Origin of the sequence: Paraburkholderia tropica (assembly GCF_914484835.1) — a bacterium.
GTDB lineage: Bacteria > Pseudomonadota > Gammaproteobacteria > Burkholderiales > Burkholderiaceae > Paraburkholderia > Paraburkholderia tropica_A.
The window spans coordinates 177-57588 of sequence record NZ_CAJZAR010000056.1 but is presented as its reverse complement, the minus strand read 5'-3'; the positions used below and the strand labels follow the sequence as shown (position 1 = coordinate 57588).

Below are 57412 nucleotides of genomic sequence, written 5' to 3'. Positions count from 1 at the left end.
CGCCTTCACGCGCGCGACGAGTTCGTCGGGCAGAAAGGGTTTGGCGAGATAGTCGTCGGCGCCCGTTTCGAGGCCGATGACCTTGTCGGCGGCGTCGCCTTTCGCGGTGAGCATCAGGATCGGCAAGGTGTGGCCTTCGGCGCGCAGACGGCGGCAGACGCTCAGGCCGTCTTCCGGCTCCATCATCAGGTCGAGCACGAGCAGGTCGTAGGGCTCGCGTTGCAGCAGGCGGTCGAGGCGCTTGCCGTCGGCGACGGCGCGCACCTCGAAGCCATGTCCGCTCAGGAAGCGCTGCAGCATGTTGCGCAGCTCGGCTTCGTCGTCGAGCACGATGATCCGGTTTGCCTGCTCCATCGGCCGCCTCCGGCGGGGGTAGAGATTGTGGGGCGCGTCAGCGGACCGCCGCCGCGCGTTCGCGCATGAAATCCTCGATCTGCGCGAGCGTGACGTAGCCGTTGTGCTGCGCGTCGATTTCGTCGAAGTGCTGCGCGACCATCGGCATGCCGCTTTGCGCCTGGGCGCGCGTGAGCTTGCCGTCGCCGCTCGTGTTCGCGTGGGCGAAACGCGTGGGCAACTGCGCCATCGCGCGTTCGAGCCGTCCGTTGTTGGTCGCGCCCGGCGGCGTGGCCGTTGCTTGCGCGAGGGCCGTGGCCGGCACGCTGACCGCTGCTGAAACGATACACAAAACCAGGGCGGCAATCATCTTCTTCATGCTGAACTCCGTGAGGTAGCCGACGCGGCGCGCCGGCGAGGTTGAAACGCGGTGTGGGGAAATCGATTGAAAACGTCGGCGGATTAAGGACTTAAGCCCAGTGCGCGGGCACCCAGACGCCGCGGGCCCAATGTGCGGGGACCCAGATGGCGGCGCGCGGCGCGGGCGCGACGTAGACCGGACGCGGCGCGACATAGACCGCGCGCGGCAACGGACGCGCCACGTAGACGACCTTGGGCGGCGGCGGCGCGACGTACACGACCTTCGGCGCGGGCGGCGCGACGTAGACGGTTTTCGGCGGCGGCGGCGCGACATAGACGGTCTTCGGCGCGGGTACCGGAGCGGGCGCGACGTAGACCGTGGCGCCCGGCGGCGGGGGCGGCGGCGTCACGACGACCGGCGCGGGCACGACGACAGGAACCGGCGCGGGTGCGGGGACCACGGCCACCGTTGCGCCGACCGCCACCGTGCTGCCATGCACGACCGTCGTGCCGCCCGTGCTTACCGTGCCGCCGTGGACGACCGTGCTGCCGCCCGAGGTGGTCACGACGCCGGGCGCGACGCGTGTGGCGCTGCCCGAATGCGTGACGCTGTCGCCGTTCGAGCCGGTCGCCGTGCCCGAACGCGAGCAGGTATTGCCCGCGCAGCTCGTCGAGGCGTTGTGGCTCACGCTGTTGCCGTTCGCGGCCGTCACGGTCCCCGTCGACGAATACTGGCCCGGCGCCGTGCGCGTTACGCTGCCCGAGGTCGAGGCGCTGCGGCCGTCCTCGCCGGTCATCGAGCCGGTGTGCGAGCAGGTGCCGCCCGCGCAGCTCGTGTCGCCCGAGTGCTGCACCGACCGGCCGTTCGGGCCGACCGCCGTGCCGCTGTTCGAGAACTGGCCCGGCGCGGTGCGCGTGACCGTGCCCGTGTTGGTGGCGAGCCCGCCCCACGGACCGACCACGCCGCCCGCATGCGAGCAGCTCCCGCCGCCGCACGAGCCGGCGTGCGCGCCGCTGTAGGTGCCGTGCGGCGTGTAGGCGGTGCCGTGGCCGGACCAGCCCGCGCAGGCGGGGGCGCTGGCGAGGCCGATCAGCGTGGCGGCGACGGCGAGAGTGAGCTTGTTCATCGAGGTTCCTTGCGGTGCGGGTGGCGCGGTGGGCGGGGGACGAATCCGCCGGTGGTGCCGGGGCTTCGTTGCAGCACGTTCGTGGCGTGTCAGCGGAACGAACTATAGGGCGGGGCTTCGCGCAAGTCGCGTTGAAAACCATGTCGCCGTGTTACATGGCGGACCCGCGCAGCGCCTGCGCGCCAGGTGCGGCGGGCGCGGCCGGGCAGGGCGCGGGCCGCAGGAAAAGGGCCATGACATGCGGCGACATAATTCGCGCGTGGTGTTTCGCGCGGCGCGCCACTACAGTGCCGTTCATCCGACGCGCCCCGCGAAATCTTCTGCACCCGACGCGTCGCTTCTCAACCGCACCGCACCGCATCGCGCCCAACCGCGCAAAGAGGCCGTCGCCCATCATGCTTGCCACTGGAAAAATCGCGCTTTACGTCACCCTGTTCATCGTCGCCGCGTCGATGATCGAAGCTGCCGTGCTCACGTTCAAACAACGTCAGCCTGGCGCCGAACGTTTCGACTGGAGCGAAGTGGGGATCTCGCTCGCCGATCTCGTCGGACGCAAACTGTTCGCATTCCTGCCGATTTCTCTCTCGGCACCGATCTTCCATTTCGCCTGGGAGCATCGCATCTTCACGCTCAGCATCGACAACGTCACGCTCGCGCTGTTCGTGTTCATCGGCCAGGAGTTCTGCTACTACTGGTATCACCGCGCCTCGCATCGCATTCGTTTCTTCTGGGCCACGCACGCGGTCCATCATTCGCCGAACCAGCTCACGCTCTCGTCCGCGTACCGGCTCGGCTGGACCGGCAAGCTCACGGGTCCGGCGATGTTCTTCGCGCCGCTCGTCTGGCTCGGCGTGCGCCCGGAAATCGTCTTCGCGATTCTCTCGTTCAATCTGCTCTATCAGTTCTGGCTGCATAACACGTGGATGCCCAAGCTCGGCTGGCTCGAGTACGTGTTCAATACGCCGTCCGCGCATCGCGTGCATCATGCGTCGAACGTCGATTACCTCGATGCGAATTACGGCGGCGTGCTGGTCGTGTTCGACCGGCTGTTCGGCACCTACGTGGCGGAGCGCGCCGAGGAGCCGTGCCGCTACGGCCTCGTGACGCCGACGCGTTCGCGCAATCCACTGGTCGTCGAGTTCGAGCACTGGGCGAGCCTCGCGCGCGATATCGCCGCCGCGCCGGATTGTTGGACCGCCTTGCGTCACGTGTTTCTGCCGCCGGGCTGGCGCGCGAATGGCGAGGGCGAAACGACCGAGGATCTGCGCAAGCGCACGCTCGCGACGGTGCGCACGGATGCTTGAGCGTCTGAACGTCTGAGCGCCGCGCGAAGTTGCCGCCGCAAGCGCGCTCGGTTAACGTGTCGGCACGCGGCGGCGAGGCACGCCAGGCCGCCGAACGCCGCCGCATCAAACAGGCAGGCAACCGCCATACGGACGCATCGCTGAAGCAATCGCGCGCGTCCCGGCGCATCACTCGCAGGAAAGCACAATGGAAAATTCGATGAACGGAATGGCCGTGGCGATCACGGGCGGCTTCGGCAACCTCGGCATGGCGACGGCCGCGTATTTCGCGGCGCGCGGCGCACGCGTGGCGCTGATCGGACGAGGCGACGCGCCGCAAGGTTCGGCGTGGCCCGACACGCTGGCGAACGCCGTGCCGCTGGGCGGTGTCGATCTCGTCGATCCCGAGGCCGCGCGCAAGGGACTCGACGCGGCACATCAGACGCTTGGCGGCCTCGATGCGCTCGTCAACATCGCGGGCGCGTTCCGCTGGGAAACCATCGCGGACGGCGACGCCCGCACCTGGGACCTGATGTTCGATCTGAACGTGAAGACGGCGCTGAACGCGTCGAAGGCCGCGCTGCCGCATCTGCTCGTGCGCGGCGCGGGGCGCATCGTCAATATCGGCGCGGGCGCGGGGCTGAAGGCGGGGCTGGGGATGGGCGCCTACGCGGCGTCGAAGGCGGGCGTGGCGCGCCTGACCGAAGCGCTCGCCGAGGAACTCAAGGACAAGGGCGTGACGGTGAACGCGATCCTGCCGAGCATCATCGACACGCCGCAGAATCGCGCCGATATGCCCGACGCCGATTTCACGCGCTGGGTGCAGGCCGACGAGATCGCGGCCGTGATCGCGTTCCTGCTGTCCGCCGATGCGCGCGCCGTGACGGGCGCGTCGATTCCGGTGAACGGACGCGTCTGACGAAACAACTTACGCGCGCAATTACACGTGTGGCGGCGCGGGCTCGATGCGCGCATCAATGGCCGTGACCGCCGCCGCCGTGCATCCCGCCGCCGCCTTGCCACGTTCCGCCGCCGCCGTGCCAGCCGCCACCACCGCCGTGGCCGCCATGCCAGCCGCCATGGTAGCCGCCGTGCCAGCAGCATCCGCCGCCGCCCCAATACGCGATGCCGAAACTCGGGCCATAGTAGTAGCCGGGCCAGTAACCAGGGTAGGAGCCATAACCATACGGATAGCCGTAGGGATAGGCATAACCGTATCCGGCGTCGTAGTAAGCGCCGCCGTAATAGCCCGGATAACCCGGCCAGGGCGCGACCGCGCAACCGGCCAGCGCCGCCGCGAGGCTCGCGATACACAGTGCAAAGATTAGCCGCAACACGTTGGTCTCCTTCGATACTGCTTGGAAACCGCCTGGCGGGGACGGGTTCAATCGCAATTGTGTCCACAGATTACCACTGCGCCGCGCCGCCTATCGCCGGAAATAATCGTCAGGAAGACGAAAGAGTTGTTCGTCTGCCGAAAGCGATTTTGTCGAGCAACCAGACGCCGAGCATCGTCGCGCCCATCAGCGGAAAGACGATGCCGAGCACGACGAGTCCGCCTTTCCATGCGCGCATCGGCGGTGCGGCGCGTTCGCGCGAGGGCGCGCCGAGCGCGCGGGCGGGACGGCGCAGCCACCACATGACGAAGCCTGTTACCGCGAGCGCCGCGAGCCCGAGCGAAATCGCCGTGCAGATCAGTTGATTCGCGAGCCCGAAATAGCGGCCCATATGCAATGACGTGCCGTACGAAATCACCTGCGAGACCGCGCCGTAATCGGCGTAGCGAATATCCTTGAGCACCTTGCCGCTGTACTGGTCGATATAGACGGTGCGCTCGCGCTGCGGGTCCGGCGGAAAGTACGAGACCGTGTAGACGCCGCTCGCGGTCGCGGGCAGCGCGATGTCGTAACCGCTTTGCACGCCGAGCGCGGCCATCTGCGCGACGACCTGATCGAGCGTCCAGTGCGCGGGCTTCGGCGTTGCCGAATGATCGGCGGAATGCGCCGACGAATCCACCGCCGATTTCGCCGATTTCGCCGATTTCGCCGCTTCCGGCGATTGCGGCACGGGCACCGCCCCGACCGCCCACGGCACGTTGGGCAGCGGCAGATCGTCCATCACCATGCCGGGCATCGAGGCCATGTCGTGGCCGGCGTGCCCCGCATGTTCTGCATGCTCCGCGCCCGGCAGCGTCGATTGCAGCGGCAGCCCGCCGCCCCACGCGCCGCGCGGCGCGCCCAGACTCACGCGCGTCGCGAGCGCCTTGAACTGCTTGCCCCACGACCCCGTCCACGGCAGGCCGCTGAGCACGAACGCCAGCGCGCCCGCCGCGAGCCAGAAACCGGTCACCGCGTGCACGCTTTTCCAGAACGGCCGTCCCTTCGCGCCGAGGCGCGGCACCAGCGCCGAGCGCAGCGTCGCGCCGGGCGACACGGCGCGGCGCGGCCACCAGAGCGCGACACCGGTGCCGATCATCACCAGCGTCCAGCAGGCGGCGAGTTCCATCAGCAGCTCGCCCGGCTTGCCGATCAGCAGCTTGCGATGCAGCATGCGATCGACCTGCATGAAACGCCGGTCGACGTCGAGCGTGCCGAGCACTTCGCCGTTATAGGGATTCACGTAGACGCTTTCCTTCGTCGCGGGCGCGGCGCCGTGCGGCAGCGCGAACACGAACTCCGCGCTGCGCGCCGGATTGGCCTCGATATGCGCGCGGATCGGCTGCGCGTCGGGCGGCAGCGATGCCTTGGCGCGCGCGAGCAGCGCGTCGGCGGGCAGACGCGGCGTGGCCTGCGGCGCGACCACGAGCCGATGCGGATACAACAGCGGCTCGATCTGCGGCTGAAAACAATAGATCGTGCCGGTGATGGCGAGCACGATCAGAAACGGCATCACGAACAAACCGGCGTAAAAGTGCCAGCGCCAGAGCGTGCGGTAGCCGGGATGAACGGCGCCGGACGTGCGCGTGCTGCGCGCGTCGGGGCGGTCGGAAGCGGGCATTGTCGTCGACATCGAATGCTCCTGGTGGGTGTGCTGCGAATGGAGGCTCACAGGGCGATCTTCGCTTCGGCGTAGAACGTGCGGCCGGGATACGGGTGATAGACGTAGTAGCGGGCGTCGAACAGGTTGTCGACGCCCACGCCGATTTCGGTTTTCTTCGTCGGACGGAACGTGAATTTCACGTCGGCGACTGTGTAGCTGCTGGTGCCGCCGAACACGTTCGGATTCGTGTCGGTATTCGTGAGCGTGTTGTACTGACGCCCCGAATAACGCGCGGCGAGCGTGAGCGCCATGCGCGCATCGAATCGATACGTCGCGACGGCATTCACGCGCCACAGCGGAATGCGATAGAAGTACTTGCCGACGCTCGCCGGGTTCTGCGCATTGGCGAGAATCTTCGACTGCGTATAAGCCACATTCGCCGAAAAATCGAGGCCGTGCAGCAGCACGTCCTGACCTTGATAGCTCGTCTCCACGCCGCGCGAACGCACCTTGCCGATATTCTGGAAGTTCGTCACGTTCGGAATGACGGTGGTGTCGGTCTGACTGAAGATCGTGTTCTTCACGTCGTCCTGGAACAGCGTGAAGCGAAACAGGCCGTTCCAGTGCGCCCATTCGGCGCTGAGCTCTTTCGAGAGATCGTCTTCGGGACGCAGGTTCGGATTGTTATTGACGATCGACGAGCCGTTAATCTGCCCCTGGAACAATTCGCCGACGGTCGGGAAGCGATACGCTCGCGCGATCGAGGCGCGCAGCGTGAGGTCGTCGGTGAGGTCGAACGAGAGCGAGGCCTTCGGCGAGAAGTGCTGGTCGCTCACGCCCGCATACGGCACGCGCACGCTGCCGAGCGCCTGGTAGCCGTCGTAGGCCTGCCAGTCTTCGTAGCGCACGCCGTAGACCAGTTTCCAGCGCGGCAGAAAGCGCCACGCGTCCTGGGCGTAGAGCGCCTGCGTTTGCGTCTTGCCCGCGAACGCGTTGGCGAAACTGCCCGCGCCGCCGTCGCGCCAGGCGAGCGTGTTGTAGGTCTCGTTGTCGACGTGATAATTGTCGTAGTGATAGCCGAAGGTCAGCCAGTGCGCGGCGAGCCCCGCGTCGGGCCGCGTGGGCGTCCACGTCGCCTTGAGGTCGAGTGTTTTCCAGCCGGTGCCGTCGCCGAGCGTCATGGTGCCGGGACCGTTTCCGGTGCCGCCGCTGCTGGCCGTGCGCGCGACGCTGTTGCTTACGTCGTAGTACGAAGCAATCGCTTCCGCGTTCCAGCCGGTCGCCTGATGCGTGCGCAGCGACGCGCCGTAGAGCCAGTTCTCGCTCCAGCCGCGGCTGGGCGCGAGCGCGGAGGCCGGAATCGTGTACTCGTAGCCGCCGATGTTGACCTTGCCGCTGTAGACGGGATTGCCGTTGTCGTCGTAAAGGAAGGTCGAAGTCTGGCTGTCGTAGGTCTGATGCCAGTAGCCGAGCGTCACGCCGCCTTGCACGGTCGGCGTGAAATCGTATTGCATGCGCAGCTTGAACTGGTCCTGCACGGTGTGCTCGATGCCTTCGCCGTTCACGCCGAGCACGGCCGTGCGCGTGTTGGTCTGGTTGTTGTAGAAGTACGCGCCGTGCACCGGCGTGTCGCTGGCTGTGGCGGGCGTGCTCGACTGCGCGAGCGTCGCGAACTGCAGGGGCTGGCTCGTGTTCTCCAGATGATTCACGCCCAGCAGATACGAGAACTTGCCGATGCGGTCGCCGATCGACGCGCTCATTTCGCTGCCGTTGAAATTCTGGTTCACGCCGTAGAGGCTGAAGTGCTGCGTGAACGCTTTCACATCGGCGGTCGCTTCGAACTTCGTCGGCATGCGCGTGGTGATGAGCACGGTCGCGCCGAGCGAATTGCCCGGATAGAGCGCCGAATACGGCCCGTAGATCACATCGACCTGCTGGATCTGGTCGGGAAACACCATCGACCAGCGCGGCGGGAACGTGTAGCTGTTGCCGAGCAGATTCGAGAGCAGCAGGCCGTCCGCGTAGACGAGTCCGCGCGCGCTCTGCGCATTGCTCGTGCCGCGCACCGCGATGATCGAATTAAGGTCGCCGACGAAGCGCTTGCGCACGGCGAGATTCGGCAGGTACTTGAGGACGTCTTCCGTATTCACGACGTTCCAGTTGTTGAACTGCTCGGGCGTGACGGTCTCGACCGTGGCGGGCAGGTTCGGATCGACGGCGCGCGTGGGCGCCGCGTTCGATGCGTTGTTCGACGCGCTCACGCTGACCGTGGGCAGCGTGGTGACGTCGGTGTTCGATGCGCTATCGGCGGCGGCTTGCGCAGCTTCTTGTGGCGTGGTTTGTTCGGCGTGCGCGGCCGGTGCGAACGGTGCGATCAGCGAAAGCGGCAAGATCGGCCAATGCTGCAACAGGCCGAGACGGACACGGGCGCGCAGGCGCAACCGCGCGCCGCGCGAAACGGGCGTGGACATGAAAGAGACTTCCCCGGAAACGATGGACGTGCGGCTGCACGCACGCGCGGTGCGATTTGCGGCGATTGCCGCGAGAGTCGCGATTACGTGCGGGTCGCGTCTCGACGCGTTCTCATCGTGGCTGTCGACGCATGGCGCGACAGCGAGCCTGTGCGGGCGCGGTTCGCCTATGCGTCATCGCAGAGGATTCTGCGTGATGACGATGCGAGCGAAAACGTGCGAACACGCGCTAGCGGGCGCGAGCGCCAAAGCCAACGAGAGAGCGTAAAGAAAGCGCGGACGTGCAGCCGGTGACGGCAGCGATCAGGCGAGCGAGGGTGGGGCGCGCGGGCGGCCCGATGGGAAGGCGCCGAACGGCGTGTGACGCGTGGAAAGCGTGGCGACGAGGGCGTCGGCGACGATGAAACCGAGCGTGAGCGCGGGCACCGTGACGGACGGCATCGCTACATGATGCTCGAGCAGATTGCAGTAGCCGCAGGCGCCGAATGCGTCGTCGTGCGAAAGATGCGGCGCTGTTGCGGGTTGCATCGCGGAGCACAGCGCGGCATCGGGCTGATGCGCCTGATGCGCGGCAACCAGCTGACTCACGAGCGGCGCGAGCACGATGAGCCACATGGCGACGAGGCCAAGCCATGCGGTCAGCAGTGCGTGCTTGCGTAGTTTCATGATGGAGTGAGCGATTGCGCGCGCAGTCTACCATGCGTCGGCGCGTTTGCGCACGCGATCCGGCACGCTGAACGCCGCCATAAAGCACGCCATATCTGGCGCGTGTTGCGTCCCTCGTTGCAGTCTTTGCCGACCTGGCTGCCGGTGCGTTTCGAATCCGTCCTATGGTCCGCGTGCGCGTGCTGCGCGAAGATCGTCGATGTACTCACCAATGCCATGCCGCGTTGCGCGGCCATCGATCATGCCTGTCTTTTCCCTGCGTCCCGCGCCGAGTTTGCGCTGGGTGGCCCGCACGTCGGAACCGTGCGGTGTGCCAACGATTTCGCGCGACGTCGCGTGCTTATCCGGCGAAACGCCCGCGCCCGAAAACGGCACACGCGTCGCCGCGTGCGGTCTCGCGTTGCCCGCGAGTTTCGCGCTGCGACTGGAGGCGCGTCAGCACGTGAAGCCGCGCGGGGCGCAGTCGTGTCCGCTCGACACGAGCGCGCTGCGCCAGTGGTGCGTGCGCCTGCAGGGCGGCGGGTGTCCCCGCGAAGCGGACGCGCAGGCGCCGGCCTTTCTGCGCAGCGCCGGCTAGGCGGCGCTCAGGTCGACTCGCGGCTCGCCGCGTGGGCGCGCAAGGCGCCCAGGTCGGCGACGAGCGCGGCGGCCAGCGTCTGCACGTTCTCGTCCCATGCGCCGCTGGCGTGGATCGCCTCGCGCAGCTCGCCGCAGGTGTCGTGCAGCACCGAAGGACCCAGCACGGCGATGCCGCCCGCCACGCGATGCAGCCACTCGCGCAATTGCTGCACGTCCTGCGTGCCCGCGATGCGCGCGAAGTCGGCGAGATCGTGATCGGCCTGCTCGATGAAAATCGGCGCGAGCCCCGGCGGCAGTTCGGGAAAGCGCGGCATCTGTTCTTCGATACCGGTTGCGTCTTGCGCGTTCTGCACGGATTGCGCGGGCTTGGCAGACCCGCGCGCGGCGACGTCGGCGAGCACGCGCGCGAGCTCCGCGAGCGGCACGGGCTTGCTCAGATAGTCGGTGAAACCCAGCGTGCGGCCTTGCGCGATCTGCTCGGGCAGCGCATTGCCGCTCACTGCGTAGACCGGCAGCGTAGCGAGTCTTGCGCGCGCGGTTTGCAGCAGTTCATAGCCGTTCAGCTTCGGCATGTTGAGGTCGGTGATCACGAGATCGACGCGCGCCGTATCGAGTTTCGCGAGCGCTTCTTCGCCATCCTTGGCTTCGATCACGTTCGCGCCGAGCGTGCGCAACTGATCGCGCAACAGCGAGCGATTGAGCAGATTGTCTTCGGCGATCAGTACGTTCAGGCGGCGGAAATCGGTCTGTTCGAGCGCATCGCCGCTGGCGTCCTCGTCGCGCAACGCGGCAGCACTGCCCGGCGCGGACGGCTGGCCGCGCAGCATCTGCGTGGCGGTGCGGATGCCCGCGAGGCTGTACAGGCTGACTTCCACGCCGCCGTCGTCGAGCGCGAGCGGTACGAGCGGGCCGTCCTGGCGAAGCCACACGACCTTCGACGGATCGCGCCACACGCGCCGCACGTCTTCCACCGAGCATTCGCCCGTCACCAGCAGATAGTCGAACGCGCCCTCGGGCGGCGCGTCGGCCGCGCGCAAATCCATCGGCGTACTCACGTTGACATCGAAGAGATTCGTGAGCCATTCGCGATTCTCCGGCGCGCGGCAAAGGATGGCGGGATGCGGGTCGGGCAGCGTCCATTGTTCGCCCGCGCTCGCGGGGCCGTCCGCGCGCAGCGGCAGGCTGACGAGCACGCGCGTCCCGACGCCCAGCGTGCTTTCCACTTCGCAGCGGCCGTGCATGAGTTTCGCGAGGCGTCCGCAGATCGTCAGGCCGAGCCCGGTGCCGCGCGACTCGGTGAGCCGGTGCTTGTCGCCTTGCGTGAACGGCTGGAACAGGCGCGCCTTGAGATCGTCGGGCATGCCCACGCCCGAATCGGCCACGCTGATGTCGAGCGTGGCGTCGCGCCAGACCGCGCGCAGCACGATCTTGCCCGAGTGCGTGAACTTGAACGCGTTGCTCAGCAGGTTGTTGACGATCTGCGCGAGCCGGATCGGATCGAAGAACAGCCGCGCGGGAATGGCGCGATCCATCACGAGAAAGAACGGCAACTGCTGGCGCGCCGCGAGCGGCGCATGCGCGAGCGCGATGCGCACGAGCAGCGCGGCAATCGATTCGGACTCCTCGGAAAGCTTCATCGCGCCCACGTCGATCTTCGAAAAGTCGAGCACGTCGCTGACGATTTGCAGCAACTCGCCCGCTGAGACCTGCATCGCCTCCACGCGCGCTTCCTGCTCGGCCGCGAGCGGGCCGCGCGCCACCAGTTCGATATTGCCGACCAGCGAGGCGAGCGGCGTGCGGATCTCGTGGCTCATCGCCGCGAAAAAACTCACCTTGGTGCGCGCGGCCTCGTCGCTCGTGCGTTGCGCTTCGCGCAGCAGGCGTTCGGCTTCGTAGTGCTTCGACATATCGGCGAACGCGCAGAACATCACTTCCTCGCGATTCATGATCGCGGCGGCGTAGGTGATGTCGAGATGCACGCTCTCGCCGTCCTCGCGCGTCATCGAGAAGGGCAGCGTGTGGATCGGCGTGCTGGCCGTGCCTTCCTGGACGGCGGCGGGCAGATGCTTTTCGAATTCGAGGCAGAGCGCGGCGGGCAGGCGGGTCGCGCGGGCGTCGAGGCCGAGCACGTTGCGCACGATCTGGTTGGCGATCACGATGTCGAAGTCGCGTTTGCGCACGATGCACAAGCCGATCGGCGTCGCATGCACGAGCAGGTGGTTGAGCAGTTCGTTTTCGAGCGCGCGCGTGGCCTCGCCATAGGTGCGCGCGAGCACGCGCCGGTTCCAGTAGCGCAGCAGCGAGAGCAGCAGCAGCACGAGCGCGGCGGTGAGGAGCAGCACCACGGCGACGGGCACGCGGATCTGGCGCAGATGGTCGGCCCACGACAGCGCGAGCAGATAGTGGCCGAACTCGTGCACGAGCGGCCGCTCGCGCATCGCCCAGCCGAAACGCGGCAGCAGATGGAAGCGGCCCGTGGGCTGATTCGCGAGGCCGTGCTCGATCAGTTGCGTGGCGCCCGCGGAGAGCGGGCCGGTCAGCCGCGCGCCGTCCGCGTCGACCAGCACGGGCGCGATTCCGGGTGCGATTTCGGGCGTGCCGCTGTCGGGATCGTGGCCGAGCGCGTCGATGTCGATGCTGGTCAGCACCAGCGCGTAGGGTTTGTCGTCCCTCAGCACGCTGGTCGCGCCCAGCACGAGATTGGGCGCGAAGCCCAGCGCGGCGGGCGGACGAAACCAGATCACCGTGCGGCCCCGGCCCACCGAGAGCGGGTCCATGCCGCGCGCGCTCATGCGCAGGAGCGCGCTGTCGACCAGCACGCGCGCGCCTTCGCCGGGACGCAGCGGCCCGTTCGCCGCCGTGCGCGCGGCGGGCGCGAGCTGGTAGCCGTAGGCGGCGCTGCCGTCGACGAGCACGAACAGCAGCGGCGTGTCCGAACTCGCGCGCGACATCGCCGCAATCGCGAGGTTGCAGAGCGCGCGCAGCGGCGGCGAGCCGTCCACGCCGTCGAAGGCCGGCGCGCAAGCCGCGGGCGCGTGGTCTTCCACGAGCAGCGAGGCCTCCTTGAGTCCGAGCAGCAGGCGCGCGCTCGTGAGCTGGTTGTAGCGGTACGACAGCGCTTCGTTGGTCTGGGCGATGGTCGCGCGCAACCGGGCGCCGTCACCGGCGAGCGAGAGGAACGCGATCGTCGTGATCGCCACGCCGGCGGCGGCGAGCGCGGCGAACACGAGCAAGCCGATCAGCATCGTGAACACGCGCCGCTCGCGCCGCAGATTGCGGTCGAGCGCCTTCAGCGTGTCGAACGGCGACGCATTCGCGGGGGAGTCGTGGGCGGGCATCACGCGAATCCGTTTTCGCTCGCGTAGCGGATCAGATCGGCATTCGAATCGAGGTTGAGCTTGCGCATCGCCGCGCGCTTCTGGGTGGCGACGGTGGTCACCGAGCGGTTCAGGCGCTGCGAGATTTCGGTCACGTTGAGCCCGAGCGCGAAGAGGCGCACGACTTCGAGCTCGCGCGGCGAGAGCGGATGGCTGCGGCGGAATTCGGCTGCATCCGCGTTGCCCGGCGCGAGGCGTTCGGCGACGCGCGCCGAGAGCGTCGTGCCCGGCTCGGCGAGCGCGCGCTGGCACACTTCGGCGAGCACGGGAATCGGCTCGTCCTTGCCGACGAGGCCCGCCACGCCCAGTTCGGCAAGCTCGTGCAGGATGCCGACGTTCGTGAGCATCGTGAACACGACGACGGGCAGATCGGGGTAGAGGCGGCGCAGGCGGGCGATCAGGCGCAGGCCGTCTTCGTCCTGGAGTTCGCCCTGCATCGAGAAGTCGGTGACGAGCAGATCGCAAGGCGTCCTGCGCAAGACGTCGAGCAGATGCGCGCCCGAATCGGCGGTACCGACGACCGTGCAGCCGGGCGTCCGGGTGAGATAGTCGCTGATGGCCGTGAGCACGAGCGGATGGTCGTCGGCGACCACGATCCGCAGGGTTTGCTTGGCGTTCGTCATGGGCGTGTGCGTAGCGGCTCGCGCGTGCCGGCAAGGCCGCGCCCTCAACCGCGCGGACACCTCTGCCGACAGTGTTTGACGTCTTCAGCCCATTATATGTCAGTGCTAAATGAGGGTCATTGTAGGGTGGCCGTCAGTCGCTGCTGATCGACGCACAAATGCTCGGAGAAACCTGGTTCGTCATGCGATCTATTCCGACGAGCGACTAGGACTCGCGCGCGCCGGAGCCGAATCACGATGCGCGGGTCGTTCGCCCGCGTGGCTCGGCACGATTGGCGGCCGCGCAATGCGCCTGATAGCAGTTGACCGAAATGCGCATTTCCTCGCCCGCTGCGGTCGTGCAGGTTTGCTCGCAGGTGCGGGTCGGCATGCGCGCGAAGCGGATCGGCACGACGGCGTGCACGGCGCGCGACGGCGCTTGCGCATGGGCACGGGCGCGCGCACTGGCGTGGCTGGCATGGGCGGCCTGCGGCGCGGCGCTCGCCAGGTAGAAGATCAGCGCGCCCGCGAGCATCGTGCCGCCGAGCGTGAGCGCCGCCGCCGTCAGGGCGAACGCGACGTGCTGCATCACCCCGAGCGCGAAGAGTGCGGCGAAGAACGCGATATAGACGACGGGCAACAGCGCGATGCCCAGGCGGCTTGCCCGCTCGCAGACGCGCGCAAGCCGCGCGGCGGCGGGCTGGGACAGGCGTTGGAGCGTGGCGGCGAGCATGATCGGACCTTTCCGGGGAGTGATGAAGGTGTGGCGCGGTTCTGGCCACACCTTCACTGTATGGGGCGCGCCTGGCGCGGAAAATCGGACGATTTCGAGAAACGCGGCGGGCCTGACGCGGTGCAGCAACCGGCGCGCGCAATGCCCGCCACACGGGGCTGCGCGCGGAAAACTTCATCCAGTTTGTGAACTCGATGCGCGCCGCATGGTCAGATACCGCCAAGGAAGGCGGACGTGGCCGCCGCAGCCATCCATCGGCACGGGCTGGCCGGGCGTTCGGGAGGCCGGCGGCCACGCGCGCCATCCTGCGGCCCCTCGCGGGGCGCGGCGGCTGCTGTCAGGACCCGTCTGCACGTGTCTTAGCCGCGTCCGCGAGACTCATCGAAGCATCGCTTTTACAGGGACACCTCAATGCGCCGACGTCAATTTCTTCTCAGCTCCAGCGCCGCGCTCGCGGCGGGCGGTCTGGCTCTCTCGGGCTGCACGACGACCCCGCTGGGCTCCAGTGACAGCGCCGCGCAGAACGCGGCCAAACGCAATGCCATCGACGCCGGCGTGGACGCCACGCTCGCGCGTCTCTACAACACGGTGTCGGGTTCGCAGGAACTGCTCTCGAAGGCGAGCGGCGTGCTCGTGTTTCCGAGCGTGATCGCGGCGGGTTTCTGGTTCGGCGCCCAGTACGGCACCGGCGCGCTGCGCGTGAATGGCCGCACCTCGGGCTACTACAGCACCGCGGCGGGCTCATTCGGCTTGCAGATCGGCGCGCAGTCGAAGGCCATCATCTTCGCGTTCATGAACCAGGGCGCGCTCGACGATTTCGTCAAGAGCCTCGGCTGGTCGGCGGGCGCGGACGCCACGGTCGCCGTCGTGACCGTGGGCGCGAACGGCAATGTCGATACCTCGACGGCGCTGAGTCCCGTCGAAGCCTTCGTGCTGACCAACGGCGGCCTGATGGCGGGCGTCTCGGTCGAAGGCGTCAAGGTTTCGCGCCTCGTGATCTGACGCTCCTCCTTTCTCCTCCTTCCTGATTTCCGCGCCGCGCCGCCCGCTGTGGCGGCGTGCTCGCGCGCGGGCCGTTCCCCGAATTTTTTCCGATGCAGCGTGCGGGGACGGCGCCCCTGCAAGCTCGATTTCGTCCACTGCGTGTCCATTCCGCGCTCGTCCGCGACCCTTGCGGGGCGTGCCGCACATGGCGTTTTCGCAGGGTTAACTATGATTTTGGAAATATTTAACTCTAAACTATACTGACCCGACGCATGACGATGGCGCGTCGTGCGCCACGGTTTCGAACATCGAAGAGGACGGTCATGGCAGAGCGGTCGTTTGTCGAGGAAGTGAAGAAGCTGCGCCTCGGCGCGGGCGAGGTGTTCAGCGGCGAGGGCATTCTCGCGGTGACGAAGGCGCTGCTCGAATCGGGCGTGGCCTACGTGGCGGGCTACCAGGGCGCGCCCATTTCGCATCTGATGGACGTGCTGGCCGACGCCCAGGACATCCTCGCCGACCACGGCATCCGCTTCGAGAACAGCGCGAGCGAGGCCACGGCCGCCGCCTCGCTGGCCGCCTCGGTCAACTATCCGCTGCGCGGCGCCGTCACCTTCAAGGCGACCGTCGGCACCAACGTCGCGTCCGACGCGCTCGCGAATCTCGCCTCGGGCGGCGTGACGGGCGGCGCGCTCGTGATCGTCGGCGAGGACTATGGCGAAGGCTCGTCGATCATGCAGGAGCGCAGCCACGCGTTCGCGATGAAGTCGCAGATCTGGCTGCTCGATCCGCGCCCGAATCTGCCGTGCATCGTGCAGGCGGTGAAGGACGGCTTCGATCTTTCCGAGGCGAGCAGCACGCCTGTGATGCTGCAGTTGCGCATTCGCGCGTGCCACGTGCACGGGCAGTTCGTGGCGTCGGACAATCGACGCCCGGCGTTCACGATCAAGGACGCGCTCGAACATCCGAGCCGCGACGTGAACCGCATCGTGCTGCCGCCCGCGAGCTTTCTGCACGAGCGCGAAAAGATTCACGAGCGCTGGCCCGCCGCGGTGAAGTTCATCGAGGAGCGCCAGCTCAACGAGTTCTTTTCCGGCGACGAAGGCAGCGGCGAGGGCAACGCACGCGACATCGGCATCGCGGTTCAGGGCGGCAGCTACAACACGGTGCTGCGCGCGCTCGAACGGCTTGGTCTCGCCGATGTGTACGGCGAATCGGCGATTCCGCTCTATGTGATGAACGTGGCCTATCCGCTGATTGATTCGGAGTGGGAACGATTTTGCACGGACAAGCGCGCCGTGCTCGTGATCGAGGAGGGGCAGCCGAACTTCGTCGAGCAGAACGCGAGCGCGATTCTGCGTCAGCGCGGCGTGAACGCGACGCTGCACGGCAAGGACATGCTGCCGCTCGCCGGCGAGTACAACGCCGCGACGGTGGTGAAGGGCCTGCGTGCGTTTTTCGAGCGCTATGGCGTGCTGGAGGTTCAAGCGACGCCGCCCGCGCCGCGCAAGGTGATTCCGGTGCAGGCCGTGGCTAGCGTGGCCGAAACCCATGCCGATCACACCGCGCTACCTGCGCTCGACGACAGCGTGCACGCGCGTCCGCCGGGTTTCTGCACGGGCTGCCCCGAACGCCCGATCTTCACGGCGATGAAGCTGGTCGAGCGCGAGCTTGGTCCGCATCACGTGAGCGCCGATATCGGCTGCCATCTGTTCTCGATCTTGCCGCCGTTCAATCTCGGCGCGACCACGATGGGATACGGCCTCGGCAGCGCGAGCGCCGCCGCGCTCAACGCGCCCGCGAGCAAGCGCGCGATCTCGGTGATGGGCGACGGCGGCTTCTGGCACAACGGCCTGACGAGCGGCATCGCCAACGCGGTCTTCAACAAGAGCGACAACCTCACGATCGTCGTCGACAACAGCTATACGTCGGCCACGGGCGGCCAGGACATTCTGTCGTCGACGGCGCTCAATCCTACGCGCAGCACGGGTCATGAGATCGAACAGGCGGTGCGCGGCGTCGGCGTGAAGTGGGTCAAAACCGTGCGCCGCACCTATGACCTCAAGACCATGATGGCCACGCTCAAGGACGCGCTCACCACCGGCGCGAAAGGGCCGAAGGTGCTGATCGCGCAAAGCGAGTGCATGCTGAACAAGCAGCGCCGCGAAAAGCCGAAGCAGCGCAAGGCGATCGCGGCGGGCGAGCGCGTGGTGCGCGAGCGTTTTGGCGTCGATTCGGATACCTGTACCGGCGATCATTCGTGCATCCGGCTCTCGGGCTGCCCGTCGCTGTCGATCAAGCCCAATCCCGATCCGCTGCGCACCGATCCGGTCGCGAGCGTGCTCGATAGCTGCGTGGGCTGCGGCCTGTGCGGCGAGGTCTCGCACGCGGCGGTGCTGTGTCCGTCGTTCTATCGCGCACAGATCATCAGCAATCCTACTAAATCGGACCGCTTGCGGCAGCGCGTGCGCAATGCCGTGATCGGCTGGCTGCAACGCCGCGAGGCTCAGCGCCGCGCGCGCTACGCATTCTGATTCCGGGGCGAGACCATGACGACAACCCAACCGATCAAGATTGCGATTCTGGCCATGGGCGGCGAGGGCGGCGGCGTGCTGGCCGACTGGATCGTCGATCTCGGCGAGCACAACGGCTATTACGCGCAGACCACGTCGGTGCCCGGCGTGGCGCAGCGTACCGGCGCCACCATCTATTACGTCGAGCTGTTCGCGCGCGAGGAGAGCGAGCCGCGCGTGCCCGTGCTCGCGCTCATGCCGCTGCCCGGCGACGTCGACGTGGTGCTCGCCTCCGAGCTGATGGAAGCGGGCCGCGCCGTGCAGCGCGGGCTCGTGACGGCGGAGCGCACGACGCTCGTGGCGTCGACGCATCGTGTCTATTCGATCGCCGAGAAAACGTCGATGGGCGATGGCCGCGTCGACGACAGCGCGCTGATCGCGCACGCGCATCAGGCCGCGAAACGCTTCGTGCGTTTCGACATGGCGCAGGCCGCCGAAGCGAGCGGCAGCGTGATCAGCGCGGTGCTGTTCGGCGCGCTCGCGGGCACCGGCGTGCTGCCGTTCAGCCGCGCGCAGTTCGAGGCCACCATCGAGCGCGGCGGCGTGGGTGTGAGGCCGAGCTTGCGCGCATTCGAGCTGGGTTTTTCGCGCGCCGATGAGGACGCCGATGCTGCATCGGTCAAGCAAACGGAAAAGACCGGGAAACCACAGACACCCGCACCGCGTGACCCCGCCGTCGCCAAATTGATCGAGCGCGTGCGCGCGGACTTGCCCGAAGACGCGCAGGCGTTCGCGATCGAAGGCGTGCGTCGGCTGATCGATTACCAGGACCCTGCGTACGCCGCGTTCTATCTCGACCGCCTGACCGGATTGCGCGCGACGCTGCCCGATACCGACCGCGCCTTGCTGCGCGAAACCGCGCGCCATCTCGCGCTCTGGATGTCGTACGAGGACACGATCCGCGTCGCCGACCTGAAAACGCGCGGCTCGCGTTTCGAGCGCGTGCGCGGCGAAGTGCGCGCGCAGGCCGATCAGCTGCTCGCCATCAACGAGTTCATGCATCCGCGCATCGAGGAAATCTGCGAGACGCTGCCCGCCGGGCTCGGTCGCTGGCTCGCGAAACCGCATGGCGTGCATCGGCTCGTGAAGCGCTTCGCGGCGTCGGGGCGTGTCGTGCGCACGAGTTCGCTGCGCGGCTACCTGCTACTCTATGCGGTCGCGCGTCTGCGCGGACTGCGCCGCCGCACGCTGCGCTACGAGCTGGAGCACGCGCGCATCGACGGCTGGCTCGCGCAGATCGTCGAGTCGGCGCGGCATAATCCGGCGCTGGCGACCGAAGTCGCGCAATGCCAGCGCCTCGTGAAGGGTTACAGCGACACGCACGCGCGCGGCCTGGCGAATTTTCAGACCGTCATGGCCGCCGTTGCGCGCGCGGGTCAGCGGCTCGCGCCCGCCACGCTGCGCGAGTTGCGCGACGCCGCGCTCGCCGACGAGCACGGCCACAAGCTGCGCGCGGCGCTCGCGAGACACGCGCTCGCCTGATTCGCGCGCGGCGTGCGCAGAGACATCGAGATCGACATGACATCGCCCACCTTCAGCCGTCCCCACAAGATTCATTTTTCCGAATGCGATCCCGCGGGCATCGTGTTCTATCCGCAGTATTTCGTGCTGTTCAACGATCTGATCGAGGCGTGGATCGACGAACTGCTGCCCGACGGCTATCACGGCGTGATCGGCGCGCGGCGGATTGGCATGCCGACGGTGCGGCTCGAAGTCGATTTCAAGGCGATCAGCAAGATGGGCGACCGGGTGGTGCTTTCGCTCGACGTGCAGCGGCTAGGTAACGCCTCGCTCGTGCTCGCGTGGGCCTGCACGGGCGCGGACGGCGTGGTGCGCATGAGCGCGCTGCAGACGCTCGTGACGACCTCGCTCGACACCCACAAGGCCATTCCGATGCCCGACGATCTGCGCGGCGCGATCGAGCGCGCGATGGCGCGCGCGCAGTAAAACCCGGCGCCGAAGCCGTTCACGCCGGCGGCCGGTGCAGGTCGATCAGCAGCCGCAGCGTGGCCTTCAATTCCTCGGCCTTGTCCTTGCCGAGCGGTTCGAGCACCTGATCCTCGTGCTGTTTGGCCTGCACCATCAGTTCCGATACGAGCTTCTGCCCGCGCGGCGTGATGCGCACGAGCGTCACGCGGCGGTCGGCCTCGCTCGGAATCCGCTTGACGTAGCCCTGCGCCTCCATGCGGTCGAGCAGGCGCGTGACCGTGGGCTGCTTGGTCACCGAGATCTGCGCGAGCCGCCCGATGCTGATGGGCTTGCCGTCCGAGAGCGTGGAGAGCACGCGCCAGTCCGAGACCTCGAATCCCGCCGCCTGCACGATCACGTGGAATTCGCCGGAGATCAGCTGGCTGACCTGGGCGAGCAGCGCGGGCGTGTAGCTGTCGACGAAGCTGGCGTCGGTGGACTGGCTCATACGGACCTGAACGGGCGGATAGCGAATGGGACGGAACGCAAACATACCACGACGCCCGCGCGGACCCTTGTCGGCGAAAGGAAAAAGGGGTTAACCATGATTTTGAATTGATTTATGCCTAAAGATAATTTTGACGTTTCAGGATGATTTCGCCGCGCTGGACGCAAGGGTTTGAGAAAGCGGATAAGCGGTTCAGAACCGGTTCAGAACTGAAAGGAGCGCAAGATGACGAGCAGTCTGCAGCAACTGACCACCGATCTCGCGAGCGGCCGTGTGCGCATCGTGGACCTGACGCAAACGCTGTCGCCCGAGTTTCCGGCGTTGCAGTTGCCGCCGCAGTTCGGCCAGGTGTGGGCGTTCAAGATGGAGACGATCAGCCAGTACGACGAGCAGGGTCCGGGCTGGTACTGGAACAACTTTTCCTGCGGCGAACACACGGGCACGCACTTCGACGCGCCCGTGCACTGGATCTCCGGCAAGGACCACGCGCAGAACTCCGTCGATACGATCGATGTGAAGAATTTCATCGCGCCCGCCATGGTCGTCGATGCGAGCGCCGAGATCGCGGCGAACCCGGACTGGCTGCTGACCGTCGAGTTTCTGGAGGCGTGGGAAGCGCGGCACGGCCGCATTCCCGTTGGCGCGTGGGTGCTGCTGCGCTCGGACTGGTCGAAGCGCACCGATCCGGCCGAGTTTCTCAATCTGCGCGAGGACGGCGCGCATACGCCGGGTCCGACCCAGGCGGCCGTCGAGTGGTTGATCCACGAGCGCAAGGTGCATGGCTTCGGCGTGGAAACCATCAATACCGATGCGGGCCAGGCCTACGCGTGGCCGGTGCCGTATCCGTGCCACACGCTCATGCACGGCTCGAACCGCTACGGCCTGCAATGCCTGAAAAATCTCGATCAACTGCCGCCGACGGGCGCGGTAATCGTCTCCGCGCCGCTGAAGATTCAGGCGGGCTCGGGCAGCCCGTTGCGCGTGCTCGCGATGGTGCAGGACTGATCCCGGCGCGTGTCTTGCGCCGTGCATGAGGCACATCGCTGCAGAGGCATTTCATCGCATGAAATCCACGCCCGTTGTACGAATTGATCTAGATCAATGTCAGTAGGTCGCACGCCAGTACGCTTGAAATACCGATCACGATTTCACGAGCGAACAGGAGAAAGACCATGCGTGCAATGGACGTCATGACCCCGAATGTCGTTACCGTCAGCCCGGAAACGAGCGTGCGCGAGGCGGCGAAGCTGCTGCTGGAACGGCGTATCAGCGGCGCGCCGGTGCTCGATGCGCAAGGGCAGCTCGTGGGCATCATCAGCGAGGGCGATTTGCTGCGGCGCATCGAAATCGGCACCGACACCACGCGCCGCAAGCGCTGGCTCGACTTCTTCGCGACCAACGCCGACGCGGAGGCCTACGTGAAGTCGCACGCGCGCCGCGTGGAAGACGTGATGACCACGGAAATCGTCAGCGTGAACGAGGAAGATTCGCTCACGCACATCGCGGCGCTGATGGAGCGGCGCGGCGTGAAGCGCGTGCCGGTGCTGCGCGACGGCAAGCTCGTGGGCATCGTGAGCCGCGCGAATCTATTGCAGGCGCTGGCGAGCAGTGCCGAAGACGCGCCGGCCGTTTCGGCGAGCGATCGCGAGATCCGCGAGAAGCTGGTGGCGGAACTCGAAGGGCGGCCGTGGGCGTTCGCGGGCCGTAACGTCGTGGTGCGCGACGGCGTGGTGCATCTGTGGGGCACCTTCAATTCGGCCGACGCCGTGCGCGCGGTGCGCGTGGCCGCCGAAGGCATTCCCGGCGTGCGCAGCGTGGAAGATCACACCGAACCGTATCCGATCATGCCGGGCATCTGACTGATCTGAGTGATCTGAATCAGCGGACCGGAAGCGGTCCACTGGAAACGGAGGAGACGTAGTCGCAACGAAGGCCGGCGCCATGCCGGCCTTTTTCATGCGCGAGCGCGGTTCGCGCGCCGAACTCAACCGCCTGCCGCGAGCGCGCTTTCCAGCGTGGCGAACGTGCGTTCGGCGGTGCGGTCGAAATGCAGCGGCGTGACCGAGACGCGCCCCGAGTTCACGACGGCCGTTTCCGTGTCCGGCCCGTTTTCGCGCGGACCGCGATGAAAGCGCAGCCAGTGATAGTCGATGCCGCGCGGATCGGTCAGCGGCACCACGTCGATGCCTTGCACGAGGCCCACGCCCTGGCGCGTGACGGTCAGCGGGCCGGCCGCGCTGGCGTCCACATCGGGGAAATTCACGTTCAGGCACACGGGCGCATCGTGCGAGATCGCGGCGAGGCGGCGGATCACGTCCGGCGCGAGCGCGCGCGCCGTGTCCCAGCGCACGTGATCGCGGTCGCGGAAGGTCTGGCTCATCGCGATCGACGGCAGGCCGAGCAGCAGGCCGGTCATGGCCGCGCCGACGGTGCCCGAGAACATCGTCTCCACGCCCAGATTGGCGCCGCGATTGATGCCGGAGAGCACCAGCGTGGGCGTGACGTCGCCCATCAGCTGGCGCACGGCCATCACCACGCAGTCGCCGGGCGTGCCGAGTACGCCGAAACGGCGCTCGCCGCGGCGGCTCACGCGCAACGGCGAGTGCAGGCTGATCGAGTGCGAGGTGCCGCTCTGGTCGTGTTCGGGCGCGACGACCCAGACTTCGTCGGCCAGTTCGTGCGCGACTTCTTCGAGCACGGCGAGGCCGGGGGCGTCGATGCCGTCGTCGTTGGTCAGGAGCACGCAGGGCAGTTTCGATGCGGATGCGGACATGGCGAATCTCTTCTCCGATGAAGGTGGGCGGGAGCAGTGAACGGCCATTATCGGATAAAGGGCCATTTCGCGACGGACGGGATCGCTTCCGGGATAGACTACCGCCTATCCCCAAGCCCCTGACGACGCGCGCGGCGCACCCGCCGCGAGGAGAACCCCGTGAAGCCGCAAGACCAGCCGGATATTGCTCGCGTGCTGTTTGTCGTCGCGATCCTCTGCGCGTTGACGGTCGGCAGCCTCTACGTCATGCGCCCGTTCCTGCCCGGGCTGATCTGGGCGACCACCATCGTCGTCGCCACCTGGCCCGCCATGCTCGCCGTCGAGCGGCGCTGCAAGCGGCGCTGGCTCGCCATGCTCTGCATGCTGCTGATCCTGCTGGTGGTGATCGTGCTGCCGCTTTACGAAGCGATCTCCACGCTCGCCGCGCATGGCGCCGAGATCATGGACCTGATCCGCAAGCTGCCCGACTACGCGCTGCCGCCGCCGCCCACCTGGGTCCACGACGTGCCGATGGTCGGCGCGCGCGTGGCCGAAAAGTGGCAGTCGTTCTCCGACGCCGGTCCCGGCGGCCTGCTCGCGCAGCTCGAACCTTACGCGTCGATCGCGGCGCACTGGCTCATCAGCCATGCGGCGTCGGTGGGCGTGTTCGTGATCCACATGTTCATCACGGTGATCATCACCGGCCTGCTCTATATGCAGGGCGAGAAAGCGGCCGCCTATGTCGTGCGCTTCGCCGCGCGCGTCGCGCCGGCTCACGGCGCGGAAGCCGTGAAGCTCGCGGGTGCTTCGATACGCGCGGTCGCGCTCGGCATCGTCGTGACGGCGGTGCTGCAATCGGCGCTCGGCGGCATCGGCCTCGCGGTGGCCGGCGTGCCCGGCGCGGGCGTGCTGACCGCCGTGCTGCTGATGCTCTGCCTCGCGCAGATCGGGCCGGGCCTGCCGCTGATCGGCGGTGTCGTCTGGCTGTTCGTGCACGACGCGAACATCGCGGCGATCCTGCTCGCGATCTGGTCCGTGATGGTGGCGATGCTCGACAACTTCGTGCGCCCCGTGCTGATCCGGCGCGGGGTGAACCTCTCGATGCTGCTGATCCTCTCCGGCGTGCTCGGCGGGCTGTTCGCGTTCGGCATCGTCGGCCTGTTCATCGGGCCGGTGATACTCGCCGTGTCTTCCACTTTGCTGACGGCCTGGATCAACAAGACGCCGACGCCCAGCGCCTGATGCCCGCCGACGCTCTCCACCGACCTCCGCAGATCAAGACGATATTCGTCTTAATCGCGCGGCTCGCTGCGGGCGCGGCAGCCTGGCAACACGCCGCACGATTCGACGTTAGGATGACGGCTGGACTTCGCTTGGCTCTTGCGTTCTACGCGTCGGTGCCTGAGTACCGTCACTCGCGTTGACGCGCATTTTCTTGCGTCCGATGCGCCTCACCCGTCGTCCCTTTCTTCGGCGACGCACGCGTGGCTTCGCGCGGCGCACCGCTATCGAGGAGGGGAAATGGCTCAGTTCAACTGCGACATTTGCGGCGTGCGTCCCGCGACCGTGCGGGTAGCCGTGTTGCAGGACGGCAGGCGGCGTTATCTCGACGTCTGCGATTATCACTACGCGCAGCTCACGCGCCATCAGCGCACCGTGAGCCCGCTCGAAGCGCTGTTTCGCGGCGCGCAGCAGGCACAGGGCGATCCCACGGCGCCACCCGCGCCGCAGACCATGGAAGCCGGTGACGGTGCGATCGTCGAGCGCTATTTCAGCGACACGGCGCGCGAATTGCTGCAACGCGCCGCCGAACGCGCGGTGCAGTTCGGCCGCCGCGAAGTCGATACCGAACACCTGCTGTATGAACTCGCGGACAACGACGCGGGCGCGGCCATGCTCAAGCGCCTCGGCATCGAGCCCGACGACGTGCGCGCGTTCATCGACGCCAACGCGCAAAAGCGCGAAGCAGTCGCCGCGCCCGACGAAGCGCGCATCGCGGTGTCGCCGCGCCTCAAAGGGGCGCTCGATCGCGCGTTCCTTGCGTCGCGCGAACTGGGCCACAGCTATGTCGCGCCCGAGCATCTGCTGCTCGGTCTCACGCAGGTGCCCGAAAGTTTCGCGGGCCACCTGCTGGGGCGCTATGGCGTGACGCCGCAAAAGGTGCTGCAACGTCTCGTCGAAGCGCAGGGCGATAAGCGCGAGCAGCCCGCCGCGAAGGCGCCGAGTCCCACGCCGCAACTCGATCAATACAGCCGCGATCTCACCGCGCTCGCGAGCGAGGGCAAGCTCGATCCCGTGATCGGCCGGTCGAGCGAAATCGAAACCGTGGTCGAAGTGCTCGCGCGCCGCCGCAAGAACAATCCGGTGCTGATCGGCGAGCCGGGCGTGGGCAAGACCGCCATCGCCGAAGGACTCGCGCAGCGCATGTTGAGCGGCGACGTGCCGGAGTCGCTGCGCGGCAGACGGCTCGTCGAACTGAACGTGAACGGCCTGATCGCGGGCGCGAAATATCGCGGCGAATTCGAGGAGCGCGTGAAGGGCGTGATGGAGGAAATCAACGCGCAGCGCGAGACGCTCGTGCTCTTTATCGACGAAGTGCACATGATCGTGGGCGCGGGGCAAGGCGGCAACGAAGGCGGGCTCGATATCGCGAACGTCTTCAAGCCCGCGATGGCGCGCGGCGAGTTGAACCTGATCGGCGCGACCACGCTTTCGGAGTATCAGAAGTACATCGAGAAGGACGCCGCGCTCGAACGGCGGTTTCAGCCGGTGTTCGTGGCCGAGCCGAGCGTCGATCAGACCATCAATATTCTGCGCGGGCTGCGCGATAAACTCGAAGTCCATCATCATGTGACCATTCGCGACGACGCGCTCGTGTCCGCCGCCGAATTGTCCGACCGCTATATCACCGGCCGCTTTTTGCCCGACAAGGCGATCGATCTGATCGATCAGGCGGCCGCGCGCGTGCATCTTTCGGCGACCTCGCGGCCCGCTGCGATTCTCGAACTCGAATCCGAACTCGCGCAGCTCAAACGCGAGCAGGACTACGCGGCCACGCGCAAGAATTTCGAGCGCGCGCACGCGCTCGACGACCCCATCGCCGAGAAAGAAAAATCGCTCGCCGACGCCACGAGCGCATGGAAAGGCCAGCTCGGTTCGGTCACGTCCGACGTGACGACGGAGCAGGTCGCCGAGATCGTGTCGAAGCTCACCGGCGTGCCGGTTACGCAGCTCACGGCGGAAGAACGCACGCGTCTGCTCGAAATGGAGCAGCGTCTGCACGAGCGCGTGATCGGCCAGGATCAGGCGATCGTTGCGGTCAGCGACGCGGTGCGCCGCTCGCGCGCCGGTTTGCGCCGTGGCCGGCGGCCGACCGCCGTGTTTCTGTTCCTTGGCCCGACGGGCGTGGGCAAGACCGAACTCGCGAAGGCGCTGGCCGAAGTCGTGTTCGGCGACGAGGATGCCATCGTGCGCATCGACATGAGCGAGTACATGGAGCGCCACGCGGTGTCGCGCCTGATCGGCTCGCCGCCGGGCTACGTGGGCTACGACGAGGGCGGGCAACTGACCGAGCGCGTGCGCCGCCGCCCGTACTGCGTGATCCTGCTCGACGAGATCGAGAAGGCCCATCCCGACGTGTATAACGTGCTGCTACAGGTGTTCGACGATGGCCGACTCACCGACGGCAAGGGCCGCGTGGTCGATTTCAGCAATACCGTGGTGATCGCGACGAGCAATCTCGGCTCGGACGTGGTCTCGGGGCAGAAGCGTTCGGGTCCGGGCTTTCTCACGAGCGCCGATGCGTCGATGCAGAGTGCGGTGCTCGGCGAATTGCGCCAGCATTTCCGCCCGGAGTTTCTCAATCGTATCGACGACATCATCGTTTTCCAGCCGCTCTCCGACGACGAATTGCGTTCGATCGTGCGCCTGCAACTCGAACAGGTGCAACGCATGGCGCGCAGCCAGGATATCGATCTGAGTTTTGACGAGAGTGTGGTCGATTTTCTTGCGGCTGAAGGTTATCGGCCCGAATATGGCGCGCGCGAACTGAAGCGCCAGATTCAGCAGGCCATCGAAAACGAACTCGCCAAGGAAATGCTCAAGGGGGAGGTGAAGGAAGGCGCGAAGGTCGTGTGCCGTTACGACAAGGCGCAGCGCCATATCGAGTTCGCGGCGCAGTCCTAGCCGCCGTGTGACTGGCCGATGAGGCGTCCTGCCTGGCGGACGTGTCATCGGCCAGAAGTTGGCTCGATCGGTTTGCCGATTGTTTTCTCGATTTCCGTTCGGAAACTTTTGTACGGCGGTGGGCCGGCCGTGTCCGGAAACCGGCGCGCCGCGTCGTGCCCGCACCACGCTTTCGGTCCAAATTGATTTGTTTTGTGTACGTCTTCCAGACAGACACATTGGGATACAAAGCGCGCACGCGATTCCGCTATAAATCCTCTGAAGCGTTTTTCTGCCGCCGCGCCTGCGATCGTCCGATCCGCATAGGACGGCGAATTCGAGCAACCGTGCCGATTCCGGCGCGGGCCTTTTCAGAAGACAACCAGGAGAAGTGGGCTCATGTCCGATCCCGTCAATGTCCGCCGTCGCCGTATTCTCGGTACAACGCTCGCGAGTTTCAGCCTCGCGGATCTGGGGCTGAGCAGCCTCGCGCACGCGCAATCGTCGAACCAGACGGCCGGTAACACGCGGACCGGCAGCGGTGCGTCGTTCGGGCCGATCAAGCAGATCGATGCGGGCGTGCTCAACGTCGGCTATGCGGAAGCCGGTCCGAAGAACGGCACGCCCGTGCTGCTGCTGCACGGCTGGCCGTACGACATTCACAGCTATGTGGAAGTGGCGCCGATGCTCGCCGCCGCGGGCTATCGCGTGATCGTGCCGTATCTGCGCGGCTACGGCAGCACGCGCTTTCTCTCGGCGGACACGCCGCGCAACGGCCAGCAGGCGGTGACCGCCGTGGACATCATTGCGCTGATGGATGCGCTCAAGATCGATCAGGCCGTGCTGGGCGGCTACGACTGGGGCGCACGCACGGCCGACACGATCGCCGCGCTGTGGCCCGAGCGCGTGAAGGGTCTGGTTTCCGTGAGCGGTTATCTGATCGGCAGCCAGGCGGCGAACAAGAATCCGCTGCCGCCGAAAGCGGAATTGCAGTGGTGGTATCAGTTCTATTTCACGACCGAGCGCGGTGAACTCGGTTACGCGCAGAACCGTGACGGTTTCAACAAGCTGATTTGGCAACTTGCCTCGCCGAAATGGAATTTCGACGACGCGACTTATGAGCGTTCGGCGGCTTCGTTCCAGAATCCCGATCACGTGGCGGTCGTGATTCATAACTATCGCTGGCGTCTCGGTCTGGTGCAGGGCGAAGCGCGTCTCGACGGTCTCGAACAGCGCCTGGCCGCTGCGCCGAATATCTCCGTGCCGACCATCACGATGGAAGGCGACGCGAATGGCGCGCCGCATCCGGCGCCGGAAGCGTATGCGAAGAAGTTCACGGGCAAATATCTGCACCGCAATTTGACGGGCGGCATCGGCCACAATCTTCCGCAGGAAGCGCCCAAGGAATTCGCCGAAGCGATTCTGCAGGTCACGCATCTTTGACCGGACGCATCGCCGAATGAGAAAGCGCGCCACACGGCGCGCTTTTTTTCGTCCTTTCGTTTTGGTCCCTGCGAATCGGGCTGAAAAAAATGGCGTGCAGTTTTTAACTGCACGCCATTTTTCATGCGCCGGACCGTTTTACGATCCGGCGCGATCAGTCGATTAACCGTGCTTGGCGTCGAGGCCGAGCAGCGTGCGAATCTGGTGCTCGGTATCGTCGTAATTGCCTTCGCCGAAGTGCGTGTACACGAGCTTGCCGTTCTGATCGATCAAGTACAGCGCAGGCCAGTATTGATTGCCGTAAGCATTCCACGTCGCGTAACGATTATCCTGCGCGACCGGATACTTGATGCCGTATTGCCCGATCGCTTTCTTCAGGTTCGCCGTATTGCGTTCGAAGCCATATTCGGGCGTATGCACGCCAACCACCACGAGGCCCTTGTCGTGGTATTTCGCGTACCAGTCCTTCACATACGGAATCGTGTGTGCGCAATTGATGCAGTCGAAAGTCCAGAATTCGACCAGCACAGGCTTGCCGCGCAATTGCTTGAGATCGAGCGGCGGGCTGTTGAGCCACGTATCGATGCCGGTGAAATCGGGCGCGGGCGCGCCGGTCTTGATCGCGGACGGCTCGACGCCGGAATCCTGCGCGGATGCAAAAGCGCCAAATGCAGCGGTGGCGACGAGTCCTGCCGCGACGGCGGCAATCTTGAGTCGGTTGAGCATGACGAGTTCTCCTTTTGGTGAGGGTGCGAACGTATTGAAACGCGCACACGTATCTGGCGCGTGTCTCGTCATGGGCTCGCGTGAATCGCCATGTATCGTCGCCATGGGCGTACACATTGGCATACAAAAACGCGGTATTGGCCGCGCCGCTTCGCTGCACACGCGGTTTGCGCCTGTATCGGCGTGTATCTCCAGCGGCGCGCGATACATGCCGATTCGATATCGCATTCGCCCGACATTTGCCCGATACACGCGGGCGTTTGAATACGGTTCATGCACGAAGCGCGGCTCGCGCTGAAGTGTTTATCGATTTCAAACGCACGATATTGGGAGTCCGAATCATGTTGCTCATCGTTATCGCTTTCGTCGGCGGGGCATTCACCGTGTTGAGTCCCTGCATTCTGCCGGTCGTGCCGTTCGTGTTCGCGCGTTCCGACCGGCCGTTCCTGACCGACCGTCTGCCGTTGCTGCTCGGGCTCGCAGGTACGTTTGCGTTGCTCACCGGACTCGGCGCAGCCGGCCTGAACGGCGCGGCGGAACTGAGCGAATACGGGCGCTGGTTCGCGCTGGCGCTGTTCGGTGTGTTCGGCGCGGCCTTGTTGCTGCCCGCGCTGGCGACGCGGCTGACGCGTCCGCTCACCGCGCTCGCCGACCGCTTCATGGCACATTCGCAAGGCGACGGCGCGCTCGGGCAGATCGGCTCGTCGGTGTTGCTGGGCGCAGCGACGGGGCTGCTCTGGGCGCCGTGCGCCGGCCCGATCCTCGGCCTGATTCTCACGGGCGCGGCACGCCACGGCGTGACCTGGCAGACGTGGGGCGCGCTCGCGGCCTACGCACTCGGCGCCGCGTGTTCGCTGGCGATTGCCGCAAGCCTCGGCCGCCGCGCGATGGATGCGCTCAAGCGCTCGCTCGGTCTGGGCGAATGGCTGCGCCGTGCGATGGGCGCGCTCGTGCTGGTGACGGTGGCCGCAATCGCATCGGGCGTGGACACGCGGGTGCTCGCGCTGCTGCCCGGCGCGCCGACGACCAGCCTGGAAAGCCGCCTGACCGCGTCGATTGGATCGGCCACGCATGGTTCGCGCCAGGTTCAGCAGAATGTTCAGTCGAATGCCCAGTCCGTGGCGACGCCAGGCTGAAACGCGTGAAGTTCGCGCCGCGTTCGATGCTATCGAGGCAGCCCCTCGATCTGGAGAGCGAGCATGAACGCGGACGAACGCGCGGCGCTCGGCGACGCGAGCCCGTTGTCGTCGTCCTGAGCGTCGCGCCAGTGGCTCATCTCACCAGGCCAATTTCTGGCGAAAGAGGGTGCCGCCGTAGCCGTGGACGACTTCGTCGACTTCAGTGGTCGATTCCTCTTTGGCTTCGAGAATGAGCGCGACGCTGCCGGGCTTCAATTCGGCTTCGATGGATTGCGTCAGCTTGGTGTCGAGCAGGCTTTCGACCGCGCGGCCGCCGAGCGCCGCACCCGCGCCGACGGTCATGCCCGCGAGCGCGCCCACCGGGCCGCCGAGCAAACCGATCAGTCCGCCCGTGACCGCGCCGACGACCGTGCCCCAGTAGGCGTGTGTGTACTGGTCGAGGACCGTGCATTTGCCGTCTGCGTGTTTTTGGACCATGACGCCGCTTTCGATCTTCAGACCCACGCCATCCTTTTCGAAATTTTTGAAGTCGCGGGCGGCGCGCTGCGCGGAGTCCAGCGTATCGAAGGTCGCAACGAGTAATTCCTGAGTCATGGTCCTGCTCCCGCGCGATGAGGCGATGCTCTAAAGATAGTCAATCGGCATCGCCGCGCCAGTGGGGAATTCGGGGCGACAAGCGCGGTGACAAGCGAGGCGACAGGCATGCTGCAGGGCGGCGAAATGAACGCGAAATGTGAGGCCGATATAATCGGTGCGCTACTCAACGAGGACATCGCATGAAACTACTTATCGCTCTGCTTGCCACCGCCACCGTCGCAACGACCGCGTTCGCCGCCGATAACGTCCAGAAACTGCCGTCGGGCGTGATCGTCGAGCAGATCAAGCAAGGCACCGGCCCGCAGCCCACCGTCAACGACGTCGTGCGCGTGAACTATCGCGGCACGCTTGCGAACGGCACCGAATTCGACAGCTCGGCCAAGCACGGTGGTGCGGCGACGTTCCCGCTCGGCCGCGTGATTCCGTGCTGGACGCAAGGTCTGCAGACGATGAAGGTCGGCGGCAAGGCCAAGCTGACCTGCCCCGCAGCAACGGCATATGGCGACCGCGCCGTGGGCCCGATCCCGCCGAACAGCGATTTGACGTTCGAAGTGGAACTGCTCGGAATTCAGCAATAAGTTAAGCCGATTGACGCCGGGCGAGGGGAGTCCCTCGCCTGGTTTTTGCGTGCGGCTGCGGGCGCGGCAGGTGCGATGTGAGGCGTTGTTTTGGGTTCAATAATAAGGATCGCGAAGTAAATTGCGGGCTTGATCCTGCTGCCTGAGTGCTTGGGGTGAGGGTGGTTTCGGGGAATTTATCGCTATTTTGCGTCTGCGCGGGCGTGAAGTGGATTCAGATGACTTTGCACGCCTGGATCCAAACATTATATGAATAATGTCAAATATAGATGCGCATAACGTTAAATATCTAACGGTTTACGTTGTAATACTTGCTATTTACTGAGATTCCGATCGGAAACCGAGAAAACTCCGCGCCCAGCCCGCATGTTCAGGAACGCAAACCCGCAAAAAAGCGACACGCTCACGCGTGTCGCCCCTCACGATCCAACCAATCCGCCAAAGCCCGTCACATCGTCCGTAAAACGGCGCGCTTGAGCTTCCCCGTCTCCGTTCGCGGCAAAGCGTCGATAAACGCGATCAACCGCGGATACTTGTACGCCGCCACAGCCGCTTTCACGAAGTTCTGCAACTCGGCCACCATCGCGTCGTCGCCGTCGAAGCCGGGTTTCAGCACGACGAACGCCTTCACCACCTGGCCGCGCACCTCATCCGGCACGCCCGTCACGCCGCATTCGGACACGGCAGGGTGCTGCATCAGCACGGTTTCGACTTCCGGGCCCGCGATGTTGTATCCCGAGGAAACGATCATGTCGTCGGCGCGCGCCTGGTAGAACACGTAGCCATCGGCGTCGATGGACACCGCATCGCCAGGCAGATTCCAGCCGTCGCGCACGAACTTCAGTTGCCGCTCGTCGGCCAGATAGCGGCAGCCCGTCGGGCCGCGCACTGCGAGATTGCCTGTCGTGCCGGGCGGCACCGGTTGCAGTGCATCGTCGAGCGCCTGCACGACATAGCCCGGCACTGCGCGGCCGATCGAACCGGGCCGCACCTCGCTACCCGCCGAGGAAATGAAAATGTGGATCATCTCAGTGCCGCCGATGCCGTCGATCATCTCGATGCCCGTCGCCTCGCGCCACAACTCGCGCGTGGTGGGCGGCAGCGCCTCGCCGGCCGAGACCGTCTGGCGCAGACTGGAGATATCCGCGTCTTTCACAAGCGGCGCCATCTGCCGATAGAACGTAGGCGCTGTGAAGACGATGGTCGCGCGGAATTTCTCGATCGTTTGCAGCAGCAGGGCAGGCGTCAGCTTTTCGATCAGCACGGTCGACGCGCCCACGCGCAGCGGAAAGCACAGAATGCCGCCGAGCCCGAATGTGAACGCGAGCGGCGGCGTGCCGCAAAACACGTCGTCGGCCGTGGGCTTGAGGATGTGGCGCGGGAACAGATCGCACATCGCGAGCACGTCGCGATGGAAATGCATGCAGCCCTTCGGCGTGCCCGTGGTGCCGCTCGTAAACGCGATCAGGCAGACGTCGTCGCTTGCGGTGTCGCACGCCGTGAATTGCGCGGGCTTGTCCGCTGCGAGCGTTTCGAGGCTATCTGGCGCGTCGTCGTGGAAGTAGCGCACCTGTTCGAGAGCCGCGCAGAAGTATTCGTCGGCGGAATTGGTGCAGCGCGCGAGTTCGTCGGCGAGCCGCACATCGCAAAGCGCCGCGCGAATATTCGCCTTGTCGATAATCTGCTTGAGTTCTTTCGCGCGCAGCAGCGGCATCGTCGGCACCACCACGAGACCGGCCTTGAGCGCGGCGAGCATCGCGACCGCCATCTGCGGCGTGTTCGGTCCGCGCAGCAGCACGCGGTTGCCGGGCTGCAACTTCATCTCGTCGACGAGCACGTGCGCGCTGCGGTCGACCAGCTCGCGCAATTGCGCATAGGTGGTCGCCTGCGGCTGTCCGTCGACTTCGGACCAGATCGCCGGACGCGCGCCGTGTCCGGCCTCGATCGCGCGGTCCAGCAACTCGGCCGCGCAATTCAGGCGCGCCGGATAGGCAACATCGGGATTGTCGAGCAGCAGCGCGGGCCATTGCGATTCGGGCGGCAAATGATCGCGTGCGAAAGTATCGACGTGAGCGGTCGGTTGCATGGTGTCTCCGGCTTCGGTCTGAACAGACTGGCGCGCGTTTTATGCGTATTCCTGGCGCGCTCCTTGATATGAGATTCGCTGCGCGCTATGCGTGGCTAAGTCGCGCGTCGTCGGGAATCACGGCGGTCGCCTCGATCTCGACTTTCGCTTCGTCTTCGATGAGCGCGACGACCTGTATCGCGCTCATCGCGATGTCGTAGTCGCCGATCAGATCGCGAAACGCCCCGCCGATTTCCTTTAGTGATGCCAGGTATTCCTGCTTGTCGGTCACGTACCACGTCATGCGCACGAGATGTTCCGGCTTGCCGCCCGCGGCGTCGAGCACGGCCACGATGTTGCGCAGCGCCTGCACGGCTTGCGCGCCGAATTCGCGGCTCGTGAATTTTGCGTTTTCGTCCCAGCCGATCTGGCCGGCGATAAAAACCTGCGTGCCGCGCGCGGCGACGCCGTTCGCGTAACCGCGCGGCTTGATCCAGCCTGCGGGAAGAAGGGCTTTTTTCATGGGTTTTTCGCGTTCGTTGAGTGGTTCAGCGCGCATCACGACGCCGGGTGTTCGGCGTGATACGACTTGAGCAGATCGCGGCCGACGATCAACTGCTGCACTTCGGTCGCGCCTTCGTAGATGCGCAGCGAGCGAATCTCGCGATACAGCGACTCGACCACGTTGCCGCTTTGCACGCCCATGCCGCCCCAAAGCTGCACGGCGGCGTCGATGACTTGCTGCGCGCCTTCGCTCGCATGCCATTTCGCCATCGCGGCTTCGCGCGTAACGCTTTCGCCCTGATCGCGCAGCCACGCCGCGCGATAGACGAGCAGGGCGCTGCTGTCGATCGTCAGCGCCATCTGCGCGAGCTTGGCCTGCGTGAGCTGGAAGTCGCCGAGCGTCTGATTGAACATCGTGCGCGACGCGGCGCGCGCGAGCCCTTCGGCCATCGCACGGCGCGCGAAACCGAGCGACGCGGCGGCGACCGAGGTGCGAAAAATATCGAGCGTGCGCATGGCGATCTTGAAGCCTTCGCCGGGCGCGCCGAGCAACTGGCTTTTCTTGACGCGCGCGCCCGTGAAGCGCAAGCGCGCGAGCGGATGCGGCGCGATCACGTCGATACGTTCGGCGATGTCGAGCCCCGGCGTATCGGCATCGACAATCAGCGCGCTGATGCCGCGTGCGCCCGGCGCTTCGCCTGTGCGTGCGAACACCACATAGAAGTCGGCGATGCCGCCGTTCGAGATCCACGTTTTCTCGCCGTCGAGCACGTAATGATCGCCTTCGTCGCGCGCGGCCAGTGCCATCGCGGCGACGTCCGAGCCCGCGTTCGGTTCGGAGAGCGCGAAGGCGGCAATTGCTTCGCCCTTCGCCACGCGCGGCAGGTAGCGCGACTTCTGCGCGTCGTTGCCCGCGAGCGAGATCGCGCCCGAGCCGAGGCCCTGCATCGCGAGCGCGAAGTCGGCGAGACCCGAATGTTTTGCGAGCGTTTCGCGCAGCAGGCAAACGGCGCGCGTGTCGATGGTATCGCCGTGGCCGCCGTAAGCAGTGCCGCCCACGCCATAGCGCAGCCAGCCCGCTTCGCCGAGTTGACGCACGAGCTTGCGGCAGGTGTCGTCGACGTTATCGTGCGAAACGTGCGTGAGATGCTCGCGCGCCCACGCTTCCACGCCTTTCGCGAGCGCGCGGTGACGGTCCTCGAAAAACGGCCACGCGAGCGCGTCGTGCAGATGGGTTTCAGCCGGTGCGTTCACGCTCAATCTCCCTTGAAAACCGGACGCGTCTTCGCGGCAAACGCGTCGTAAGCGCGGCCGAAGTCGCGCGTCGCCATGCAGATCGCCTGCGCCTGCGCTTCGGATTCGATCGCTTCGTCGATGCTCATGGTCCATTCCTGATGCAACATCGTCTTGGTGATGCCGTGCGCGAAGGTCGGGCCGGAAGCAAGATCGGCGGCGAGTTTCCGTGCGTTGGCGAGCAGTTCGGCGGGGTCGCACAGGCGGTTGTAGAAGCCCCATGCGTGGCCTTCTTCGCCGCTTGCCGAGCGTCCCGTGTAGAGGAGTTCGGCGGCGCGTCCCTGACCGATGATGCGCGGCAGGATCGCGCATGCGCCCATGTCGCAACCGGCGAGGCCCACGCGCGTGAACAGGAACGCGAGCTTGCTGCGTGCGGTGCCGTAACGCATGTCGGAGGCCATCGCGAGGATCGCGCCCGCGCCCGCGCAGACGCCATCGACGGCGGCGATGATCGGTTGCGGGCAATGACGCATTGCTTTCACGAGGTCGCCGGTCATGCGCGTGAACATCAGCAGTTCGGGCATCGGCAAATCGATGAGCGGCGCGATGATGTCGTGCACGTCGCCGCCCGAACAGAAGTTCTCGCCCGCGCCATGCAGCACGACGGCCTTCACGTCGGTCGCGTAGGCGAGTTGGCGGAACAGGTCGCGCAGTTCCGCATACGATTCGAACGTGAGCGGATTTTTGCGCTCAGGGCGATTCAGCGTGATCGTCGCAACGCGGTCTTCGACCGACCAGCCGAAGTGCTTCGCCTCGTAACCGGCGAGCGTGACGCGGTTGCCCGCGAGGAGCGCGTCGGCGCTCGAACGTTCTGTCGTCAAGGTCTGTCTCCTTCCTGAATCCTGCTTGAAATCCGGGTGAATGCGAGCGTCGCGGCGGCGTCTTGATTGCGCCGTTCGCTCAGCCCGGCAAACTGTCGCGCAGATGCTGCTTGAGTTTGCCGAGCCGGTCATGCATCTTCGACTTTTCGTCGAGCGAGAGGCCACCCAGCATTTCCACCACCCATTGCTCGTGCGCGACCGCCATGCGATCGAATGCGGCACGGCCTTCGGGCGTGAGCCGCACGGCGATCGAGCGGCGGTCGTCCGGGTCGGCGTCGCGCACGACGAGGCCTTCTTTTTCGAGCTGATCCGTGATGCCCGTGACGTTGCCGCCCGTCACCATCAGACGGCGCGACAGTTCGGTCATTCGGAGTCCTTCTGGATGACGTTCGAGCTGCGCCATCAGATCGAAACGCGGCAGCGTCGTGTCGAATTCGCTGCGCAGACGGCGGCGCAATTCGGCTTGCACGAGGTTCGTCGTGGTGAGCAGGCGCAGCCACAGACGCAGGCCCATGTGGCTGTCGGTGCCCGTGCTCATCTCCATGTCGACGACATTGTCCGCGGGCTGCGCAACGCCTTTGCGCGGCGACTTCGCGGCTGCCGTCTTGCGGGCGGGCAGGGTCATGTAATTTCTCCACCAGAAACGGATATCGATTGCCCGGTGATCGCGGACGATCCGGGCGCGCACAGCCACAACACGGCGTTGGCGACTTCGTCCGGTGTGACGAAGCGCTGCTGCGGATTGTGGCGCACGAGGATGCTACGCGCCTCGGCCTCGCTGCGCGAGGTCTTACGCGTGATCTGCGCAAGAGAAGCCTGTAAAAGTTCGGTTTCCGTGTAGCCGGGGCAGACCGCGTTCACGGTCACGCCTTGTGTGGCAACTTCGAGCGCGAGCGCGCGCGTCATGCCGATTACGCCGTGTTTCGAGGCGCAATACGCAGCCACATACGGATAGCCGACCTGGCCCGCCGTGCTCGCGACGTTCACGATGCGCCCGTGCTTGCGCGCGAGCATCGCGGGCAGCACGGCGCGCGTGCAGAGAAACGCGCCCGTGAGATTCACGTCGAGCATGCGCTTCCAGAGCGCGAGATCGGTTTGCGTGAACGGCGAGGCGGTGGCCTGACCCGCGTTGTTCACGAGGATGTCGATGTCGCCGAGTGCCTGTACCGCGCGCGCGAATGCGTCGTTCACGGCGGCTTCGTCGGCGACATCGACGCTCACGCAGGCGATGTTCTCGCCGCCGCCGAGCGTGTCGCGCTGCGCTTCGAGCTTCGCCATGTCGCGGCCCATCAGCGTGACGCGCGCGCCCGCGTGCAGCAGCGCCTTGGCGGTGGCGGCGCCGATGCCGCTGCCGCCACCCGTGACGACGGCGTGACGTTGATGCAATGCGTCGTTCATGCTCATACCGTGCCTTCCGCGCGTTGTGCGCGTTCGAGCGGCGACAGACCTGCGGCAGCAGCAGCTGCGGCGCGCTCGCGTTCGATGTTGCGTTCGAGTTGATTCTTCGCGGCCGTGTATTGATGCGGCCACATCACATCGAAATAACCGATCTTCGCGGCTTCGTTGAGCGTCCACGCCGGATTCGCGAGATGCGGGCGAGCCACCGCGCACAGATCAGCGCGGCCCGCCGCGATGATGCCGTTCACGTGGTCGGCCTCCGAGATCGCGCCCACGGCGATGGTGGCGATGCCCGCTTCGTTGCGCACGCGATCCGCGAACGGCGTCTGGAACATGCGGCCATACACGGGTTTTTCGTCCTTGCTCACCTGGCCCGAGGACACGTCGATCATGTCGGCGCCCGCCGCCTTGAACGCGCGTGCGATCGCGACGGCGTCGTCGGGCGTGATGCCGCCTTCGACCCAGTCATGCGCCGAAATGCGCACCGAAATCGGCTTGTCTTGCGGCCACACGGCGCGAATCGCACTGAAGATTTGCAGCGGATAACGCAGGCGGTTGTCGAGCGAGCCGCCATAGTCGTCCTCGCGCTGATTCGTGAGCGGCGAGAGAAAACTGGAGAGCAGATAGCCGTGTGCGCAGTGCAGTTCGAGCCAGTCGAAACCGGCTTCGACGGCCATTTGCGTCGAGCGCACGAATTGCGCTTCGATCTCGCGCAGTTCGTCGGCGCTCGCGGCATGCGACCACTGGCTCACGCCGCGCAGATATTGTTGCGGCGACGCCGATACGAGCGGCCAGTTGCCATCGTCGAGCGGCTGGTCGATGCCTTCCCACGCGACGCGCGTCGAGCCTTTCGCACCGGAGTGGCCGATCTGCACGCCGATCTTCGCATCCGACTGCGCGTGCACGAAATCGACGATGCGCTTCCACGCCGTCACATGTTCGGGCGCGTACAGACCGGGGCAGGCGGGCGTGATACGCGCTTCGGGCGAGACGCAGGTCATCTCGGTCATCACGAGTCCCGCGCCGCCCATGGCGCGCGCGCCGAGATGCATGAGGTGATAGTCGCCGGCCACGCCGTCTTGCGCGGAATACTGCGCCATCGGCGAGACCACGACGCGATTCTTGAGCGTCACGCCGCGCACGCGATACGGCGTGAACATCGGCGGCACGGGGCGCGCGTCGATTGCGGCGTCAGGATTCGCGCGTTGCGCGAGCCATGTTTCGAAACCGCCGAGATAAGCCGCGTCGCGATCGCGCAGATTCTCGTGCGAAATGCGCTGCGAACGCGTGAGCAGCGAATAGGCGAATTGCTCGGGTTCGAATTTCGCGTAACGGTCGACGTGCTCGAACCACTCGGTGGAATTGCGCGCGGCATTCTGAATGCGCAGCACGTCGACGCTGCGCACGCTCGTGTAATGCGCGAGCGCGGCGCGCAAATCGTGCGGATGCGCGTCCATGCTGTTGGCGAGTTCGATCGCGTCTTCGAGCGCAAGCTTGGTGCCCGATCCGATCGAGAAGTGCGCCGTGTGTGCGGCATCGCCCATCAGCACGACGGGCGTTTGCTGGCCCTGGCTGCCGGTTTTCCAGTGCACCCATTCGCGATTGACGACGCGCGGAAAGCGGATCCATTGCGACGAACCGCGCAGATGCGAGGCGTTCGAGCGCAGCGCATGGCCGTCGAGATAGCGCGCGAACAGCTTTTCGCAGAACGCGATGCTGTCCTCCTTGCTCATTTCGTCGAGGCCCGCCGCGCGCCAGACGTGCTCCGGCGCTTCGACGATGAAGGTCGAGGTGTTGTCGTCGAAACGATAGGCGTGCGCCTGAAACCAGCCGTGCTCCGTTTCTTCGAATGCAAACGTGAATGCGTCGAACAGTTTCGACGTGCCGAGCCACACGAAACGGCAGTCGCGCAAATCGATATCGGGCTGATACGTGGCGGCGTATTTCTGGCGCGTCGCGCTGTTCAGGCCGTCGCTCGCGATGATGAGGTCGGCGTTTTGCACGTCGTCGTCGCTCATCTGGGTCTCGAACACGAGCTTCACGCCGAGCTGCTCGCAGCGCGCCTGCAAAATATTCAACAGACGCTTGCGGCCGATGCCGCAAAAGCCGTGGCCCGACGAACGGATCGAGCGGCCGCGAAAATGGATTTCGATGTCGTCCCAGTGATTGAAGGCGTCGAGAATATCGGCGGCGCTTTCCGGGTCGGCCGCGCGCAGGTTGCCGAGCGTCTGGTCCGAGAACACCACGCCCCAGCCGAAGGTGTCGTACGGGCGGTTGCGCTCGATTACCGTGATCTCGTAGTCGGGGTGACGGCGCTTCATCAACAGGCCGAAGTACAGCCCGGCGGGCCCTCCGCCGATACAGGCAATGCGCATGCTAGCTCCCGTGGTCAGTCCTTGAGGTTAATGTAGGTCTAAATATTTTAAGTGTCAAGTAATTGAGCGTGACGGAATGGCGGAGGGTTCGCCGGGATGTCGTGCGGATGCGTGCCGCATAAGTCGCGGCATCGGCAACACATTGGGCGGAACCTCGCGCGCGATCGCGCGTCAACCCGGACATGGGGCGCGCGGCATCCTTACGGCGGCCTTGCCGGTCGAGGGAGAAACTGCGTGCGCAACCGCAGATGTGCCATGCTGGATGTCGAGGAAAGATTCGACATGCGCTGGCACCGAATTCGCATGGTGTAGCGATGAAACGAACCGGTTTTTACGAAGCGCTTTCGGATGCCCGGCATTTTCATGCGCTTTTCGTGCGCCGTGCAGCGGCATCGAAACTGTCAGTCATCCTCATGAAAGCATTCGCGTAGTCATCGACAGCCACATCCAGCAGAGACGTCTTTCTCAATCGCCACATCCGCCAGGGACGACGGGAGTCTTCATTGATGAGCCAGACAGCGAAGCGATCGATCGAAATCGACTTTTTCCGTGGTTTCGCGCTGATCGCCATTGCACTCGATCACATTCCTTCCAGCGTGTTGTCGCACGGCATGCTGCACACGTTCGCGTATTGCGACTCCGCCGAGGTGTTCGTGTTCGTGAGCGGCTACGTGGCGGCCGCGAGCTGGCTCGCGATTGCCGCGCGCAAAGGCACGGAAGCCGCCAATCGCCGCTTTTTGAGGCGCGGGCGCGAGATCTATGCCGCGTATCTGTGCGCCGCCGCGTTGATGCTGCTTTCTGGTGCGGCAGCCGTCGCGCTGCGTGTGGATTCGCCGCTGGTCGCGGAGACGGGCTTTCTGCGCTTTACCTCGCATCCGTTCACGATGCTCGGCAATATCGCGATCTTCCGCGATCAGCCGTATCTCGCGGGCGTGCTGCCGCTCTATGTGATTCTGGTGCTGATGCTGCCGCTCGTCATGCCGCTGGCGCGCCGCCGTCCCGATCTGGTGCTGCTCGGCAGCTTCGCGACATGGTTCGCCGGATGCTGGCTCGTGCGTTTCTTGCCCACGGTGCCGGGTTCGATCTGGCCGTTCAATCCGTTCGCGTGGCAGGCGATGTTCCTGCTCGGGCTGCTGTGCCGCCTCTATCCGGTGACCGATGCGTTCCAGATCTCGCGGCTCGGCCGGCTCCTCACGGTGCTCGCGATCACGCTGGTCGTGGCGTTCGCGGTCGTGCGGCTCTTTATCGAAGTGACGCCGCAGCCCGGCTATATGAAGCAGAACCTCGCAAGCCTGCGCATCGTGAGTTTCGCCGCGGTCGCGTGGCTCGCCGCGCAAGCGGTGCGACTCGGCTGGATCGGCTGGCTCGCGCGGCGCTTGCCGGGCGTCGTGAGCGTGGGGCAGCAGGGGCTCGTGTGCTTCGTAGGCGGCGCGCTCGTGTCCAACGCCGTCGATACGCTGATTCGCGCGACGCACGTTTCGGCGATCTTGCCGGCCCGTCTCGCCGGTGACGTGCTGGCGATCGGCGCGTTGTTGATCCTCGCGGGCGGCGCGCGTCGTTTGAAAGCGGAGTTGCGTCCGCGCGTGGCGCTCACCTGATCGCGCTGTGTGAAGGCAAAGGTGAGGGTTTGCGGGAGCGATGGGAAACGAGCCGCGCAAGGCGGCTCGTCATCGCGCTGAAATTGCGCTGAAACCCGTCATTGCAGGTTATGGTCCCGCGTCATCCTTGACCGTCAAGGTGAGCGTTTGCGGGAGCATGCGCAGTCGATAGCGCAATCAGCCGAGTTCGCGTACATCGGCGATTGGCGTCGAGCCGAAGGCGTCGCTCAGCGCGTAGTCGATCAACAGACGCGCCGCGTGGTCGGGCGTCGCCAACTGACCGTTCTGCTTCAATTGCTCGAATCGTTCGCGTTGCGGGAAGTTGTCCGCCGACGTGGAGCGGATCGTCGCCTGCATGCCGGTGTCGACCACGCCGGGCGCGACGCTGCAGATGCGCACGCCGCGCGGCGCGTCGAGCGCGACCGCGCGTGCGTGATGATCGAGCGCGGCCTTGGTCGCGCAATAAACGCTCCAGCCCGCGTAGGCGTTGCGCGCGGCGCCGCTGGAGACGTGCAGGATGCGCCGCGAGGCGGCGTGGCCCGAACCGGCGTCGCTGGCCAGTGCGTTGGCGAGCATCAGCGGCGCGGCGACGTTGAGCGTGATCGCGCGGGCGATGGCGCCCGCGTCCTGTACGCCGAGCGGCGCGATCGGGTCGACGGTGCCTGCGTTGTTGAACAGCAGCACGCAATCCGCGCCTTGCGCGAATGCGCTCAGCGCGCCGCTGGCGAGCCAGCGCTCGACGGCGGCGGGATCGGCGAGATCGACGGCGGTTTCGGCGAAACGCGCGGCGCTTTGGTCCGAAGCTTTTGCGGCGGTCTGTGCGGCGAGCGTCGGATGCGCGCTGCGGCCCACGCCGAGCACGTCGATCTGGCGCTCAAGCAGCAGTTCGGCGAGCGCGGCGCCGAGTCCGCGTGAATGTCCGGTGACGATGGCGCGGATCGAAGAAGGCGAAGTCGAGGAAACGTTCATGTTTGTGACAAAAAAAGCGCACGATGCGCGCGGGGGCGCGTGCGGCGGAAAAAATGGGGGCGCGGTGCGTGTGCGAAGCGAGGAAATCCGCAAAAAACCCCGTAAAAACAGGGTGATTCGCACGCAAGGCCGGTTTTCGCGGAGGCCACGTTAGCAGGCGATCCAGCGCTTCGCTCGCGCTGCGAGCGGCACGCGCGTGGCATCGGCGAGTCGCGGCGACAGAAATGCTGCGCGCGATTCTGTATCATAGCGTCCGATCCAATAAGGAAGAGAGCTGGACGTGAAAGCCGCAACGCAACAACGCCGTACCCTGAGCTTCAAGGATGGTCTTCTCGAAATCAAGAAGAGCATGGGGATGGGCACGGGACAGCCGCCCGAAGAACAGGCGCAGTCGCCGCAAGGCAAGTCCTCGCCCAAGGGCGCGCAGGGCCCGCGTCGTGGGCAGGGTGCTCCGGGCCACAAGGGCCCGAAGGGTCCGCGTCCGGCCGGCGCGGAGGAAGCGCGCGCGCGCGGTCCGCGTCCGTCGCATGGCAAGCCGCAGGGCAAGCGCGCCGAGGGCGCCGCTGATGGCGGCAAGCCGCAGGAAGGCCGCGGTCAGGGCCGTCCGCGCGGTCCGCGCGACGGCGAGCAGCGTCAAGGTCAGGGCGCACGCCAGGGGCAAGGGCAAGGTGAGGGCCGCGGCCCGCATCGTCAGCGTCCGGCGCGTGCGCAACAACCGGCGGCGAACCTCAGCGAAGCCGAAAAGGCCCGCATCGAGCGCAATCGCCAGCTCAACACGGTCTGGAACGTTTTCGCGAAGCTCTATCCGACTTTCCGCGAGCGTCTGCCGCTCAAGATCGGTGTCGTCGAGGATCTGGTCGCCGCGCACCCGGACTACGAGCGCACGCTGATCGTCGCCGTGCTCAAGCGTCACGTGAACCATCCGCGTTACCACGAGCGCGTGGCCGCGGGCGGCCCGCGTTACGAGCTGGACGGCACGGCGTCGGAAGGCCCGGGCATCGATCCGTCGCATGTCGGCCGCGCCAACGCGGCGCTCGCGCGCCAGAAGGCCAAGGCCGAGGCGCAAGCCAAGCCGCAGAACGCGGCTGCACCGGCAGCACCCGCCGCCGAACAAGCGGCTGAGCCGGCGGCTCCGGTTGCTCCGGCCGAAGCGGCCGCGGCCACCGAAGCGCAAGCGCCCGAAGCCGCGCCGCAAGCCGTGGAACCGGCTGCGCCCGAAGCACCGGCCACCCCGGCTGCGGACGGCGACACGCCCGCCGCGAACGCCTGAGCGCGTCGGCCGCCGTCTGAGCGGGGCGGCCATCCCGGTTAGCGGTCTCGAACCGGCGCGCCCTTCCGCGCGCCGGTTTCGCGTCTGCACGCCTGCCTGCGCGCGGCATCCGGTCCGGCGTTCGAAGCGGACTGTTCAACGGTCACCCCGTCTCGATTGCCGCGCCTCGCCATGAATCTACGCCAGCTCGAACACGTGATCGCCCTCGCCGAAGAGGGCAGCTTTGCACGCGCCGCGCAGCGCGTCCATTTGAGCCAACCCGCGCTGAGCCGCAGCATCCAGTCGATCGAGGACGATCTCGGCATGGCGCTGTTCGACCGCACGACGCGCGAGGTGCAGATCACGCCCGCGGGCGAAATGGTCGTGCGCCGCGCGAAAAAAGTGCTGTTCGAGGCGCGCTGCCTCGTGCGCGACGTCGATCTGCTGCGCGATCACGGCATGAGCGCCGTGAGCTTCGGCGCGGGGCCGTATCCGGCGGCGATGCTGCTGCCCGCCGCGCTCGACGAACTCGCGCGCCATCATCCGCAATTGCGCATCAACGCCGCCGTCGACAACTGGAAGAATCTGCTCGACGCGCTGCACGCCGAAACGCTCGATTTCCTGATCGTCGATATTCGCGGCGCCCAGCCGACCAGCGAGGTCGACGTGATGGCGCTGCCGCGTCACCAGGCGGCGTGGTTCGTGCGCGAGGGGCATCCGCTCGCGGGCCGCGCGGGGCTCGACGCACAGGCCTTGCACGCGTACCCGGTGGTGTCGGTGCCGCTGCCCGATCCGATGCGCGAGGCGCTGCGCAAATGGCTCCGTTACGCGCCGAATCACGAACTCGAATTTCATCTCGTCTGCAACGATGTGCATGTGCTGCAGGAGTACGCGCGCAAAACCGACGCGCTCCTGCTGCTGACCACGCACGCGATGTCGGATCCGGCGCGCATGGCCGGGCTCGTGCCGCTTTCGCTGCCCACGCGCTCGCCGCTGTGGCTGCAGTTCGGCATCGTCCATCTCGCGGGGCGCACGCTGTCGCCCGCCGCCGAACAGGCGATCGGCGCGTTCAAGCGCGTCGCCGCCACGCCATCCCGATAAATCTCCAAGGCGATTGCCACCGCGCCCCGGGCGGCGCTTCGCATTCATGCGCTCGATCTATTGATTCGATGCAAATTATGCAGTTGTATTATTGATCCGTGCATCGTCCAATGTCTCCCGATGCGGCAGACGAGGCGACCGGCGCTGGCCGGCCGTCCGAAAAAAAGCCGCGAATGGAGACGCAATGACGTTCGAGACGCATACTCGCGCCCAGCGATGGTTAATCGTCGCCGGCCTGTTTTTCTTTCTCGCCATCAATTTCGCCGACAAGGCGCTCATCGGTCTGGCCGCCGAGCCCATCATGCGCGAGCTCAATCTCACGCACGGGCAGTTCGGCCGCATCGCCGCCAGCTTTTTTACGTTGTTTTCGATTTCCGCGCTGCTCGTGGGCCTGCTGTCGAATCGCGTGAAGACGCGCTGGCTGCTGCTCGCCATGGCCGTCACGTGGTCGATTTCGCAGGTGCCGCTGCTCCTCTTCGCCGCGCCCGCCACGCTCGTGCTGTCGCGCGTGCTGCTCGGCGCGAGCGAGGGGCCGGCGTATCCGGTCGCGGTGCACGCGCTCTACAAGTGGTTTCCCGATCGCGAACGCGCGGTGCCGTCGGCGCTGCTCACGATCGGCGCGTCGTTCGGCGCGGGGCTGATCGCGCCGCTCATCACGACGGTGATCGTGGCCTTCGGCTGGCGCGCGGCGTTCCAGTTGCTCGCAGTCGTGGGCCTCGTGTGGAGCGCGCTGTGGCTGTGGATCGGCAAGGAGGGGCCGCTCGGCGGGCATGACGACCCGCACGCCGTGGCGGCTCGCACGGGCCACGGCGAGGGCGCCACGGCCTATCCCGAGCGCATTCCGCTGTCCGCGCTGCTGCTGTCGCGCACCTGCGTCGGCAGCGATCTCGCGGGCTTCGCGGCCTATGTGATCCTGACCGTCGCGACGGTGTGGCTGCCGAGCTATCTCGTGCGCGTGGCGGGCTATTCGCTCACGCAGGTCGGCTGGATCGTGGTGCTGCCCGCGTTCGGTCAGATGGTGAGTTCGCCGCTGCTGAGCTGGTGGTCGCAGCGGCTGATGGCGCGCGGCGTGTCGAGCCGCCATGCGCGCGGCACGCTCGGCGCGGCGGCGGTGGTGGCCTCGGGCATCGCGCTCGTCCTGATGACGCGTCTGGGCACCGGCCCGCTGCTTATCGCGGCGGTGACGGTGGCTTTCTCGCTCGCGTCGTTCACGTTCGTGAGCGGCATGACGCTCGCGGGTGAGATCGTGCCGCCCGCGCAGCGCGGCGGCGTGCTCGGCATCAACGTCAGTATTGCGACGCTTGGCGGGCTGGTCACGCCGGCCGTGATCGGCTCGGTAATCGACCGCGCCGCCAGCCCGGTCGCCGGTTTCCAGACGGGGATGACGCTCGCGGGCGGGTTCGCCATCATCGCCGGGCTGGTCGCCGCCTTGCTGATTCATCCCGAAGGCGACCGCGCGCGTTTCGCCGCGCTTGCTCGCAACGAACAGCCCGAAAGCGTGGCGAGTCCGCTGGTGTCGGGCGAGCGCTGAGCGCACGCCACTGGCGAGTCGATCGCCCGTAACGATGCGCGAAACGCGCTCGCTCGATCTCCGATAGACAGGAATCCAAAGTTATTTGAAAGCGCAGGAATATCGCTATGTATACGCAGGCCATGAGCCAGATTGATCCGCTGATGCAGTCCGATGAAGATCCCGTCATCGCGCTGGTGAGGATGGCGGCGGGGCCGCTCGCGCTCGCGCGCTATCCGGTCGTCGAGGTGATGCGCACGTGCGCGCTGCACACGCAGCCGCATTCGCGCAGTCCGTTGCGCGCGCCGTTCAATACGCTCTATGCGAGCGAGCGCCGCTGGACCCACGAGGACCGCGACATCGTCACGCCCGCCAACGATTTTCTCTACCTGAATGCGTGGATCGATCTCTCGAACGGTCCCGTCGTGCTCGACATTCCGCCGGTGGAGGACGCGCGTTATTTCGTGATCGAACTGCTCGACGCCTTCACCAATAACTTCACGAATCTCGGGCCGCGCAACATGGGCACGCGCGGCGCGCGCGTCGTGCTGCACGCGCCGGGGCAGCAGCCCACGGGCGACGGCACGCCGGTGGCCTGTCCCACGGCGCTCGTGTGGCTGCTCGGCCGCGTGCTCGTCCAGGCCGATAGCGATCTGCCGCGAGCGCGCGAGGCCGCCGTCGGTTTCCGCCTGAGCGGCCCGCGTTCCGAAGGCCCGCAGTGCGTGCGGGAATGGGGAGAAAACGATTGTGAAAGCGGCGACGCCGCGCTCGACTTCTTCCAGCACGTCTTCGATTCGTTCGCCGATTTCCCGCCGCGCGCCGACGAGGCCGCCGCCTTCAGCATGTTGCTGCGCGCCGGTCTGCGCGAGCACGGCCGGACCGACGTGAGCGCGCTGCGCGAGAAAGTGCAGCATGGCTTGCGCCGCGCGTATGCCGACGCGCAAGGTCTGCTGCTCGCGTTCACGGAAAGCCGCACGCGCCGCAACTGGGTCTACAGCCTCGAACTCGGGCGCTATGGTCATGCGCATCTGCTGCGCGCGTGTATCGCGATGAAGGGTCTGGGCGCGCTCGCGTCGGAAGAGGCCGTCTACGCGACCGCCGATTTCGACGATGCCGGCGAGCATCTGCACGGCGCGCGCCGCTACAGCCTGTATTTCGCGCCGGGCCAGTTGCCGCCTGTCGATGCACTGTGGTCGCTGTCGCTCTATGGCGCGGACCGCTATTTCGTCGATAACCCGATCCGCCGTTACGCGATCGGCGACCGCACGCCGGGTCTCCAGTACGACGCCGACGGCGGCCTGCGCATCGTCATCCAGCACGACGCGCCCGCCGATGCGGGCGCGAACTGGCTGCCCGCGCCCGCCGACGGCTTCTATCTGATTCTGCGTTTCTATCATCCGCAGGCCGCGTTTCTCGAAGGGCGCTATGCGATTCCGCCGGTGCACAAGCTCTCCGACGCGAACGCCTGACGCCGACGCCATTCATCTCGCTACACATCGCCATGAATACTCCGACTGTCTCATCCGCATCGCTTGACGATTCCGCTGCCGCGAGCCGCGAACTGTTCGATCTCGCCGTCGAGGCGGTGCAATTCGCGCTGCCGCTTTACGAAATGGCGCGCATGTTGTCCGCGACCTGTCCGCGCGTCGAAGGCCCGGACGCGCCCGACGCGAATCACGCCAATCACACGAATGCGCGCTGGGCCAACGCCTGGCTGCACACGCGCCAGTTGCTCGGGCCGCAGCATCGGCGCGTCGTCACGCCGAACAACGACACGCTTTATTCGAGCGCGTGGCTCGACCTGCGCGGCGGCCCGCTCGTGATCCGCGTGCCGGCCATGCACTCACGCTATTACGTGCTCGGTATGCTCGACATGTTCACGAATCCCTTCGGCTATATCGGCAGCCGCACGACCGGCGGCGACGCGGGCGCGTTCTTCGTGCACGGGCCGTCGTGGCGCGGCGAGGTGCCCGCGGGCATGCGCGTGCTTGCGTGTCCGACCGATACGGTCTGGGTGATCGGGCGCATTCTCGTCGATGGCGCGGACGATCTCGCGGCGGCCGTGCAGTTGCAGGATCAGTTGTCGATCGAACGCGCGCCCGGCGGCACGGCCCCGGTGCCGACGCGCATCGACGCCTGGTTGCAGCCGCAGGATCGTCTCGGCGATGCGGCGCGCTTCGTTCAGGTCGTGAACCGCGCGCTCGCGGAGAACCCGCCGCCCGCCAGCGCGCAGGCCAACGTCGCGCGGTGGCGCGCGTGCGGTATCGGCGTGGAATGTGCGAATCGTGAGGATGGTGCGGATGGCGCCACGCTCGACGCCGCGCAAGCCGACGCGCTCACGCACGCCATTGCGCAGCTCACGCGCGAACTCGCGAGCGCGCCGCCGCTCTCGCTGGGCGGCGGCTGGGCGCTGCCGGTCGATGTGCGCGAAACTTTCGGCGACGACTATCGCGAGCGCGCGCAGGTCGCGCTCAGCTATATCGGCGCGCTCGGCATCGAGGAAGCGATGTACATCACCGCCGATTGCGACGCCGAAGGCACGCCGCTCGACGGCCGCGAATCGTACGTGCTGCGCTTCGCGCCGGGCGCGGCGTTGCAGGTCGAGGCGTTCTGGTCGCTGACGGCCTACGAGCGCGCGACCTGCATGCTGGCCGAGAACGCCATCGGCCGCTATTCGCTCGGCGACCGCACGCGCGGTCTGCATCACGACGACGATGGCGGCTTGCGTATCGCGATCTCGGCGCGCGAACCCGCCGATCCGGTGCTGCGCGCGAACTGGCTGCCCGCGCCCGACGAGCGTTTCTATCTGGCGCTGCGGCTTTACGTGCCGCGCGCGGTGCATCTCGAAGGGCGTTACGCGTATCCGCCGGTGGAGCGGCAGCGCGGGTGAGCGGATGAGTCTGAGCAACGCCGCGCGCCGGTTTGCGCGCGGTTGGCGGATCAGCGTTCGCGCGAACGCGACTGGTTGCGTGTGGCGTCGCGCGCGCTTGGGGCCTTGGTGGCCGAGGCGTTTTGCGCGCCCGATGCCGCGACTGATGATGACGCTCCAGTTGGCGCCGACGCCGCGCTCGCACCGCTTGTCGCTGAACTGGCGGTGGACGCTGCGGTGGCCGCTGCGTTGGCCACCGCATTCGCCGCCAGCGTGGCAGAAAACGCGCCGGTGTAGGCCGCGCTCGCGCTGGCTGCCGCAGCATCGTCGGCGCTCGGGGCGCTCGCACTGTCGAGCACGTGGCTGAACTCCATGGCGCGCGCGCGGATCTTCTGCGCGTAGGCTTTCGAGCCGCCGTAGTTCTTCATCGCCGCGTCGAGATCGCCGCCAGCATCGCGCTTGTAGCCATAGAGGATCGACGAGCCGACATCGATATTGACGTCGGGGTCGGTGAGGTCCTTGTTATGCAGCAGACTGCGGTGCGCCGACGGCACGACCTGCATGAGCCCGGTGGCGTTGTTCGCGCCGCGCGCCTTTTCGCGAAAGCGCGACTCGATCGAAATGATGGCGAGCAGCACGGCGGGCGGCAGCGAGTATTTCGCGGCGGCCGTAGTCACGGCCTCGGAAATCTGCGCAGCCTTTTCCTTCGCCAGACCGAACTTCTGGGTGAGGTAGGTGGGGAGCTTCTGATTGTCCTCGGGGGGCTGCTGGGCTGCTGCGTATTGCACGAAGCCCGGCAGCATGGCGAGCAGGCAGACGATCCGCCTCATGGCCGGTCCATATCGCGAAAAATGAGTGAACGATCAACTGGCGCACAGTATAACCGTCTCGCAAAAAAAGACAGCCGGGATCCGTCCCCGGCTGTCTTTCGGTTTTTAACGCGACGGCCCCGGCGCGGGGCGCGTGCGGCGAGCCGCTCAGTCCTTCTTGACCGACGCCTGATAGATCTCGTCGATGCTTGCGGCAAGCGTGGCGTCGAACTCGGCGTCGCTCATCTGCTTCGTGAGGTCGTTGATCAGCGCGCGCGAGAAGCTCGCGATCATGCCGTGGTTGTGCGCGAGGCGCGCGCACGCGTCGCTGCGCGAATAGCCGCCCGAGAGCGCGACCACACGCACGACGCGCGGATGATCGATGAGCGGCTGGTAGAAGTCGGGCGTGTCGGGGATCGTCAGCTTGATCATGACGTCGCTCGATGCGGGCAGGGCGTCGAGGCCCTTGAGCAGTTCGTCGCGCAGCAGCGCTTCGGCCTGGGCCTTGTCGGGCGCCTTGATCGACACTTCGGGTTCGAGGATCGGCACGAGCCCGTGCGCGCTGATCTGCGCGCCGACCTCGAACTGCTGCTTCGCGATCGCTGCGATGCCCTCGGGCGAGGCACGCTCGATCGTGGAGCGCATCTTGGTGCCGAAAATGCCGGCTTTGCGGGCACGTTCGAGCAGCGCGTCGAGGCCGGGGTTCGGCTTCATGAGGCGCACGCCGTCGGCTTCCGCTTCGAGACCCTTGTCGACCTTGAGGAACGGCACCACGCCACGGTCTTCCCAGAGGAACGCGGGCACGGGCTTGCCGTGCGCCTGGCCGTCCATGGTCTGCTCGAACAGGATCGCGCCGATCACCTTCGCGCCCGTGAATGCCGGCGCGCTGATGATGCGCACGCGCATCTCGTGCATGAGGCGGAACATGGCGTCGTCGCCCTGATAGTCGCTCTCGGGAATGCCGTATTGCCGCAGCGCGCCCGGCGTGGAGCCGCCGCTCTGGTCGAGCGCGGCGATGAAGCCCGGTTTGTCGCGCATCTGCTGCAACATCGTGTCGTTGGCCATCTTCATTTCTCCCGAAAAAAGGCGCCGGGGGCGGCGCGGTTACCTGGAGCCCGGTGGTCGGCCTGGCGGGCGAGTCCGTTTCGACGAGTGTACTGGCGCTGCGTGACAGCGTCTCGCCGAACTGTGTGCTGGCCGTGCGTTGCCGGACTCATGAGTCGATTCGAAAGGCGAGAAGCAAGCGCGATGCCAGCCCCGGCCGATTTCGCGCTGCGATGCGAATTGCCGTTATATTTTTCCGGCTCAGTGCAAATGCGCATTGAAAAAAATCGAATAAATCAGGGTAAAAAATGCGGCAATCGAATTGCGCGTTCGATTATGCGGCGTATTGGGATTGCGGCGGCGTATTGCGCCTGCATATCGACGCATTTCCGGTGCGAGTGACTCACGTCAATAAGCCGGAAGAGTCCGAAATTCATTGAGCATTCCCGGTTGTCGCCGCCCCGGCCGCAGCGCTAGTATCCGCCATGCAGGGAAAATATCGGATTTTCAATTGCCCGATATGATTCTTTATCGGCCCGGCATCATTCGTTTTGTCGTGCATTTCATTTCGCATAAACCGCCATGCGCGCGGGCTCTTGCGAATTGGCCCGCCGATGAATTGACCCGACGCAGAGTCCGGGAGTCGTACCTTGTCTTTTTAGCCAGGCGGATTTGTTTAGCATTCGCTTCATCGTCGTTCCGTTTTTTATTGGCTTGCCTTTTCAGCGCCGTTGCGCCGGCACGCGCGCTATGCGAACTATCACGATAATCGGAAAAGAACCATGAAAAATCGCATCCTCATGAGCGCGCTCGCCCTGGCGGCCGCGTCGTTCGCCCACGGCGCGGCGGCGGCCGAAGCCCCGTCTCAAGGTGCGCCGCAACCTCACGCGGCGGCGCTGCCGCCCGGGCCGGTGGCAGGCTACGCGATGTCCGAGGCGTACGCGCGCACGCTGGCGCGCAGCCTTTACGTCTGGGCCTGGCCGATGACGAACATCTACAACCGCCTGCTCGCGGCGCGCCAGGTGCCCACGCCGGGGCTGAACGGCGGCATCGTGCCGCTCGCGCCGCCCAATCACCTGTCGATGCTGCACGACTACATCGAACCCGCCGAGCGCTTCGTGGCCTGCCCGAACCAGGATGTCGTGTACGGTTCGGCCGTGGTCGACCTCGACGCTTCGCCGGTCGTCGTGCAGGTGCCCGACTTCGGCAGCCGCTTCTGGGTGATCCAGGCCGTCGACACGCGCACCGACAGTTTCGCGAGTCTCGGCAAGATGTATGGCACGAAGCCTGGCTTCTATCTGCTCGCCGGCCCGAACTGGAAGGGCAAGGTGCCTGCGGGCATCCAGCACGTGTTCCGCTCGCCCACTTCGGTGGGGCTCGTGATTCCGCGCGTGTTCATGGACGACACGCCGGAAGACCGCAAGGCGATCCAGACGACGATCGACCAGATCGGCGTCTATCCGCTCGCTGAATTCGACGGCAAGATGAAACGCACCGACTGGGCCGCGCTGCCGCACTTCGGCAAGGACGGCGGCGGCGGCGACACGGAAATCCGTTTCGTCGAGCCCGAGAAGTTCTGGGACGAACTCCCGCTCGTGCTCAAGGCCACGCCACCGCTGCCCGGCGAACAGGCGCTCTACACGCAGGCCGAAGCGCTGCTCGCGGCCGCGCGCCAGGACCCGGCGATCAAGGCCGCGATCGTCGACGAAGCGAAGAAGGCCGACACCGAAGTGGTCGCGCCGATGTTCAACTTCAACAGCTTCGGCCATGCGCTCAACGACAACTGGCACACGATCACCAACGGCGCGGCATTCGGTACGGACTACTACACGCGAACGGCGGTCGCCAAGTCGAACATTCTCGTCAACAAGAGCAACGAGACCAAATACTTCTATCTCGACGCCGATGCGGGCGGTCAGCGCCTGAACGGCTCGCATGCGTACACGGTCACGTTCCCGAAGGGGCAGCTGCCGCCCGTGAAGGGTTTCTGGTCGCTGACGCTCTACAACGAGCATCACTTCTTCTCGCCGAACGACATCAAGCGCTATTCGGTGGGCACGAAGAACAAGGACCTCAAGCTCAACGCAGACGGCTCGCTCACGATCTATATCCAGAACGCGCCGCCCGAGGGCGACAAGCGCGCGAACTGGCTGCCCGCGCCCGCAGGCCAGGACTTCTCGCTGTACGTGCGCGCGTACTGGCCCGAGCCCGCGGCGCTCGACGGCTCGTGGACGCCGCCTCCGGTGCGCGCCGCCAGCGCGTCGAACCCGTAATCGGCGAGCGGAGGAGACGCATGATGAACCTGAACACCTCGTTGCGCGGCATCGCACTTGCCGTCGCGCTCACGGCGTCCTGCATGGCGTGGGCGCAAGCCACGCCGGACGCCGCACCAATCGCACCGATCGCACCGATCGCACCGCACTATGGCGAACTCGCGAACCTGCCGTTCCCGGGCGGCTATCCGGCGGCGAAGTCGGTCCAGTCGCTGCAAGACGAGTGGCTGTTTCAGCGCGCGGTCCAGACGTATATCTGGGCGATTCCCGCGCTCAACATGTACGCGATGAAGGAGGGCTCGGAGCGGCAGTTCGGCGCGGGGTACAACGTGCTGCCCATCTTCAAGGAGCGGCTCGACGCGCGCACGCAGATCACCACGCCGAATTCGGACGTGATCTACGCGCTCGGTTATCTCGACGTGGGCAAGGACGGCCCGATGGTGATCGAAGTGCCGCCCGGCCTGCAAGGCATTCTCGACGACTTCTTCCAGCGCCCCATTTGCGGACCGAAGCTCGAAGGGCGTGTCATGTGCGGCGACGTCGGCCTGCCGGGCCCCGACAAGGGCAAGGGCGGCAAATATCTCGTGCTGCCGCCCGGTTACGACGGTCCGGTGCCCGAGGGCTATTACGTCTATCGTTCGCGCACGAACGGCGTGTTCGTGTTCTGGCGCGGCTTCTTCAAGAATCCGAAGGCGCTCGCGCAGCCGGTCGGCGTGCTGGAGCAAACGAAGATCTATCCGCTCGGTCAGCAGGCCAGTGCGAAACCCATGCAGTTTCCCGACGCGTCGGGCGTGCCGGTCAACATGCTCTATCCGACCGACGGCAGCGCGTTCGACATGCTGTCGCGTTTCATCGACAGCGAGTATCCCGATCCCGCCGATATGGAAATGCGCGGCATGGCGGCGAGTCTCGGCATCGTCAAGGGGCAGCCGTTCAAGCCGGACGAGCGCACGCGCAAGATTCTCGACGCCGCCGCGCGCACGGCGGCGAAGATGGCGCGCGTGATCGCCGTCGCGCCGCCCGCGAATACGCACGCGCAAACGTGGTATCCAGACCGCCAGTGGCTCAACGTGTTTCCGGGCAACGCCGAATTCACGTCGCCGACTTTCAACTACATCGACATTCGCACCGGGTTCTTCACCTACGCGTACTCGGCGAGCCCCGGCATGGCCGTCAATATGGTCAACGTGGGCGCGAAATATCCGGTGGCGTTCAAGGATGCGCAGGGCCGTTTCCTGATGGGCGAGCACACCTACAAGCTGCATTTGCCCGCGGGCATTCCGGCGCATATCTTCTGGTCGGTCACGGCCTACGATGCGTGGAGTGCTTCGGGGTTGCAGAACGGCCAGGCGTTTCCGTCGATCAACACGATGGACGAGCCCGCGAAGAACGCCGACGGTTCGATCGACATCGTGTTCGGGCCGAAGCCGCCCGCCGACGCGAAGAACTACATCCGCACCTTGCCGGAGAAGGGCTTTTTCGTGATCCTGCGGTTGTACGGCCCGACGCAGCCGTTCTTCGACAAGACCTGGAAGCCCGACGACGTCGAGCGCATCGACTGAATCATGGCCTGAATGCTGCACGCGGCAGTAAAAAAAGCGGCCCTTGCGGGCCGCTTTTGCCTTTAATGGAGCGAAGCGCTTTAGAAGCGGTGCGTCATGCCGACCGCACCCATCGCCTGTTTGGAACCGCCTTCGGGCACGCTCACACCGGGCCAGCTCACAGTAGCCGTGCCGTTGTTCTTGAAGTAACCCGCGCGCGCGTAGAGGCTCGTGCGCTTCGAGATCCAGTGATCCATGCCGATCTGGAAGCCCGGCGTGTTGTCGTGCGCGCCGCGCACGTTGCGGTAGAGCGCGGCAAGCTGGATTTCGTCGACGGCGGTCGCCTGAATCGTCGCGCCGATTTCAGCAATGCTCAGCGAGTGCGCGGAGCCGAGCCGCGCGGTGAACGAGCCCGGCGCCGGTTCGCCCTTCGGCCGGTTGTACGAGTAGTTCGCCTGAAGATTCACGGGACCGATGCGATACGCGAGCGCGGCAATGAAGTGCTCGGTATTCATCAGGTCGATCGAGGCGGGCAGCGATGCGTAGCGCGCCGTGCCGCTGTGCTGGTAGACATACGCGAGCCCCGCGTAAAGCCCGCCGCCCGTGAAGTTCACGCCGAGGTTCAGCGTGTTGCCGAAGGTCGAGGGCACCGGTTGCGTGACCGTCTCCGAGAAACCGTACATCGTATAAAGCTGGACGCCGCCGATGCGCGGCGTCTGGTAGAGCACCGAGTTGCTCAGGCGCGCCGAGTCGTATTGCGTGGACAGCGTGTTGCGGTCGACGGCCAGCACGTAGGCGGCGAACGGCGAAAGCCCTTCGTTGACCTTGAACGGATCGGTCGGGTAGATCACGCGGAAGCTCGAATCGTACTGACGTCCGAACGACAGCGAACCGTATTTCTCGTGCTTGAGGCCGACCCAGGCCTGACGGAAGAACAGCTTGCTGGTGTCGGCGTAGAGCCCGCCGTTATTGAGGTTGAAGCCCGTTTCCACGTTGAACTGCGCGAGCAGCCCGCCGCCCAGATCCTCGGTGCCTTTCAGGCCGAACAACGAACTCGTGGAGCCCCCGCTTTTGAGCGCGACGGTGTTCTTCCCGTCGTTGCTGAGGTACTGCATGTAGGTATCCGCGACGCCGTACAGCGTCACACCCGATTCGGCTGCCACCGCGCCGCTTGCCGCCACTGCGAGAGCAATGCCACATAACCCATGCCTGCGCACACGCATGTATGTCTCCAATATATTTATGTAAGCGTCATGAAAAGCGAATGACCGTGCTAATTAAAGGGGCATCGAAATTCGCTGTCCACTGCATTGTTTTCATGAGGAGCTTGCAGAAAGCGCATGGGACGAAGGCCGACGGGTGCGCGTCGCGCTGAGAGCGAGTCCTGATGCGGTTTGCAAGGCGTGGGGAGGCGCGCAGCGCGGGGGCAGGCCGCGCGCCCGGACACGCGGGCGGCGATCCGCCTGTGGCGCGCGCGCAGCAGGCGGCGCAGGCGAGACCGCGCGAGCCGGTTTAGACGATGACTTGCGCGTGCGCCGAGCGATTGCTCGCGAGCAGCGTGGAGAGCCGTCGCAGCGCGGCCTGAAGTTGACTGCGCTCGGCAGTGGCGCCCAGCGAGATGCGGATCGCGTTCGCCGTGCCGGGCCCTTGCTCGAATGCCGTCGACGGCGCGACGGCGAGGCCTTCGATATTCGCGGCCGCCGCGAGGTCGCGCGCCTGCCAGTAGCTCGGCAGCGCGTACCAGAGATGGATGCCCGCGCCCGCCGACGAACCGAGCATCTGCGCGGCCATGCGCTGGCGCTCGTGCGCCTCGGCGCGCACGCCATCGAAGATGCGCGCGGCCGTGCCGTCGCCGATCCACTGCATCGCCAGCGCGTTCGTGAGCGGCGCGGACATCAGCGAAAACGTGCGCAGCGCCGCCAGAAAGCGCGCGTGCGAGGCCACGTCGGGCATCACGAGGAAGGCCGTGCGCAAGCCGGGCGAGAGCGTTTTCGAGAGCGTCGAGAGATAGCAGACCTGCGAGGGCGCGAGGCGCGCGAGCGGCGGCGGGGCGTCGGGGGCGAAGCGCCAATAGGGATCGTCCTCGACGATGCGCACGTCGTAGCGCGCCGCGA

The 57412-nt window shown here is 66.1% G+C and carries 47 protein-coding genes and 1 pseudogene (1 of these 48 running past the window's edge); 22 read left to right on the top strand and 26 right to left on the bottom strand.

Going from position 1 to position 57412, the window contains the following annotated elements; all coding sequences use genetic code 11:
- The 3 genes from LDO54_RS19235 to LDO54_RS19225 all read right to left on the bottom strand — a co-directional run.
- Positions 1–354, bottom strand: partial view of a response regulator gene (locus LDO54_RS19235; protein ID WP_224012271.1) — the 5' end (the start) only. It extends 360 nt beyond the left edge of the window; only the first 354 of its 714 coding nucleotides appear in the window; the start codon lies at positions 352–354; its stop codon lies beyond the left edge, outside the window.
- Positions 355–391: 37 nt separating this feature from the next.
- The gene (locus LDO54_RS19230; protein WP_224012270.1) at positions 392–712 is read right to left on the bottom strand and encodes an EF-hand domain-containing protein; all 321 of its coding nucleotides are present in this window, start codon (positions 710–712) and stop codon (positions 392–394) included.
- Between the two features lie 91 nt (positions 713–803).
- Positions 804–1820, bottom strand: a complete 1017-nt coding sequence (locus LDO54_RS19225) for a hypothetical protein (RefSeq protein ID WP_224012269.1) — start codon at positions 1818–1820, stop codon at positions 804–806.
- A gap of 395 nt (positions 1821–2215) precedes the next feature.
- Here LDO54_RS19225 and LDO54_RS19220 point away from each other — a divergent pair, with 395 nt between their 5' ends.
- Both LDO54_RS19220 and LDO54_RS19215 read left to right on the top strand, forming a co-directional pair.
- Complete coding sequence (locus LDO54_RS19220; RefSeq protein WP_224012268.1) at positions 2216–3124, top strand: sterol desaturase family protein; 909 nt, start codon at positions 2216–2218, stop codon at positions 3122–3124.
- A gap of 187 nt (positions 3125–3311) precedes the next feature.
- Positions 3312–4022, top strand: a complete 711-nt coding sequence (locus LDO54_RS19215; RefSeq protein WP_224012267.1) for an SDR family NAD(P)-dependent oxidoreductase — start codon at positions 3312–3314, stop codon at positions 4020–4022.
- A 55-nt stretch (positions 4023–4077) separates the two neighbouring features.
- On the opposite strand, the gene LDO54_RS19210 is transcribed toward LDO54_RS19215, so the two are convergent.
- From LDO54_RS19210 to LDO54_RS19195, 4 genes are all read right to left on the bottom strand, one after another.
- On the bottom strand, positions 4078–4440 hold the full coding sequence (locus LDO54_RS19210; protein WP_224012266.1) for a hypothetical protein: 363 nt from the start codon (positions 4438–4440) through the stop codon (positions 4078–4080).
- Positions 4441–4549: 109 nt separating this feature from the next.
- Positions 4550–6112 (bottom strand): PepSY-associated TM helix domain-containing protein, encoded by a 1563-nt coding sequence (locus LDO54_RS19205; RefSeq protein ID WP_224012265.1) that lies wholly within the window; start codon positions 6110–6112, stop codon positions 4550–4552.
- A gap of 35 nt (positions 6113–6147) precedes the next feature.
- Positions 6148–8553 (bottom strand): TonB-dependent receptor, encoded by a 2406-nt coding sequence (locus LDO54_RS19200; RefSeq protein WP_224012264.1) that lies wholly within the window; start codon positions 8551–8553, stop codon positions 6148–6150.
- 303 nt (positions 8554–8856) lie between these two features.
- Positions 8857–9219 (bottom strand): DUF2946 domain-containing protein, encoded by a 363-nt coding sequence (locus tag LDO54_RS19195; RefSeq protein WP_224012263.1) that lies wholly within the window; start codon positions 9217–9219, stop codon positions 8857–8859.
- Positions 9220–9529: 310 nt separating this feature from the next.
- Here LDO54_RS19195 and LDO54_RS19190 point away from each other — a divergent pair, with 310 nt between their 5' ends.
- Complete coding sequence (locus tag LDO54_RS19190; RefSeq protein WP_224012262.1) at positions 9530–9796, top strand: hypothetical protein; 267 nt, start codon at positions 9530–9532, stop codon at positions 9794–9796.
- Between the two features lie 7 nt (positions 9797–9803).
- Here the strand turns inward: LDO54_RS19190 and LDO54_RS19185 are convergent, their stop codons facing one another.
- The 3 genes from LDO54_RS19185 to LDO54_RS19175 all read right to left on the bottom strand — a co-directional run bounded on the left by LDO54_RS19185 (position 9804) and on the right by LDO54_RS19175 (position 14510).
- Positions 9804–13136, bottom strand: coding sequence for a hybrid sensor histidine kinase/response regulator (locus LDO54_RS19185; RefSeq protein ID WP_224012261.1), 3333 nt, complete (start codon positions 13134–13136; stop codon positions 9804–9806).
- Entirely contained in the window at positions 13136–13798 is a 663-nt protein-coding gene (locus tag LDO54_RS19180; protein WP_224012260.1) for a response regulator transcription factor, read from the bottom strand. Before LDO54_RS19180 ends, LDO54_RS19185 begins: the two co-directional genes overlap by 1 nt.
- Positions 13799–14030: 232 nt before the next feature.
- Entirely contained in the window at positions 14031–14510 is a 480-nt protein-coding gene (locus tag LDO54_RS19175; protein ID WP_224012259.1) for a hypothetical protein, read from the bottom strand.
- Positions 14511–14921: 411 nt separating this feature from the next.
- Between LDO54_RS19175 and LDO54_RS19170 the strand changes: the two genes are divergently transcribed.
- From LDO54_RS19170 to LDO54_RS19155, 4 genes are all read left to right on the top strand, one after another.
- Positions 14922–15512, top strand: a complete 591-nt coding sequence (locus tag LDO54_RS19170) for a BPSL1445 family SYLF domain-containing lipoprotein (RefSeq protein WP_224012258.1) — start codon at positions 14922–14924, stop codon at positions 15510–15512.
- A 305-nt stretch (positions 15513–15817) separates the two neighbouring features.
- Positions 15818–18025 (top strand): indolepyruvate ferredoxin oxidoreductase subunit alpha, encoded by a 2208-nt coding sequence (locus LDO54_RS19165; protein WP_224012257.1) that lies wholly within the window; start codon positions 15818–15820, stop codon positions 18023–18025.
- 15 nt (positions 18026–18040) lie between these two features.
- Positions 18041–19546 (top strand): indolepyruvate oxidoreductase subunit beta family protein, encoded by a 1506-nt coding sequence (locus tag LDO54_RS19160; RefSeq protein WP_224012256.1) that lies wholly within the window; start codon positions 18041–18043, stop codon positions 19544–19546.
- 36 nt (positions 19547–19582) lie between these two features.
- Complete coding sequence (locus LDO54_RS19155) at positions 19583–20011, top strand: acyl-CoA thioesterase (RefSeq protein WP_224012255.1); 429 nt, start codon at positions 19583–19585, stop codon at positions 20009–20011.
- A gap of 19 nt (positions 20012–20030) precedes the next feature.
- Here LDO54_RS19155 and LDO54_RS19150 read toward each other — a convergent pair whose 3' ends face one another.
- Entirely contained in the window at positions 20031–20480 is a 450-nt protein-coding gene (locus LDO54_RS19150) for a MarR family winged helix-turn-helix transcriptional regulator (RefSeq protein WP_224012254.1), read from the bottom strand.
- A 225-nt stretch (positions 20481–20705) separates the two neighbouring features.
- Between LDO54_RS19150 and LDO54_RS19145 the strand changes: the two genes are divergently transcribed.
- Together LDO54_RS19145 and LDO54_RS19140 are read left to right on the top strand one after the other, a co-directional pair.
- The gene (locus tag LDO54_RS19145) at positions 20706–21485 is read left to right on the top strand and encodes a cyclase family protein (RefSeq protein ID WP_224012253.1); all 780 of its coding nucleotides are present in this window, start codon (positions 20706–20708) and stop codon (positions 21483–21485) included.
- Between the two features lie 167 nt (positions 21486–21652).
- On the top strand, positions 21653–22339 hold the full coding sequence (locus LDO54_RS19140) for a CBS domain-containing protein (protein WP_224012252.1): 687 nt from the start codon (positions 21653–21655) through the stop codon (positions 22337–22339).
- A 125-nt stretch (positions 22340–22464) separates the two neighbouring features.
- Here LDO54_RS19140 and surE read toward each other — a convergent pair whose 3' ends face one another.
- Complete coding sequence (gene surE / locus LDO54_RS19135; protein ID WP_224012251.1) at positions 22465–23253, bottom strand: 5'/3'-nucleotidase SurE; 789 nt, start codon at positions 23251–23253, stop codon at positions 22465–22467.
- A gap of 159 nt (positions 23254–23412) precedes the next feature.
- Here surE and ydiK point away from each other — a divergent pair, with 159 nt between their 5' ends.
- The 3 genes from ydiK (at position 23413) to LDO54_RS19120 (ending at position 28839) form a co-directional block, all read left to right on the top strand.
- A complete protein-coding gene (ydiK, locus tag LDO54_RS19130; RefSeq protein WP_224012250.1) occupies positions 23413–24474 on the top strand; it encodes an AI-2E family transporter YdiK in 1062 nt (353 codons plus the stop codon).
- 279 nt (positions 24475–24753) lie between these two features.
- Positions 24754–27417 (top strand): ATP-dependent Clp protease ATP-binding subunit, encoded by a 2664-nt coding sequence (locus tag LDO54_RS19125; RefSeq protein WP_290371112.1) that lies wholly within the window; start codon positions 24754–24756, stop codon positions 27415–27417.
- A 378-nt stretch (positions 27418–27795) separates the two neighbouring features.
- Positions 27796–28839 (top strand): alpha/beta fold hydrolase, encoded by a 1044-nt coding sequence (locus tag LDO54_RS19120; RefSeq protein WP_224012249.1) that lies wholly within the window; start codon positions 27796–27798, stop codon positions 28837–28839.
- Positions 28840–29001: 162 nt separating this feature from the next.
- Here LDO54_RS19120 and LDO54_RS19115 read toward each other — a convergent pair whose 3' ends face one another.
- Positions 29002–29565, bottom strand: coding sequence for a thioredoxin family protein (locus LDO54_RS19115; RefSeq protein ID WP_224012248.1), 564 nt, complete (start codon positions 29563–29565; stop codon positions 29002–29004).
- A 341-nt stretch (positions 29566–29906) separates the two neighbouring features.
- Here LDO54_RS19115 and LDO54_RS19110 point away from each other — a divergent pair, with 341 nt between their 5' ends.
- Positions 29907–30701, top strand: coding sequence for a cytochrome c biogenesis CcdA family protein (locus LDO54_RS19110; RefSeq protein ID WP_224012247.1), 795 nt, complete (start codon positions 29907–29909; stop codon positions 30699–30701).
- A 141-nt stretch (positions 30702–30842) separates the two neighbouring features.
- On the opposite strand, the gene LDO54_RS19105 is transcribed toward LDO54_RS19110, so the two are convergent.
- Entirely contained in the window at positions 30843–31298 is a 456-nt protein-coding gene (locus tag LDO54_RS19105; RefSeq protein ID WP_224012246.1) for a DUF1269 domain-containing protein, read from the bottom strand.
- A gap of 182 nt (positions 31299–31480) precedes the next feature.
- Here LDO54_RS19105 and LDO54_RS19100 point away from each other — a divergent pair, with 182 nt between their 5' ends.
- A complete protein-coding gene (locus LDO54_RS19100) occupies positions 31481–31879 on the top strand; it encodes an FKBP-type peptidyl-prolyl cis-trans isomerase (RefSeq protein WP_224012245.1) in 399 nt (132 codons plus the stop codon).
- Between the two features lie 448 nt (positions 31880–32327).
- On the opposite strand, the gene LDO54_RS19095 is transcribed toward LDO54_RS19100, so the two are convergent.
- The 7 genes from LDO54_RS19095 to LDO54_RS19065 all read right to left on the bottom strand — a co-directional run bounded on the left by LDO54_RS19095 (position 32328) and on the right by LDO54_RS19065 (position 40335).
- Positions 32328–33965 carry an AMP-binding protein gene (locus LDO54_RS19095; protein ID WP_224012244.1) on the bottom strand — a complete coding sequence of 546 codons (1638 nt, stop codon included), beginning with the start codon at positions 33963–33965 and terminating at the stop codon, positions 32328–32330.
- An 85-nt stretch (positions 33966–34050) separates the two neighbouring features.
- A complete protein-coding gene (locus LDO54_RS19090; protein WP_224012243.1) occupies positions 34051–34467 on the bottom strand; it encodes a RidA family protein in 417 nt (138 codons plus the stop codon).
- Positions 34468–34502: 35 nt separating this feature from the next.
- Positions 34503–35702: an acyl-CoA dehydrogenase family protein gene (locus LDO54_RS19085; protein WP_224012242.1), complete on the bottom strand. Its 1200-nt coding sequence runs from the start codon at positions 35700–35702 to the stop codon at positions 34503–34505.
- A gap of 2 nt (positions 35703–35704) precedes the next feature.
- Complete coding sequence (locus LDO54_RS19080; protein WP_224012241.1) at positions 35705–36562, bottom strand: enoyl-CoA hydratase family protein; 858 nt, start codon at positions 36560–36562, stop codon at positions 35705–35707.
- A gap of 79 nt (positions 36563–36641) precedes the next feature.
- Positions 36642–37187 (bottom strand): MarR family winged helix-turn-helix transcriptional regulator, encoded by a 546-nt coding sequence (locus LDO54_RS19075; RefSeq protein ID WP_224012240.1) that lies wholly within the window; start codon positions 37185–37187, stop codon positions 36642–36644.
- Positions 37184–37960 carry an SDR family NAD(P)-dependent oxidoreductase gene (locus tag LDO54_RS19070; RefSeq protein ID WP_436975628.1) on the bottom strand — a complete coding sequence of 259 codons (777 nt, stop codon included), beginning with the start codon at positions 37958–37960 and terminating at the stop codon, positions 37184–37186. Before LDO54_RS19070 ends, LDO54_RS19075 begins: the two co-directional genes overlap by 4 nt.
- Before the next feature lie 2 nt (positions 37961–37962).
- Positions 37963–40335: a bifunctional salicylyl-CoA 5-hydroxylase/oxidoreductase gene (locus tag LDO54_RS19065; protein WP_224012238.1), complete on the bottom strand. Its 2373-nt coding sequence runs from the start codon at positions 40333–40335 to the stop codon at positions 37963–37965.
- 506 nt (positions 40336–40841) lie between these two features.
- Here LDO54_RS19065 and opgC point away from each other — a divergent pair.
- Positions 40842–41933 carry an OpgC domain-containing protein gene (gene opgC, locus LDO54_RS19060; protein ID WP_224012237.1) on the top strand — a complete coding sequence of 364 codons (1092 nt, stop codon included), beginning with the start codon at positions 40842–40844 and terminating at the stop codon, positions 41931–41933.
- 177 nt (positions 41934–42110) lie between these two features.
- On the opposite strand, the gene LDO54_RS19055 is transcribed toward opgC, so the two are convergent.
- A complete protein-coding gene (locus LDO54_RS19055) occupies positions 42111–42902 on the bottom strand; it encodes an SDR family oxidoreductase (protein WP_224012236.1) in 792 nt (263 codons plus the stop codon).
- A 280-nt stretch (positions 42903–43182) separates the two neighbouring features.
- Between LDO54_RS19055 and LDO54_RS19050 the strand changes: the two genes are divergently transcribed.
- From LDO54_RS19050 to LDO54_RS19030, 5 genes are all read left to right on the top strand, one after another.
- Positions 43183–44172 (top strand): ProQ/FINO family protein, encoded by a 990-nt coding sequence (locus LDO54_RS19050; protein ID WP_224012235.1) that lies wholly within the window; start codon positions 43183–43185, stop codon positions 44170–44172.
- A gap of 171 nt (positions 44173–44343) precedes the next feature.
- On the top strand, positions 44344–45252 hold the full coding sequence (locus LDO54_RS19045; protein ID WP_224012234.1) for a LysR family transcriptional regulator: 909 nt from the start codon (positions 44344–44346) through the stop codon (positions 45250–45252).
- A gap of 184 nt (positions 45253–45436) precedes the next feature.
- Positions 45437–46783 (top strand): MFS transporter, encoded by a 1347-nt coding sequence (locus LDO54_RS19040; RefSeq protein WP_224012233.1) that lies wholly within the window; start codon positions 45437–45439, stop codon positions 46781–46783.
- Positions 46784–46890: 107 nt separating this feature from the next.
- The gene (locus LDO54_RS19035; protein ID WP_224012232.1) at positions 46891–48231 is read left to right on the top strand and encodes a DUF1254 domain-containing protein; all 1341 of its coding nucleotides are present in this window, start codon (positions 46891–46893) and stop codon (positions 48229–48231) included.
- Positions 48232–48263: 32 nt separating this feature from the next.
- Entirely contained in the window at positions 48264–49652 is a 1389-nt protein-coding gene (locus LDO54_RS19030) for a DUF1254 domain-containing protein (RefSeq protein WP_224012231.1), read from the top strand.
- A gap of 50 nt (positions 49653–49702) precedes the next feature.
- On the opposite strand, the gene LDO54_RS19025 is transcribed toward LDO54_RS19030, so the two are convergent.
- Both LDO54_RS19025 and LDO54_RS19020 read right to left on the bottom strand, forming a co-directional pair.
- Positions 49703–50461: a transglycosylase SLT domain-containing protein gene (locus LDO54_RS19025; RefSeq protein ID WP_224012230.1), complete on the bottom strand. Its 759-nt coding sequence runs from the start codon at positions 50459–50461 to the stop codon at positions 49703–49705.
- A 147-nt stretch (positions 50462–50608) separates the two neighbouring features.
- Positions 50609–51505, bottom strand: a complete 897-nt coding sequence (locus LDO54_RS19020; protein ID WP_224012229.1) for a fructose bisphosphate aldolase — start codon at positions 51503–51505, stop codon at positions 50609–50611.
- A 761-nt stretch (positions 51506–52266) separates the two neighbouring features.
- Between LDO54_RS19020 and LDO54_RS19015 the strand changes: the two genes are divergently transcribed.
- Together LDO54_RS19015 and LDO54_RS19010 are read left to right on the top strand one after the other, a co-directional pair.
- Entirely contained in the window at positions 52267–53757 is a 1491-nt protein-coding gene (locus LDO54_RS19015; protein ID WP_224012228.1) for a DUF1254 domain-containing protein, read from the top strand.
- A gap of 23 nt (positions 53758–53780) precedes the next feature.
- Positions 53781–55319: a DUF1254 domain-containing protein gene (locus LDO54_RS19010; protein WP_224012227.1), complete on the top strand. Its 1539-nt coding sequence runs from the start codon at positions 53781–53783 to the stop codon at positions 55317–55319.
- An 80-nt stretch (positions 55320–55399) separates the two neighbouring features.
- Here LDO54_RS19010 and LDO54_RS19005 read toward each other — a convergent pair whose 3' ends face one another.
- Together LDO54_RS19005 and LDO54_RS19000 are read right to left on the bottom strand one after the other, a co-directional pair.
- The gene (locus tag LDO54_RS19005; protein WP_224012226.1) at positions 55400–56521 is read right to left on the bottom strand and encodes a porin; all 1122 of its coding nucleotides are present in this window, start codon (positions 56519–56521) and stop codon (positions 55400–55402) included.
- 289 nt (positions 56522–56810) lie between these two features.
- Positions 56811–57412: pseudogene (locus tag LDO54_RS19000) on the bottom strand (PLP-dependent aminotransferase family protein); the annotation flags it as partial.

What these genes read in the sequence shown, in the direction of transcription:
- LDO54_RS19230 (WP_224012270.1), bottom strand. Translation starts at nt 712, where the DNA reads ATGAAGAAGATGATTGCCGCCCTGGTTTTGTGTATCGTTTCAGCAGCG.
- LDO54_RS19225 (WP_224012269.1), bottom strand. Translation starts at nt 1,820, where the DNA reads ATGAACAAGCTCACTCTCGCCGTCGCCGCCACGCTGATCGGCCTCGCC.
- LDO54_RS19220 (WP_224012268.1), top strand. Translation starts at nt 2,216, where the DNA reads ATGCTTGCCACTGGAAAAATCGCGCTTTACGTCACCCTGTTCATCGTC.
- LDO54_RS19215 (WP_224012267.1), top strand. Translation starts at nt 3,312, where the DNA reads ATGGAAAATTCGATGAACGGAATGGCCGTGGCGATCACGGGCGGCTTC.
- LDO54_RS19205 (WP_224012265.1), bottom strand. Translation starts at nt 6,112, where the DNA reads ATGTCGACGACAATGCCCGCTTCCGACCGCCCCGACGCGCGCAGCACG.
- LDO54_RS19200 (WP_224012264.1), bottom strand. Translation starts at nt 8,553, where the DNA reads ATGTCCACGCCCGTTTCGCGCGGCGCGCGGTTGCGCCTGCGCGCCCGT.
- LDO54_RS19195 (WP_224012263.1), bottom strand. Translation starts at nt 9,219, where the DNA reads ATGAAACTACGCAAGCACGCACTGCTGACCGCATGGCTTGGCCTCGTC.
- LDO54_RS19185 (WP_224012261.1), bottom strand. Translation starts at nt 13,136, where the DNA reads ATGCCCGCCCACGACTCCCCCGCGAATGCGTCGCCGTTCGACACGCTG.
- LDO54_RS19180 (WP_224012260.1), bottom strand. Translation starts at nt 13,798, where the DNA reads ATGACGAACGCCAAGCAAACCCTGCGGATCGTGGTCGCCGACGACCAT.
- LDO54_RS19175 (WP_224012259.1), bottom strand. Translation starts at nt 14,510, where the DNA reads ATGCTCGCCGCCACGCTCCAACGCCTGTCCCAGCCCGCCGCCGCGCGG.
- LDO54_RS19170 (WP_224012258.1), top strand. Translation starts at nt 14,922, where the DNA reads ATGCGCCGACGTCAATTTCTTCTCAGCTCCAGCGCCGCGCTCGCGGCG.
- LDO54_RS19165 (WP_224012257.1), top strand. Translation starts at nt 15,818, where the DNA reads ATGGCAGAGCGGTCGTTTGTCGAGGAAGTGAAGAAGCTGCGCCTCGGC.
- LDO54_RS19160 (WP_224012256.1), top strand. Translation starts at nt 18,041, where the DNA reads ATGACGACAACCCAACCGATCAAGATTGCGATTCTGGCCATGGGCGGC.
- LDO54_RS19155 (WP_224012255.1), top strand. Translation starts at nt 19,583, where the DNA reads ATGACATCGCCCACCTTCAGCCGTCCCCACAAGATTCATTTTTCCGAA.
- LDO54_RS19150 (WP_224012254.1), bottom strand. Translation starts at nt 20,480, where the DNA reads ATGAGCCAGTCCACCGACGCCAGCTTCGTCGACAGCTACACGCCCGCG.
- LDO54_RS19145 (WP_224012253.1), top strand. Translation starts at nt 20,706, where the DNA reads ATGACGAGCAGTCTGCAGCAACTGACCACCGATCTCGCGAGCGGCCGT.
- LDO54_RS19140 (WP_224012252.1), top strand. Translation starts at nt 21,653, where the DNA reads ATGCGTGCAATGGACGTCATGACCCCGAATGTCGTTACCGTCAGCCCG.
- surE (WP_224012251.1), bottom strand. Translation starts at nt 23,253, where the DNA reads ATGTCCGCATCCGCATCGAAACTGCCCTGCGTGCTCCTGACCAACGAC.
- LDO54_RS19125 (WP_290371112.1), top strand. Translation starts at nt 24,754, where the DNA reads ATGGCTCAGTTCAACTGCGACATTTGCGGCGTGCGTCCCGCGACCGTG.
- LDO54_RS19120 (WP_224012249.1), top strand. Translation starts at nt 27,796, where the DNA reads ATGTCCGATCCCGTCAATGTCCGCCGTCGCCGTATTCTCGGTACAACG.
- LDO54_RS19115 (WP_224012248.1), bottom strand. Translation starts at nt 29,565, where the DNA reads ATGCTCAACCGACTCAAGATTGCCGCCGTCGCGGCAGGACTCGTCGCC.
- LDO54_RS19110 (WP_224012247.1), top strand. Translation starts at nt 29,907, where the DNA reads ATGTTGCTCATCGTTATCGCTTTCGTCGGCGGGGCATTCACCGTGTTG.
- LDO54_RS19105 (WP_224012246.1), bottom strand. Translation starts at nt 31,298, where the DNA reads ATGACTCAGGAATTACTCGTTGCGACCTTCGATACGCTGGACTCCGCG.
- LDO54_RS19100 (WP_224012245.1), top strand. Translation starts at nt 31,481, where the DNA reads ATGAAACTACTTATCGCTCTGCTTGCCACCGCCACCGTCGCAACGACC.
- LDO54_RS19095 (WP_224012244.1), bottom strand. Translation starts at nt 33,965, where the DNA reads ATGCAACCGACCGCTCACGTCGATACTTTCGCACGCGATCATTTGCCG.
- LDO54_RS19090 (WP_224012243.1), bottom strand. Translation starts at nt 34,467, where the DNA reads ATGAAAAAAGCCCTTCTTCCCGCAGGCTGGATCAAGCCGCGCGGTTAC.
- LDO54_RS19075 (WP_224012240.1), bottom strand. Translation starts at nt 37,187, where the DNA reads ATGACCCTGCCCGCCCGCAAGACGGCAGCCGCGAAGTCGCCGCGCAAA.
- LDO54_RS19070 (WP_436975628.1), bottom strand. Translation starts at nt 37,960, where the DNA reads ATGAACGACGCATTGCATCAACGTCACGCCGTCGTCACGGGTGGCGGC.
- LDO54_RS19065 (WP_224012238.1), bottom strand. Translation starts at nt 40,335, where the DNA reads ATGCGCATTGCCTGTATCGGCGGAGGGCCCGCCGGGCTGTACTTCGGC.
- opgC (WP_224012237.1), top strand. Translation starts at nt 40,842, where the DNA reads ATGAGCCAGACAGCGAAGCGATCGATCGAAATCGACTTTTTCCGTGGT.
- LDO54_RS19055 (WP_224012236.1), bottom strand. Translation starts at nt 42,902, where the DNA reads ATGAACGTTTCCTCGACTTCGCCTTCTTCGATCCGCGCCATCGTCACC.
- LDO54_RS19045 (WP_224012234.1), top strand. Translation starts at nt 44,344, where the DNA reads ATGAATCTACGCCAGCTCGAACACGTGATCGCCCTCGCCGAAGAGGGC.
- LDO54_RS19040 (WP_224012233.1), top strand. Translation starts at nt 45,437, where the DNA reads ATGACGTTCGAGACGCATACTCGCGCCCAGCGATGGTTAATCGTCGCC.
- LDO54_RS19035 (WP_224012232.1), top strand. Translation starts at nt 46,891, where the DNA reads ATGTATACGCAGGCCATGAGCCAGATTGATCCGCTGATGCAGTCCGAT.
- LDO54_RS19030 (WP_224012231.1), top strand. Translation starts at nt 48,264, where the DNA reads ATGAATACTCCGACTGTCTCATCCGCATCGCTTGACGATTCCGCTGCC.
- LDO54_RS19025 (WP_224012230.1), bottom strand. Translation starts at nt 50,461, where the DNA reads ATGAGGCGGATCGTCTGCCTGCTCGCCATGCTGCCGGGCTTCGTGCAA.
- LDO54_RS19020 (WP_224012229.1), bottom strand. Translation starts at nt 51,505, where the DNA reads ATGGCCAACGACACGATGTTGCAGCAGATGCGCGACAAACCGGGCTTC.
- LDO54_RS19015 (WP_224012228.1), top strand. Translation starts at nt 52,267, where the DNA reads ATGAAAAATCGCATCCTCATGAGCGCGCTCGCCCTGGCGGCCGCGTCG.
- LDO54_RS19010 (WP_224012227.1), top strand. Translation starts at nt 53,781, where the DNA reads ATGAACCTGAACACCTCGTTGCGCGGCATCGCACTTGCCGTCGCGCTC.
- LDO54_RS19005 (WP_224012226.1), bottom strand. Translation starts at nt 56,521, where the DNA reads ATGCGTGTGCGCAGGCATGGGTTATGTGGCATTGCTCTCGCAGTGGCG.